Source organism: Methanosphaerula palustris E1-9c, from assembly GCF_000021965.1.
GTDB classification, from domain to species: domain Archaea; phylum Halobacteriota; class Methanomicrobia; order Methanomicrobiales; family Methanospirillaceae; genus Methanosphaerula; species Methanosphaerula palustris.
Genome location: NC_011832.1, coordinates 1 through 57304 on the forward strand (window position 1 = coordinate 1; position 57304 = coordinate 57304).

52 protein-coding genes (1 of these 52 cut by a window edge) are annotated in these 57304 nt (G+C 58.2%); 30 read left to right on the forward strand and 22 right to left on the reverse strand.

What is annotated here, in order from left to right:
- Positions 1-408 precede the first annotated feature (408 nt).
- The 4 genes from MPAL_RS00005 (at position 409) to MPAL_RS00020 (ending at position 4652) form a co-directional block, all read left to right on the forward strand.
- Positions 409-1704 carry an ORC1-type DNA replication protein gene (locus MPAL_RS00005; protein ID WP_048145474.1) on the forward strand — a complete coding sequence of 432 codons (1296 nt, stop codon included), beginning with the start codon at positions 409-411 and terminating at the stop codon, positions 1702-1704.
- Positions 1705-1709: 5 nt separating this feature from the next.
- On the forward strand, positions 1710-2201 hold the full coding sequence (locus MPAL_RS00010; protein ID WP_012616717.1) for an Lrp/AsnC family transcriptional regulator: 492 nt from the start codon (positions 1710-1712) through the stop codon (positions 2199-2201).
- A 9-nt stretch (positions 2202-2210) separates the two neighbouring features.
- Entirely contained in the window at positions 2211-3377 is a 1167-nt protein-coding gene (locus MPAL_RS00015) for an aminotransferase class I/II-fold pyridoxal phosphate-dependent enzyme (protein ID WP_012616718.1), read from the forward strand.
- A gap of 84 nt (positions 3378-3461) precedes the next feature.
- Positions 3462-4652 (forward strand): DNA-methyltransferase, encoded by a 1191-nt coding sequence (locus tag MPAL_RS00020; RefSeq protein WP_012616719.1) that lies wholly within the window; start codon positions 3462-3464, stop codon positions 4650-4652.
- Here MPAL_RS00020 and MPAL_RS00025 read toward each other — a convergent pair.
- A complete protein-coding gene (locus tag MPAL_RS00025; protein WP_012616720.1) occupies positions 4632-5513 on the reverse strand; it encodes a class I SAM-dependent methyltransferase in 882 nt (293 codons plus the stop codon). The two genes, MPAL_RS00020 and MPAL_RS00025, sit on opposite strands and share 21 nt — an antisense overlap.
- A 102-nt stretch (positions 5514-5615) precedes the next feature.
- Between MPAL_RS00025 and MPAL_RS00030 the strand changes: the two genes are divergently transcribed.
- From MPAL_RS00030 to MPAL_RS00040, 3 genes are read left to right on the forward strand one after another with little or no spacing between them, the layout of a single operon-like run.
- Positions 5616-6044 carry a GerW family sporulation protein gene (locus MPAL_RS00030; protein ID WP_012616721.1) on the forward strand — a complete coding sequence of 143 codons (429 nt, stop codon included), beginning with the start codon at positions 5616-5618 and terminating at the stop codon, positions 6042-6044.
- Between the two features lie 29 nt (positions 6045-6073).
- Positions 6074-6778, forward strand: a complete 705-nt coding sequence (locus tag MPAL_RS00035) for a DUF2953 domain-containing protein (RefSeq protein ID WP_012616722.1) — start codon at positions 6074-6076, stop codon at positions 6776-6778.
- Entirely contained in the window at positions 6775-7011 is a 237-nt protein-coding gene (locus MPAL_RS00040; RefSeq protein ID WP_012616723.1) for a hypothetical protein, read from the forward strand. The genes MPAL_RS00035 and MPAL_RS00040 overlap by 4 nt, the downstream gene beginning before the upstream one ends.
- Positions 7012-7019: 8 nt before the next feature.
- Here MPAL_RS00040 and nrdD (MPAL_RS00045) read toward each other — a convergent pair whose 3' ends face one another.
- Both nrdD (MPAL_RS00045) and MPAL_RS00050 read right to left on the reverse strand, forming a co-directional pair.
- Positions 7020-9212, reverse strand: coding sequence for an anaerobic ribonucleoside-triphosphate reductase (nrdD, locus tag MPAL_RS00045; RefSeq protein ID WP_012616724.1), 2193 nt, complete (start codon positions 9210-9212; stop codon positions 7020-7022).
- Positions 9209-9484: a glutaredoxin family protein gene (locus MPAL_RS00050; RefSeq protein WP_012616725.1), complete on the reverse strand. Its 276-nt coding sequence runs from the start codon at positions 9482-9484 to the stop codon at positions 9209-9211. The genes nrdD (MPAL_RS00045) and MPAL_RS00050 overlap by 4 nt, the downstream gene beginning before the upstream one ends.
- 147 nt (positions 9485-9631) lie before the next feature.
- Between MPAL_RS00050 and MPAL_RS00055 the strand changes: the two genes are divergently transcribed.
- The 3 genes from MPAL_RS00055 to cca are packed head-to-tail and all read left to right on the forward strand — an operon-like array spanning position 9632 to position 13051.
- Positions 9632-11077: an oligosaccharide flippase family protein gene (locus MPAL_RS00055; RefSeq protein ID WP_012616726.1), complete on the forward strand. Its 1446-nt coding sequence runs from the start codon at positions 9632-9634 to the stop codon at positions 11075-11077.
- A gap of 40 nt (positions 11078-11117) precedes the next feature.
- Positions 11118-11657, forward strand: coding sequence for an RNA 2',3'-cyclic phosphodiesterase (gene thpR, locus MPAL_RS00060; RefSeq protein ID WP_012616727.1), 540 nt, complete (start codon positions 11118-11120; stop codon positions 11655-11657).
- Positions 11654-13051 (forward strand): CCA tRNA nucleotidyltransferase, encoded by a 1398-nt coding sequence (gene cca / locus MPAL_RS00065; RefSeq protein WP_012616728.1) that lies wholly within the window; start codon positions 11654-11656, stop codon positions 13049-13051. The genes thpR and cca overlap by 4 nt, the downstream gene beginning before the upstream one ends.
- Here the strand turns inward: cca and MPAL_RS00070 are convergent, their stop codons facing one another.
- Positions 13052-13390 (reverse strand): P-II family nitrogen regulator, encoded by a 339-nt coding sequence (locus tag MPAL_RS00070; protein ID WP_012616729.1) that lies wholly within the window; start codon positions 13388-13390, stop codon positions 13052-13054.
- 334 nt (positions 13391-13724) lie between these two features.
- Here MPAL_RS00070 and MPAL_RS13980 point away from each other — a divergent pair, with 334 nt between their 5' ends.
- From MPAL_RS13980 to MPAL_RS00085, 3 genes are read left to right on the forward strand one after another with little or no spacing between them, the layout of a single operon-like run.
- On the forward strand, positions 13725-14768 hold the full coding sequence (locus MPAL_RS13980) for a hybrid sensor histidine kinase/response regulator (RefSeq protein ID WP_012616730.1): 1044 nt from the start codon (positions 13725-13727) through the stop codon (positions 14766-14768).
- Positions 14769-14796: 28 nt separating this feature from the next.
- Positions 14797-15705, forward strand: coding sequence for a DMT family transporter (locus tag MPAL_RS15580; RefSeq protein ID WP_012616731.1), 909 nt, complete (start codon positions 14797-14799; stop codon positions 15703-15705).
- A 45-nt stretch (positions 15706-15750) separates the two neighbouring features.
- Positions 15751-16326 carry a class I SAM-dependent methyltransferase gene (locus MPAL_RS00085; protein WP_012616732.1) on the forward strand — a complete coding sequence of 192 codons (576 nt, stop codon included), beginning with the start codon at positions 15751-15753 and terminating at the stop codon, positions 16324-16326.
- Here MPAL_RS00085 and MPAL_RS00090 read toward each other — a convergent pair.
- Genes MPAL_RS00090 through MPAL_RS00100 form a run of 3 tightly spaced genes read right to left on the reverse strand, consistent with a single transcriptional unit; the run spans position 16309 to position 20454 of the window.
- The gene (locus MPAL_RS00090; RefSeq protein WP_012616733.1) at positions 16309-18897 is read right to left on the reverse strand and encodes an AAA family ATPase; all 2589 of its coding nucleotides are present in this window, start codon (positions 18895-18897) and stop codon (positions 16309-16311) included. The genes MPAL_RS00085 and MPAL_RS00090 overlap by 18 nt on opposite strands.
- The gene (locus MPAL_RS00095) at positions 18897-20213 is read right to left on the reverse strand and encodes a metallophosphoesterase family protein (RefSeq protein ID WP_012616734.1); all 1317 of its coding nucleotides are present in this window, start codon (positions 20211-20213) and stop codon (positions 18897-18899) included. The genes MPAL_RS00090 and MPAL_RS00095 overlap by 1 nt, the downstream gene beginning before the upstream one ends.
- A 55-nt stretch (positions 20214-20268) precedes the next feature.
- Positions 20269-20454 carry a tautomerase family protein gene (locus MPAL_RS00100; RefSeq protein ID WP_012616735.1) on the reverse strand — a complete coding sequence of 62 codons (186 nt, stop codon included), beginning with the start codon at positions 20452-20454 and terminating at the stop codon, positions 20269-20271.
- A 116-nt stretch (positions 20455-20570) separates the two neighbouring features.
- On the opposite strand from MPAL_RS00100, the gene MPAL_RS00105 reads away from it, so the two are divergent.
- Positions 20571-21878 (forward strand): hemolysin family protein, encoded by a 1308-nt coding sequence (locus MPAL_RS00105; RefSeq protein ID WP_012616736.1) that lies wholly within the window; start codon positions 20571-20573, stop codon positions 21876-21878.
- Here the strand turns inward: MPAL_RS00105 and rnhC are convergent.
- Genes rnhC through MPAL_RS00120 form a run of 3 tightly spaced genes read right to left on the reverse strand, consistent with a single transcriptional unit; the run spans position 21872 to position 24669 of the window.
- Complete coding sequence (gene rnhC / locus MPAL_RS00110; protein ID WP_012616737.1) at positions 21872-22828, reverse strand: ribonuclease HIII; 957 nt, start codon at positions 22826-22828, stop codon at positions 21872-21874. The two genes, MPAL_RS00105 and rnhC, sit on opposite strands and share 7 nt — an antisense overlap.
- 18 nt (positions 22829-22846) lie before the next feature.
- Positions 22847-23440, reverse strand: coding sequence for an RPA family protein (locus tag MPAL_RS00115; protein ID WP_012616738.1), 594 nt, complete (start codon positions 23438-23440; stop codon positions 22847-22849).
- Entirely contained in the window at positions 23437-24669 is a 1233-nt protein-coding gene (locus MPAL_RS00120) for a nucleotide-binding protein (RefSeq protein WP_012616739.1), read from the reverse strand. Before MPAL_RS00120 ends, MPAL_RS00115 begins: the two co-directional genes overlap by 4 nt.
- Positions 24670-24805: 136 nt before the next feature.
- On the opposite strand from MPAL_RS00120, the gene MPAL_RS00125 reads away from it, so the two are divergent.
- Positions 24806-24997, forward strand: a complete 192-nt coding sequence (locus MPAL_RS00125) for a DUF1858 domain-containing protein (protein WP_012616740.1) — start codon at positions 24806-24808, stop codon at positions 24995-24997.
- A gap of 54 nt (positions 24998-25051) precedes the next feature.
- Here MPAL_RS00125 and MPAL_RS13985 read toward each other — a convergent pair whose 3' ends face one another.
- The 5 genes from MPAL_RS13985 to MPAL_RS00150 all read right to left on the reverse strand — a co-directional run bounded on the left by MPAL_RS13985 (position 25052) and on the right by MPAL_RS00150 (position 29257).
- Positions 25052-25909 (reverse strand): cysteine-rich small domain-containing protein, encoded by an 858-nt coding sequence (locus MPAL_RS13985; protein ID WP_012616741.1) that lies wholly within the window; start codon positions 25907-25909, stop codon positions 25052-25054.
- Positions 25906-26268 (reverse strand): anaerobic ribonucleoside-triphosphate reductase, encoded by a 363-nt coding sequence (gene nrdD, locus MPAL_RS00135; protein ID WP_012616742.1) that lies wholly within the window; start codon positions 26266-26268, stop codon positions 25906-25908. The genes MPAL_RS13985 and nrdD (MPAL_RS00135) overlap by 4 nt, the downstream gene beginning before the upstream one ends.
- A gap of 97 nt (positions 26269-26365) precedes the next feature.
- The gene (gene pyrF, locus MPAL_RS00140) at positions 26366-27016 is read right to left on the reverse strand and encodes an orotidine-5'-phosphate decarboxylase (RefSeq protein WP_012616743.1); all 651 of its coding nucleotides are present in this window, start codon (positions 27014-27016) and stop codon (positions 26366-26368) included.
- Positions 27009-27944, reverse strand: coding sequence for a deoxyhypusine synthase (locus MPAL_RS00145; protein WP_012616744.1), 936 nt, complete (start codon positions 27942-27944; stop codon positions 27009-27011). Before MPAL_RS00145 ends, pyrF begins: the two co-directional genes overlap by 8 nt.
- Positions 27945-28009: 65 nt before the next feature.
- On the reverse strand, positions 28010-29257 hold the full coding sequence (locus MPAL_RS00150) for a tRNA(Ile)(2)-agmatinylcytidine synthase (protein WP_012616745.1): 1248 nt from the start codon (positions 29255-29257) through the stop codon (positions 28010-28012).
- Between the two features lie 49 nt (positions 29258-29306).
- Between MPAL_RS00150 and MPAL_RS00155 the strand changes: the two genes are divergently transcribed.
- Positions 29307-30218, forward strand: coding sequence for a transcriptional regulator (locus MPAL_RS00155; RefSeq protein WP_012616746.1), 912 nt, complete (start codon positions 29307-29309; stop codon positions 30216-30218).
- 56 nt (positions 30219-30274) lie between these two features.
- The gene (thsA, locus tag MPAL_RS00160) at positions 30275-31930 is read left to right on the forward strand and encodes a thermosome subunit alpha (RefSeq protein ID WP_012616747.1); all 1656 of its coding nucleotides are present in this window, start codon (positions 30275-30277) and stop codon (positions 31928-31930) included.
- Positions 31931-32101: 171 nt separating this feature from the next.
- Here the strand turns inward: thsA and MPAL_RS00165 are convergent, their stop codons facing one another.
- The 4 genes from MPAL_RS00165 to cutA all read right to left on the reverse strand — a co-directional run bounded on the left by MPAL_RS00165 (position 32102) and on the right by cutA (position 35093).
- Positions 32102-32386, reverse strand: a complete 285-nt coding sequence (locus tag MPAL_RS00165; protein WP_012616748.1) for a DUF1894 domain-containing protein — start codon at positions 32384-32386, stop codon at positions 32102-32104.
- Positions 32383-32910 (reverse strand): DUF1890 domain-containing protein, encoded by a 528-nt coding sequence (locus MPAL_RS00170; RefSeq protein WP_236610404.1) that lies wholly within the window; start codon positions 32908-32910, stop codon positions 32383-32385. Before MPAL_RS00170 ends, MPAL_RS00165 begins: the two co-directional genes overlap by 4 nt.
- A 39-nt stretch (positions 32911-32949) precedes the next feature.
- Positions 32950-34512: a hypothetical protein gene (locus MPAL_RS13990; protein ID WP_012616750.1), complete on the reverse strand. Its 1563-nt coding sequence runs from the start codon at positions 34510-34512 to the stop codon at positions 32950-32952.
- A gap of 236 nt (positions 34513-34748) precedes the next feature.
- Entirely contained in the window at positions 34749-35093 is a 345-nt protein-coding gene (cutA, locus tag MPAL_RS00190) for a divalent-cation tolerance protein CutA (RefSeq protein ID WP_012616751.1), read from the reverse strand.
- A 105-nt stretch (positions 35094-35198) separates the two neighbouring features.
- On the opposite strand from cutA, the gene MPAL_RS00195 reads away from it, so the two are divergent.
- From MPAL_RS00195 to MPAL_RS00215, 5 genes are all read left to right on the forward strand, one after another.
- A complete protein-coding gene (locus MPAL_RS00195) occupies positions 35199-36347 on the forward strand; it encodes an LL-diaminopimelate aminotransferase (protein ID WP_012616752.1) in 1149 nt (382 codons plus the stop codon).
- Complete coding sequence (gene lysA / locus MPAL_RS00200) at positions 36344-37633, forward strand: diaminopimelate decarboxylase (protein WP_012616753.1); 1290 nt, start codon at positions 36344-36346, stop codon at positions 37631-37633. The genes MPAL_RS00195 and lysA overlap by 4 nt, the downstream gene beginning before the upstream one ends.
- A 19-nt stretch (positions 37634-37652) precedes the next feature.
- Positions 37653-38933, forward strand: coding sequence for an OB-fold nucleic acid binding domain-containing protein (locus MPAL_RS00205; protein WP_012616754.1), 1281 nt, complete (start codon positions 37653-37655; stop codon positions 38931-38933).
- A gap of 164 nt (positions 38934-39097) precedes the next feature.
- Positions 39098-40081, forward strand: a complete 984-nt coding sequence (gene radA, locus MPAL_RS00210; RefSeq protein ID WP_012616755.1) for a DNA repair and recombination protein RadA — start codon at positions 39098-39100, stop codon at positions 40079-40081.
- A complete protein-coding gene (locus MPAL_RS00215; RefSeq protein ID WP_012616756.1) occupies positions 40075-40776 on the forward strand; it encodes a phosphoglycolate phosphatase in 702 nt (233 codons plus the stop codon). The genes radA and MPAL_RS00215 overlap by 7 nt, the downstream gene beginning before the upstream one ends.
- Positions 40777-40831: 55 nt before the next feature.
- On the opposite strand, the gene MPAL_RS00220 is transcribed toward MPAL_RS00215, so the two are convergent.
- Positions 40832-41092, reverse strand: coding sequence for a PRC-barrel domain-containing protein (locus MPAL_RS00220; RefSeq protein WP_012616757.1), 261 nt, complete (start codon positions 41090-41092; stop codon positions 40832-40834).
- 500 nt (positions 41093-41592) lie between these two features.
- On the opposite strand from MPAL_RS00220, the gene MPAL_RS00225 reads away from it, so the two are divergent.
- From MPAL_RS00225 to cofH, 8 genes are all read left to right on the forward strand, one after another.
- Positions 41593-42543, forward strand: a complete 951-nt coding sequence (locus tag MPAL_RS00225; RefSeq protein WP_012616759.1) for an ion transporter — start codon at positions 41593-41595, stop codon at positions 42541-42543.
- Positions 42544-43082: 539 nt separating this feature from the next.
- Positions 43083-43673: a PAS domain S-box protein gene (locus MPAL_RS00230; RefSeq protein ID WP_048144940.1), complete on the forward strand. Its 591-nt coding sequence runs from the start codon at positions 43083-43085 to the stop codon at positions 43671-43673.
- Positions 43640-44014, forward strand: a complete 375-nt coding sequence (locus tag MPAL_RS13995) for an ATP-binding protein (RefSeq protein WP_330217452.1) — start codon at positions 43640-43642, stop codon at positions 44012-44014. The genes MPAL_RS00230 and MPAL_RS13995 overlap by 34 nt, the downstream gene beginning before the upstream one ends.
- 202 nt (positions 44015-44216) lie before the next feature.
- The gene (locus MPAL_RS14000) at positions 44217-45104 is read left to right on the forward strand and encodes an ATP-binding protein (protein ID WP_269078494.1); all 888 of its coding nucleotides are present in this window, start codon (positions 44217-44219) and stop codon (positions 45102-45104) included.
- A 126-nt stretch (positions 45105-45230) separates the two neighbouring features.
- Positions 45231-48152, forward strand: coding sequence for a PAS domain S-box protein (locus tag MPAL_RS00240; RefSeq protein WP_158303591.1), 2922 nt, complete (start codon positions 45231-45233; stop codon positions 48150-48152).
- Between the two features lie 12 nt (positions 48153-48164).
- Positions 48165-48932: an ATP-binding response regulator gene (locus MPAL_RS00245; RefSeq protein WP_012616762.1), complete on the forward strand. Its 768-nt coding sequence runs from the start codon at positions 48165-48167 to the stop codon at positions 48930-48932.
- Positions 48933-49007: 75 nt separating this feature from the next.
- The gene (locus MPAL_RS00250; protein ID WP_012616763.1) at positions 49008-51887 is read left to right on the forward strand and encodes a HEAT repeat domain-containing protein; all 2880 of its coding nucleotides are present in this window, start codon (positions 49008-49010) and stop codon (positions 51885-51887) included.
- A 461-nt stretch (positions 51888-52348) separates the two neighbouring features.
- Positions 52349-53446 (forward strand): 5-amino-6-(D-ribitylamino)uracil--L-tyrosine 4-hydroxyphenyl transferase CofH, encoded by a 1098-nt coding sequence (gene cofH, locus MPAL_RS00260; RefSeq protein ID WP_012616764.1) that lies wholly within the window; start codon positions 52349-52351, stop codon positions 53444-53446.
- Between the two features lie 353 nt (positions 53447-53799).
- Here cofH and MPAL_RS00265 read toward each other — a convergent pair whose 3' ends face one another.
- Both MPAL_RS00265 and MPAL_RS14005 read right to left on the reverse strand, forming a co-directional pair.
- Complete coding sequence (locus tag MPAL_RS00265) at positions 53800-54249, reverse strand: GNAT family N-acetyltransferase (RefSeq protein WP_012616765.1); 450 nt, start codon at positions 54247-54249, stop codon at positions 53800-53802.
- A 371-nt stretch (positions 54250-54620) separates the two neighbouring features.
- Positions 54621-57304 carry the 3' portion of a PAS domain S-box protein gene (locus MPAL_RS14005; RefSeq protein WP_012616766.1) on the reverse strand. The gene runs 223 nt beyond the window's last position, so 2684 of the gene's 2907 nt are visible here — the last part of the coding sequence; the start codon falls outside the window, past its right edge; the stop codon is at positions 54621-54623.

Consider the following 57304-nt stretch of genomic DNA (forward strand, 5'->3'; position numbering starts at 1 on the left):
TTATAGTATTAAATTCATAATTACTCAATGCTCGTATCTCATTTTTAGAGAAGAAGAGAATCTATCTCGTGTTCTCATGTTCCATAGGAAATAAAGGGGTGGGGGTACATTTTTTTGCTTCCAAGTGTTCTGATACCAAATTCAACAGATATTCCTGGGTGTTCTTCCAAATTAATCTAAAAATCCAGAGATCAGGAGATCATCTTCAGGGAAGATCGTGATCTCAATAATTCTCCAGTGGAAAAGAGGGGGTATATAAATTCCATAACTCTGATCAGATGAAACGCTCCACTATGATGGAAGTTTGAGATTCTCCACTGGAAATGAAGGGGTATCGATCGATTATCAGGTGATAAGCGATCATCTTAATAGAAACAGATAGCTAATGTACAGATTCCAGTGAACGAGATGCCTGAAGAAGAATGCGATCAGAACAGATCAATGGGGCTTTTTAAGAAGTATCTGACTGATCGGAATAAAATTTTCAAGAACAGGGAGGTTCTCAGGCATTCGTACCGTCCTCATATCCTGCCTCATCGTATGCCCCAGATCGATGAGATCGCCTCAATTTTGGCCCCCTCCCTTCGCAACGAGACCCCCTCAAACATCCTGATCTATGGAAAAACTGGCACCGGGAAGACTGCAAGTGTCAGATATGTGGGTTCTGAGCTAGAAAAAGCGTCAAGTCAGAATGTGGCTACCTGTGCTGTGGTCCATATCAACTGCGAAGTAATCGACACCCAGTACCGAGTGCTGGCTCAGATCGCCAAGGATATCGAGAGACCTGACGAAACCCCCTCAGACAAGCTCAGACCCCATATCCCGATGACCGGCTGGCCGACAGACCAGGTTTATATGGAACTGAAGAATCAGCTCGAGGCACGCGGCGGTGTACTGGTGATCGTCCTCGACGAGATCGACAAGCTGGTCAAGAAGAGCGGGGACGACACCCTCTACAACCTGACCAGGATCAACTCTGATCTCCACAGTTCCCGGGTCTGTATCATTGGCATCTCTAATGACCTCAGCTTCAAGGATTTTCTGGACCCGCGGGTCCTCTCCTCCCTATCAGAGGAGGAGATCGTCTTTCCCCCGTACAATGCTCCGCAGCTCTGCGATATTCTCCAGCAACGTGCAGAGAAGGCGTTTGTCCTTGAGACACTCGATGAAGGGGTGATTCCGCTCTGCGCGGCTCTGGCTGCCCAGGAACATGGAGACGCACGCCGTGCGCTCGATCTACTTCGGATCTCCGGCGAACTCGCCGAGCGCGAGGAGGCTGAGAAGGTCGCTGAGAGCCATGTCAAGAGTGCTCAGGCTAAGATCGAGACCGACTCGATGATCGAGTGCATCTCGACCTTGCCGACGCAGTCCAAGGTGGTTCTCTACTCGATGCTCCTCCTCGAGCAGCTCGGGCATCTGATCTTCACCTCCGGGGAGGTCTGCAGAGTCTACCAGGAACTGGCCTGCCACCTGGAGATTGATGTGCTGACCAATCGGCGGATCACTGATCTGATCTCAGAGCTGAACATGCTCGGGGTGATCAACACCCGGGTGGTCTCCCGCGGCAGGTATGGACGGACCAAGGAGATGTGGTTCGATGCAAACTCGACCAAGATCCAGGAAGTGATCCAGAAGGACCCACGGCTCACAGAACAGGGGCTCGGGCAGATGGATCGCACCTGGCTGAAACAGACATTTAGGTGATTATCATGGATCAGACAGACCGTGACCTCCTCCATCTGCTGGAGGAGGACAGCAGGATAGCAGTGGAAGAACTCGCAACGATGCTTGAGACGACGGCAGAGGAGGTCGCAGCCCGGATGGCGACCCTCGAAGAGGCTGGTGTGATCAGAAAGTACTCTGCGGTGATCGACTGGGAAAGGGCAGGTAACGGCGAGGTCTCTGCGATCATCGAGCTGAAGGTCAGCCCTGAGCGGGACTTCGGGTACGACCGGCTCGCCGAGCGGATCTCACGGTTCAAGCAGGTCCGGTCGATGCGGCTGATTACTGGCGCTTATGATCTGCAACTCCAGGTGACCGGCAGAAACATGCAGGAGGTGGCCCGGTTCGTCTCTGAAAGGATCGCGACGATGGAACAGATCCGGGAGACGGCGACGCATATCGTTATGAAGTCGTACAAGGAGAACGGCACGGTCCTCTTCACCCGTGAGACTGACGAACGGATCCCGTTCTCATTCTGAGGCACCTGTATGAAGGATCGGATATCTGAACGGGCCCGGGTGATCCCACCGTCAGGGATCAGGAAGTTCTTTGATATCGTCCAGACGATGGACGAAGTGATCTCACTCGGTGTCGGCGAGCCGGACTTTGTGACCCCCTGGAACATTTGTGAGGCCGCGATCTACTCGATCGAGCAGGGGAAGACCTCGTACACCTCGAACCGGGGGCTTCAGAACCTCCGCGAGGCCCTTGCGGCACGGATGGAGCGGGTATATGCCCTCCAGTACCACCCTGACCGGGAGATGATTATCACCACCGGCGTGAGCGAAGGGGTTGATATCGCGGTCCGCGCGATCGTCGACCCGGGTGACGAGGTGTTGATTGCAGAGCCGAGCTATGTTTCGTACGCTCCCACAGTGACCCTGACCGGTGGGGTTCCGATATCAGTGGAGTGTCGAGAGGCAGATCGGTTCAAGCTGAACCCCGATACCCTCGCCGAAGCGATAACACCGAAGTCCAAGGCCCTGATCATCAACTTCCCGACCAACCCGACCGGAGCCGTGATGACCAGGTCCGACTACCGGGAGATTGCCGATCTGATCACCGACCATGACCTTATCCTGATCAGCGACGAGGTCTATGCCGAGCTGACCTATGAAGGGACGCATGTCCCTGCGGCCACGGTCGGTGACCTCTGGGAGCGGACGATCACGCTGAACGGTTTCTCCAAGGCCTACGCGATGACTGGCTGGCGGCTCGGGTACCTCTGCGCTCCAGAAGATCTCTGCGATGCAGCCTTGAAGATCCACCAGTATGTGATGCTCTGTGCTCCGATTATGGCCCAGATGGCGGCGAATGAGGCTATTCGATCTGCAGAGGAGGAGAAGGACGCGATGATCAAAGAGTACCGGCAGCGGCGGAACCTCTTCGTCGAGGGGTTGAATCATATCGGCCTCCACTGCCATCTGCCGGAGGGTGCGTTCTATGCGTTCCCGTCTATTGCCTCCACCGGCCTTTCGGACGAGGACTTCGCCGAGCAGTTGCTGCATGAGCAGCATGTGGCGGTCGTCCCGGGATCGGTCTTCGGGGCTGGCGGAGTTAACCATATCCGCTGCGCCTATGCGGTCTCACGGCCGGACCTGACCGAGGCGGTCAGACGGATCGGTCTCTTCATCGCTGACCACCAGCGGGCTTGATCGACCTTCACTTTTTCACTCATTCTGCCGGTCTCTTCTGCCGGGCAGTGTTTCATATCCCCTGACTCCCTTAGTGGCAACAGGATGGTGCCGACACCAGATCTGCAGAACGATCGGTACAGGGTGATCGTGGTCCCCTTGGCTGCTCCCCTCTCACCGGAGGGTTCAGCCCTGATAGGAAGGATCGGTGCAGGGTTCAGCCCTCAGGATCTGCTCCTCTCCCTGACTGATACCTCCCTGACATGTCACCTGCATGCCCTCTCCCCCAATCTTCTCCGCGATCGGATCCAGATGATCAGTGCCGCATCCCCGCGACCAGGGTCTCTCGCCGGCGCCGTAGCGGTGCTCGGAGGGCTGGCCGATGCCGTGGATCGTCAGACCAGCTACACGATCCATGATGGAAAACGAGTCTATGCCGGCTTTACGGCCGAACGGAAGGTTATCGGGCGGAGCGAGAAGGTACAGCGGCGGGGGGGTTGTTATTATGCCGGGGACCACCAGTTCAGCAGGGAGGAGAACCGCCTCTCTGGTGTTCCAGTGGACTCGATCGTCTGCGGGGACAGCGAGGAGGTGCTCTCCCGCCTGCCTGACAACTGCGTGGACCTGGTGCTCACCTCGCCGCCGTACAACTTCGGTCTCTCATACCACGAAGGAGATGACGGGCGGCACTGGGATGCCTACTTCAGCAAACTCTTCTCGATCCTCGACCAGTGCGTCCGGGTACTGAAGTTTGGCGGCCGATGTCTGGTCAACATCCAGCCGCTCTTCTCCGACAACATCCCGACCCATCACCTGATCTCGCAGCATCTGCTGTTGCGGCGGATGATCTGGAAGGGGGAGATCCTCTGGGAGAAGAACAACTATAACTGCAAGTACACGGCCTGGGGCTCCTGGAAGAGTCCGTCGGCCCCGTACCTGAAGTACACCTGGGAGTTCATCGAGGTCTTCTCGAAAGGGGACCTCAAAAAGACCGGTCCCAAGGAGGGGATCGATATCACAGCCGATGAGTTCAAGGCCTGGGTGGTGGCCAGGTGGTCGATTGGGCCTGAACGGCAGATGAAGCGGTATAACCACCCGGCTATGTTCCCTGAGGAGCTGGTTGAACGGGCCCTGAAGCTCTTCTCCTATCAGGGTGATCTGGTCCTCGATCCGTTTAACGGGGTCGGCACCACCACGCTGGTCGCCCGGCGGCTGCAGCGCAGGTTCATCGGGGTCGATCTCTCTCCGGAGTACTGTGCGACCGCCAGGGAACGGTTATCTAACCGGGGAACCTGACCGTTTCTGATCTGTCCTCCAGGAGATCCTGGCATAGGTCGAGGGACTCGTGAACAGAACCCCGTCGGGGATCACCACCCTGGTCAGGTCTAGGTGGGTTCTCAGCACCCCCTCCTGCCGCTGGTCGGTGATGCTGAATCTGGGTGCGAAGAACTGGTACGCCTCCTCCATGTCTCTGAATCGGTAGGTCTTGTCAGCGGGGAACATCCGGATGTCGGCGTAGATCCCGTGCTGGTAGAGGAGATTGAAGACGATGTCGGCCTTGGGACCCGGGGAGAAGTGGGCATGGTGGAGTTCAGGCCAGAGGGTCAGGTACTGCTGCTCCCAGAAGGAGTTGTCCACGAACCAGTACAGCGCCACGAGCCCGTCGGTGACCTGGTTCATCTTAGAAATGGCCGCCCAGAGGTCGATCATCACCAGCGAGAACGAGACGATCACCAGGTCGTAGGGGGGGGCGAGATCCTCTGTTGAATTGACATCCTCCCAGCGCTTCTGGATGCAGGTGATGTTGTCGATCCCCTCGCTCTGGATATGTTCCTTCAGCACCTCGACCATCCCGCCGGCCGGTTCAACGGTGGTCACCGACCTGACCAGTGGTGAGAGTGGCAGGGCCAACGTGCCGGGGCCGGCCCCGATATCGAGCACCCGTTCCTTCCTGTTCGGATGGAGGTCCCGGATCGTCTGCTGCACCCGGGCGGAGTACTGCTCGCGGGAATTCAGATCGTACCTGGCTGCATTCTTCTTCTCTCCCCAGAGATGGACGGAGTCATGGTAGGATGGGGTGGCATCATACCGTTGCTGAGATCTCTGCCAGACCTGGTTCCAGTCCGGTTGTTCAAAGTTCGATCGATCGCTCTGCATCAGGGAATGCTATCTGGTCCTTCTCTTTTTTAATAATGGGGGTGGAGGGCCGAATATGTTTATATATTATCTCCGGTTAATACAGACGCGAGGTACAACGATATGGCAGGTGAAGAATTTCTAAAGACAACGGTCGATGAGCTCGAGAAGCTCGTCTCCACCAAGAACATCATCGGCGACGCGATTCCGATGGGCGAACGGATTGTGATTCCGGTTGCAAGCTATGGGTTCGCGTTCGGCGGCGGGTACGCCAAGGGGAACGATACGATGAAGGGCGAAGGGGGTGGGTCCGGAGCAGGGGCCGGGATCACCCCGATTGCTGTGATCATCATCGACTCCACTGTGAAGGGACGTGACGGGATCCAGGTGCACATGCTCAATAAGAAGACTGAGATCTCTGAATTGATCAGCACCATTTCGACATCGCTCGTTCCGCAGATCATCGAAGCGGTCAAGAGTAAAATGGATAAGAAGGAGAAGAAAGAGAGCGCTGAGAATACAGAGAACGAACCCGAGACCGGATCTGCCTGATCCCTCTCATCTTTTTGACCCCTTCGGCCATGCCCATCCTCTTGACGATTCTGCTGATTCTGCTGCTACTCATTGTTCTGGCAGTCCTCTACCTGCTGCTGGTCCCGATCGATCTCCAGGTCACCGGGACGCTGGACCCTGAGGGGATGACCGCAGCAGGCGGTCTCACCTGGGGGGTAGCCGGGCTTGTGGCCGAGCACCGACAGGGAGATCTCAAGACGGGTGTCTCGCTCTTCGGCCACCGGTTCTGGTTTTCGATGGAGCGGGGTCGGCAGAAGCCCGAAGGGTCGGTTAGGTCGAAAGAACCGGAAAAACCGATTGCATCGGCCGGGGAGAGCGAAGAGCACCAAGAGAAGAAGCAAGGGTCGTCCGGGCCGGGCGCCGGCGAGGTGATTGGCATGGTAGAAGAGGTCTGGCCTCGGATTACCGATCTGCTCGGGTCGACGTTCAGGGCACTGGAGATCAGGTCGATCAGCATCGATATGACCTTTGGCCTCTCCGACGCCGCAAAGACCGGGGAGGTATTCGGGTACCTGATGGCGATTCGGGGAATGCTGACCCCGGTCCCCTGGTTCTCGATGGGGGTGACTCCGGTCTTTGATACGATTACCCTCGTCGGTACCGGCTCCGGCACGCTCAGGTTGAACCATCCGGGGACGCTACTCGTCCCGGCCGCCCGGTTGCTGCTCAGCAGACCGGTTTGGCGGATGATCCGGACGAGGGGTACATCATGAAGCACGAGACCACCTATCAGGCGGGCGGGATGGTGCAGGTCGGCGACCGACAGATCGTGCCGATAGAAAAGGTGAGTGTGCTGAGGATAACCGGGGTGCTCTCTATTCAGAAGACAGGGGTCGGGCTGTTGATCACCGAGGGGGAGGAGCAGTACCTGTTCCCCTTTTTTGAGGAGATCACCCCCTCCTGGGTAGAGGAGCACCTCCCTGGGGTGCTCAGGTCTCCTCTCTGACCTCTCTTCTAGATCGTTCCTCTGCTGTCGACCATTCCTGATGGGGTGGCCGGCTTTTTAATGGATTTTTTACCGGGTTTCTGTTCCCGGTACTGTTTGAGCGTCACCGTCAGGTCCCTGGTGAACGCGAAGTAGCCGACCTGGGTGCTCTTGCAGAGTTTCATCGCCATATCCATCAGCCCGCGGGGGTCAGGGCGTGCCTCGCCGAGCCAGATGTGGAAGATGTTTCCCCCGTCGACGATCGGGAAGAAGACATGCTCGACCTCCATCCGCTTGGGTAGCGGAACATCGGCTCCGGGAGCCACATGCGTGCCATTGGTGTAATAGATCGGGAGGTCATGCGTGGTTCCGATCCGGGCCAGGGCATCCGGCAGGTTTCCCTTGATCACCTTCATCGCATGCGCCCGGTACCGCCGGTCGATCAGATCGGCGACTGCGAACCGCTGTCCGGTCGTCTCTGCAGGGGTCCGGGCCAGAGCGATCGTCATGTGGTGCCGCCTGGAGAGTTCTTTGGCATAGAGTTCCATCTCGGTCATCGCCCGGATGGCTAGGGCGAAGGCCTCACGCGACTGGTGCAGCTCGGTGCCGACATGGTGCTGCACCATCTCGTTCACCCCGACGATCCCGATCGTGTAGACAAGTGACTCCAGGTCCACGGCCACAGCTCCTCGTTCCCCGGTGTTTGGATCCTTGGGCCGCTGCATCGCAAACGGCATCCTGCCGTTGGTCCGGATCAGGTTCATCCACCGGCGCTTGATCTTAAACGCCTCGACGGCCCGATCCATCAGAGCCTTCAGTTCGGCGAAGAGGCGGCTGTCATCCCCTTCTGCATTGTAGGCCGCACGCGGGCAGTTCACCGAGATCACCTGCCAGGAGCCCATCGAGAAGTGCATCCCATCCTTGAAGATCAGCTTGTCGTCGAAACCGGAGTCCTCCTCTGCGAGGGTGGAGAACTGGTAGGCGCAGCACTGGTAGCAGGAGATTCCCTTGCCGGCCCCGCGGTACGCCGGCATCTGGTTGTCGTAGTACGGGGTTCCGAACTTGGAGGCGAGCTCGAATGACTTCAGGTACAACTGCTGGTAGGTGGGGAGGTCGGGATGGGTCGCGTTGAACCCTTCGTCCTCCTGCATGAAGTCTGGCTCGACCGAGATCTCGGGTTTGGGGAATGAGAACGGTTTGCCCCAGGCGTCTCCCTCCATCATCACCTCCATCAGCGCGAGGAAGAGGAGCCTGACCTCCCGCTCGAACTCGCTGTACGTCCGGAGCGGGGCCTGCTCCCCGTCCCAGACCTTCCCCTTGTACACGCAGGGCTTGTCCTTCCAGAGCGTCGGCACCCCGGGTGAGAGCTGCACCGATGAGAAGACCAGCTGCCCGCCCCGGGCGACCATCATCTGGGTCATTTCGTAGACGAACATCTGCATCAATTGCTTGATCTCGTCGTACGGAACCCCTTCGACGAACGGTGCCAGGAAGGTCAGAAAGTTGTAGTAGCCCTGGCCCCCCGCGAAGTTGGTCTGGGCGGAACCGAGCGCCTTGACGGCGTGGAGGACCGCCACCTCCGCTCGCTTGGCAGGGCCGGCCACCGAGGCCTTCGTCCCGTTGCCGTCGGGCATCAGCCCGTAGTACAGGAAGTAGCGAAGGTCCCAGTCCTGGCAGAACGGGCGCGTGCCGAAGTACTCCAGGTCATGGATGTGGATGTCCCCGGCCAGGTGATGATCGGCGATGGTCGGTGGCAGTTGGAGCAGGTACTGTTCCTTGCTGATCTTGTCAGCCTTCTTCTTGTGCGAGGTCTCTGCGTTCTCCTGCAGGTTCGCGTTGTCATGCGCCTCGAACCCCCTGCCGACATCGATCAGGTGGGCGTCGTACACCGGAGTTCCGACCCTGGTACAGACGTTCCGATACTGGACCAGCCCATGCTCGAGGAGGGTGATGTTCATGATCTCCCGGATCAGCGGGCCTGAGAGGGCAGTCAGGTGGAGGGCCAGGATCCGTTCCTCGACCTCTGCGGCGATCTCCCGGGCCTGCTCGACAGTGGCCCCGGTGTAGCCGTAGAAGGTCTCGACCAGTTTCGTCTCGTTCAGGATCTGCTGGACGATCCGTTCCCGGTCCCACTCGAGGATATGCCCGTCCGAGGTCCGGACTGGCGGCAGGGCAGGGACCCAGACCCCGTCGAGGGTGGTCTGCTGTGTCTGCTGCGTCACATCTGGTCACCCTTGATGAAGGGCCCCACGTTCTTCTCGTTCACCGCACCCCCGGTGAAGAGGTCCGCGGAGGTCAGAAAAGCCATCCCTCGCTGCAGCACTGGAGCCTCGTTCACAAAGATCCCGTTCAACCGCAGTTCGGTCAGGGAGGCAGCAGTGGACATGTCCTCCTCGGTGTAGGCCACCCCATGCCCTTTCAGGTACTCCTTCAGAATCTCGCAGTTCGGACAGAATTCAAGTGTATATACGGTCAATTTTGGCGCCGGCGACATCAGACTCCCTCCATAAAGTAACAGTACCATAGGTCATCGCGGTGGTAAAAATTGTAGTGTTTGATCTGGACCTGCCACTATCTTCATCAACCTGTATGGAGACTCTGGTACCACGTGTCCGAGAGAGAGAGTCCGCGTGATCGACTGATGGGAATCACTCCTGTCCGGAGACAGTCGTTCATCGGGTTCATGTCAACCATCGGCTCGACGATTGTCGGATTCATCTCGACGGTTTTTATCGCCCATGTGGCCGGTGCCGGCCCGCTCGGGGCCTTCTACCTGCTCACCGCTTATACAAACATCCTCAACCTGATAGCCGACGGTGGCACAGGTGGGGCGGCGGTGCAGCGGATCGCAGAGGGAGATGAGGAGAACGCTTACTTCTCAGCCTTTGCCGCGGTTCGGTTGCTCCTCTGTCTGCTGACCATCGGTGCACTGTTGATTGCCCGCCCGTTCCTGGTGAACCTGGACCAGGCTGGCCTCTTCCCCTGGCTGGTCATCACCGTCCTGGTCGGCACTGTCAGCGCGCTGGCCGTGACTGGGGTCTATGGCAGGGGGAAGGCCGGAGTCTCACAGATCGCCGACCTGACCGGCACCATCGTCAGGGTGATCGGGCAGGTGGCCCTGGTGGCGCTGGGCTATGAAGTGGCTGGCCTGGCCGGGGGGATGGTGGCAGGTCTCGTTGCGGCTACACTCGTCGACTATCGGTTCCTCGACCTCTCCTTCGTCAGGTTCCAGTGGCGGCACCTCATTGGCCTCTGGTCGTTCGCGGTCTGGTCGTTCCTCGGCGGGATCACCGCCGTCGTCGTCGGGTCCGTCGATACGATCCTGCTCGGTCACTTCCTTCCGAACAGCGATGTCGGGTTCTACCGGACCGCCTTTCAGCTCGCGACGATGGCCCTCTTCACCACCCTGGCGGTCAGGTCCTCGCTGGGGCCGCGGATCACTCGGTGGTTCCGGGAGGGAGCGATCCCGGCGATCGAGGAAGCGCTGGCCCGGGCCTTCACGTACGCGTTTCTGCTCGCGGTTCCGGTCTGCACTGGTGGTTGGCTGCTCGGGGGACGACTCCTCTATTACCTGTATGGGGAACCGTTCGTGGCCGCCACCCCGGCCCTTGCCGTCCTCTTCGCCGCTGAGGCGGTGACAATCCTGGTGACCCTGGAGGGGATGTGCCTCGGCTCGATGAATCGCCCGCGCGAGACCGTCACCGCCGCAGCTGCCGCGGCTGTCGTGCTGCTCCTGCTGGACCTGTTGTTGATCCCCCTGATGGGGATCACCGGGGCCGCTGTCGGGCTGCTCGCCTCGATGGTGATGAACTGGGTGCTCCTCCACCGCTCGCTGAAGCGGCAGATGGTGGTCAGAATAGAACGGCACTCAATCCAGGTCATCCTCTCCGCATCGATGGTGATGGGAGCGGTGGTCCTGCTGTACCGGATGGTCGTGTCGATTGATACACTGCCGGCCCTGCTCGGGGCGGTCCTCGTCGGTGGAGTTGTCTATGGGGGGCTTGTTCTCAGGGGAGATCTGGCCGTCCATGACGAGATAGCGACTCTGGTTCGGGATCTCGGTCTCCCCTGGCCGTCATGGCTCTGATCGATCACCCTTTAGTAGTTCGCTGCCCATATTCTCTGCAATGGTCAGGGCTTTCATCGGAATTGACCTTCCTGCATCGATCAGGGAGGAGATCGCGGCTGTGCAGCCGGCGCTTCGGGCTGTACCGGCAGACATCTCGCTGGTCAATCCTGCGATAATCCATATCACGCTCCGCTTCATCGGCGAGGTCACTGAGGAGGAGATTGGAAGGATCAGTGCCGCCCTGCAGACGATAAAGGTCAAACCGTTCCCGGTCTCGATACGGCCGGTCACACTGAACAGCCGGACACGGCCCAGGGTGATCTGGTGTGGTGTTGAAGATCAAGGGCGATCTGCGGCGCTCCATCAAGCAATCGAGGCTGTGCTCTCCCCACTCGGGTACGAGCCTGAAGCCCGGGCCTTCACCCCCCATGCGACGGTCGGGCGGATCCGACGGGGCCACTCCTCCCTCGAAGGGGTCATCGATTCCCTTGGTCAGAATGGGTTCGGTGACTTCGAGGTCGGGGAGTTCAAACTCAAACAGTCCGTGCTGACGGCCAAGGGCCCGATCTATACCGATCTCTGCGTGGTGACGTTGTGAACGAGGAGGAGATCCAGCCAGTGCTCGCCCGGGTCATCGAACGGATCCGGCCTGAGGCCGAAGAGGTGGCGGCGATCTGGCAGGTCGCAGACAGGCTTATCGCTGCAGTCATAGCATCCGGTGCTGCAGAACCGATGGTGGTCGGTTCGGTGGCTAGGTCCACCTTTGTTCGAGGCGACCGGGATCTGGACCTCTTCATGCTCTTCCCTCCCGATCTCCCGCGGGAAGCGCTCGAGGGGCAGGGGCTTGGTCTAGCCCGCTCGCTGGCTGATCAGTTCGGGGGAAATTACCAGGAGAAGTACGCCGAGCACCCGTACATCAACACCACCATCGATGGAATCGATGTCGACCTGGTCCCCTGTTATAAGGTCACCTCTGCGACGGCCATTCAGTCGGCGGTGGACCGGACACCGTTCCACACTCGGTATGTGATCGCACGGATCGGAAATTTGGCCGACGATGTGCTCCTGCTCAAACAGTTCGCCAAGGCCTGTGGTGTCTATGGTTCAGACCAGATGACCGAGGGGTTCGCCGGCTACCTCTGCGAACTACTGGTCCTCCACTATGGCGGGTTCCTGCAGGTAATGGCCGCGGCTGCTGGGTGGCGGTCTAGGACCGTCATCGATCTGGAGCAGCATGCGACCAAGACCTTTGATGAGCCGCTCGTCGTCGTCGACCCGGTCGACCCGAATCGGAACGTCTCCGCCTCGGTCTCCCTCTCCAGAATGTTTGAGTTCGTGGAGATGGCCCGCGGGTTCCTTGAGCACCCTGGAGAAGAGTTCTTTGTAATTCCAGATCCAGAACAGATCAGCAGAGAAGATCTCTCTGCAGCGCTTGAGGTTAGGGGGACCTGCCTCTGTGCCGTGACCTTTGCGACTCCCCCGTTCATCGAGGATGTGGTGGTCCCGCAGCTCCGTCGCTCCCTTGATGGTACCTGTCACCTGCTCGAACGGTCAGGATTCATGGTCAACCGGGCGGACGCCTGCATGGGGGAGGAGCAATGTCTCCTCCTCTTTGAACTGCTGGCCCCGTCGGTGGCCCGTGTCAGGCGGCATATCGGCCCGCCACTCTCGAGCCGGGATAATGCAGAGAAGTTCCAGAAGAAGTACAGCGATCCTTCCCTATCCATCACCGGGCCGTACATCGAGGACGGGCGGTATGTGGTCGAGGTGCTTCGCCAGTTCACCACCCCGGAGACGCTGCTTGGTTCGGAGCTGCTTCTTACGGTCTCGCATGGAAAGCATGTCCGTCGATCGCTGAAGAAGGGATGGCAGGTCAGGCTGGGGGATGACTGCTGGTCAGAGGAGTTTGGATGTTTCTTCAACGCATTTATGAATGCCTCGTCCCCGCTGGTCCGTCTTCTCAAGAGAGGGGCCGACGGGGGCCAGGACTGATCAGATAACCTTCTCCCCGCGCTCGCCGGTTCTGACCCTGATCACCTGCTCAAGCGGAATCACAAAGATCTTGCCGTCCCCGATCTCCCCGGTTCGGGCACTTGAGCAGAGGGTCTCAATCACCCCTTCGAGGGCGCTATCCTTAACGACCACCTCGATCTTGATCTTGGGGAGCATATCGATCACATACTCTGACCCCCTGTACTGCTGTGTGATCCCCTTCTGCTCACCTCGCCCCTTCACATCAGAGACGGTCATCGAGGTAACTCCGATCTCCTCGAGAGCTTTCTTCACCGGTTCAAACTGCGTCTCGCGTATGATCGCTTCAATCATCTTCATGATATTCCCTCTTGACAGGCCCTCCTGTCCCTTTCTCCACCGGAGATAGAAGTTTATTTCCTGCTATCTATATTTAATAATATCTTATTTGAAGACTCTGATGTACCTGGTCCGGCGATGCCCACCCTTGTCAGAACTGCAGAGCCTTTCTTTCTCTCTCAATCCAAAAAAAAGTTTGGGTGCCCGATATCGGGAGTAACAGGTATTAGCGATTCCATAGGTGCGAGTGTTCCGATAGAAGGACAAAGATATATATCCTCGCTCCCTGTATTTGTTGCTAGACAGTTCTCTGCCCTGACGCCGGATTGCTGCCTCTTTCCCCGGGTGACAACCGATGATTACAGTTCTCTTTGTGGATGATGAACCAGATTTTCTTGACTTGGCCGGTGATATGCTCAGCCGGTATACTGACCTGGCAGTGGATCTGCTCGTATCGCCGGAGGAGGCGCTCGAGAAGATCAGGACCGGGTTCTATGATGTCGTCGTCTCAGACTATGATATGGAGGGAATGAACGGAATTACGCTCCTTCGGACATTGCGCGGGGAGGGGAATACAATCCCCTTCATCATGATGACCGGGATCGGTTGTGAGCATACCGCTATTGAGGCACTGAACAGTGATGCGGACTTTTACCTGGAGAAAGGGGAGGAGCCCGGTCAGATGTTCGACCATCTCGCACGCAGGATCCACGAGGCCGCCCACCGGCGTCTGAACGCCCAGGCACTCAAGCAGGCAAATCGGAAGTTGAATCTGCTCTACAGTGTGACCAGGCACGACATCCTGAATCAGCTGACGATCGCACTCGGGTTCATCGAGATCATGAAGAAGAAGGTCTCCGATCCCTCAGAGATGCGGTATATGGAGAAGATCGAGCGATCATCCAAGACGATCTATTCACTGATCGAGTTCACGAGAACCTATCAGGAGATCGGAGTCAAATCGCCGAGCTGGCAGTTTCTCGCCGGCACGCTCCGCGGGTCCGTTGCCTCTCTCGATCTCAGAGGGGTCGCGTTCACCCAGGACGTCGGAACCTTTGAGATCTATGCCGATCCGCTGCTGGAGAAGGTCTTCTACAACCTGATCGACAATGCGCTCAGACATGGTGAACATGTGACCGCCATCACCGTCAGTGCTGGTCTCCGGGGGGATGGCGCGCTCTTGATCACAGTTGAGGATGATGGGGTCGGGATCCCGGTCTCTGAAAAAGAGCGAATATTCGAGCGGGGGAGGGGTAAAAATTTTGGATGGGGGCTCTTTCTGGTCAGAGAGATCCTCTCGATTACCGCCATGATATTGCAGGAGACCGGGGTTTATGGGAACGGTGGACGATTCGAGATTCTGGTCCCTCCCGGTTACTTCCGGTCTGATCCGCACTGATATAGGTTCAGCCCCCCACCTGATCGGGATGGGGACTGAACAGGGCGACCAGGGGCTGCAGAGGAGGGCAGTGATTCAGGCCCTCCTCTCGGCCTCATTCTTCGGGGCGACGATTCCGCTTTCCAAACTCTTTCTTGAGGATGTCGGTCCCCTGCAGGTCTCGGGGCTGCTGTACTCGGGTGGGGGGGTGACCTTACTCGTCTGGACGGTTCTTCTTTTCTTAGGCGGGAAGATCCCAGCTGACCGGTGGATCAGGAAAACTGACCTCCCGTGGCTTTCGGGTGCGGTGCTGGTCGGCGGCGTCACTGCTCCGGTGGTGCTGATGATCGCCCTGACGGTCACACCGGCCGCCACCGCCTCGCTGCTGTTGACCACCGAGGGGATCGCCACCGCCCTGCTGGCTACTCTCTTCTTTTCAGAGCAGATCCGGCGACCGATCTGGGCTGGAATAGCCTGCATCGCCGGTGCGAACATTCTCCTTTCGCTGGAGTCTGAGAACGGCTGGGGGATCTCTTTCGGGGCGCTTGGGGTCGTCCTTGCCTGTCTGCTCTGGGGACTTGATAACAACCTGACCCGGAGGGTGGCGATGAGAAACCCGCAGATGGTTGGGGCAGTGAAAGCGACTGTGGCCGGTGGATCGGCCCTTCTGTTGAGCTGGGCCGTTCATGAACCCTCTGCAGGTCTCCTCGCCATCGGTGCGCTGCTGCTGATGGGGGGCCTCTGCTACGGCTTCTCGATCGTCCTCTTCATCAGTGCCGTCAGGACGATAGGGGCCTCGAGGACGGCGGCCTTCTTTGGGGTTGGTCCATTCGCAGGGGCTCTGGTCTCGTTTCTTCTCTTCCAGACTGCTCCGACCCTACCGTTGTTGATAGCGCTACCACTGTTGATCACTGGAACGCTGCTGATTGCCAGAGTGCATCGTGCCCCGATCCGGTGAGGTTGAGAATCTTTATCAGCGGCGACCCCACCACTCTAGATCACCATGAAGGAGAAGAAGGCAGACCATGAGCATGACCCCAAAGAACGGGTGATCTGGCAGGATCCTGATCGGATTCTTGGATCGATCGGAGTCAGAGAGGGAGCGACCTTCATCGATGTCGGCTGTGGGGATGGATTCTTTGCCCTGCCGGCAGCGGTGCTGGTCGGGCTGACAGGAATGGTGTACGGTATAGATGTCGACGAAGGGCGGTTGGCCCGGCTTTCAGCGCAGGCTCGTGAACAGGGGCTCGAAAACATTCGCCTGGTCAGAGGCGAAGCTGAGGAGAGTGTCCCCTGTCAGGGGTGTGCAGATATCGTCTTCTTTGGGACCTGTCTGCATGACTTCGCTGACCCGGCTACGGTGCTGCAGAACGCCCGGTTGATGCTGAAGCCGGGGGGAATACTGGTGGATCTGGACTGGAAGAAGGAGGAGATGCCGCTTGGACCCCCGTTCCGGATCAGGTTCAGTGAGGAGGAGGCTGCATCCCTGATCGCCGGCGCCGGATTTCAGGTCAGGGATGTCGTCCCGTCCGGGCCATATTGCTATCTGCTGACAGCGGCCCTACCGTCTGACGACTGAGGATATCCCGTCTACCTTGGTGACCCGGTAGAGTGTATCGACGAACCCTTCGAGTTCTTTCTCGTGCGATACCATGATCAACTGGTCGCAACCGGCGTCGAGGAGGATATCCCGCAGCCGATAGAGCTGACCGGCGCTGAACCCGTCGGTCGGTTCGTCAAGGATCAGCAGGGACTTCTGGTCGGCCCCGCTCTCATCTCTGACGATGGTGTTCAGGGCCAATCGGTAGGCCAGCGCCAGCGAGGTCCGCTCCCCACCTGAGAGGCTGTCTGCATCCACCTCAAAGCCGTCCTGTTCGACCAGCGGGGTGAAGGCTTCGTCGACCCTGACCGAGATCTCCTCCGCTGCGATCAGGTCGGTGAACCATTGCTGGAAGAAGCAGTTGAAGGTCTCGTTGATCTGGGCCAGCCTGGATCGTTCGATCGATTCGACGGCTGGGAGGAAGTGATCGCGGAGCCATCGCCGCTGCTCTTGGAAGACCTGCATCGTACCGGCCTTCGCTCGTTTCTCCAGGATAACCTTCTTCAGATCTTCGCTGGTTCTGGTCTGGTACTCCACCTCCCGCCGCAGTTGGTCCAGCACCTGCTGCTGTTCCTGGATGACATCCCGCTGCCTGGTCGCGGTCGTCTCCAGGTCAAAAAGTTCCTGAAGTTTCACCTCGGCGTCGGCGAGGGCTTCCTCTCCTGTTCTGATCGCTTTGTCAAGGTCCAGAATATCAGTTTCGACCGATCGGATCGCTTCCGCGTTGGCGTTCCTCCGCTCAAGGAGCCCCTGTTTTGTTTTGATTCTGGCGTTCAGGGCTGAAAAGGTCTTCTCGACCTCCTCCTCTTCGAGGTCCCGGATCGTTTTCTTTGCCTGGATGTACCTCGTCACCTCGTCGGTGAGAGCTTCGATCGCGGAGGTGACATCCTGACGCTGCTGTTGCAGGTCCAGGGCGAAGGTGCCGGTGGTGAGCGCCTCCCGGATCTTCTGCTCCTCGTCGACTGCAGTGCCGAGCCGCTCCTCCTCCTGTAGCAGTCCGCCTATTCTGGCTGTGATACCAGCGAGCTCGGTCTTCTTCCTGTTGCAGGTCCGTTGCTCCTCTTCGAGCGCTGCCTGCTCGATCCGGGCACTGCTGATCATCTCATCGGCCTCCTTGAGCAGTCCGGCGAGATCCCGCTGCCAGCCCAGGATCTCGTCGGCCTTCGCCCAGGTCTCCTGCTCCATCGCGACCAGGTGCTCTCTGGTCAGGGTCTGCTGGCACTGGGGGCAGGTGGCTCCCTCCCCGATGGCGGCAATCTGCTCCCATTCGGTCTTCAGGGTCTTCAAGCTCCTCTCCTGGGTCTCCCGTTCAACTCGGATCCTCTCCCTCCCCTGAACCAGGGTGTTCACCCGGGCGGTCACCTCCGGCAACCGCGCCACCGCCGTTTTGAGGGGTTTTAGGGCCGCGCTGATCGTCTGCTGCTGTCGGGCCAGATTCTGCCGTTCATCATGGATCGCCTGCGCCCGCTCCCGGTCTCTCTGGCACCGGCCTGCCCGCTCCTTCAGGTGTTCCTCTTCAGCTCTGATCCGGGCTGTGAGGGCTGCTTCCCTACCCTGCAGATCCCGGTGGTAGAGATAACGCTCTTCAAGGGTGACTATCGCCCGTTTCTGTTCCAGGAGATGCTGATACTTCGGCTTTAGCTGGGCCAGGGCCTCCTCGTCACCTGCGATCAAGATGAGATCTCTATCGATCCGCTTCTCTTCATCGAGCAGCCCCTGGCGCTGTGCCTGCCTGGCTTCTCTGGCCGAGGTCAGACCGGGGAGGGAACCTCGGAGGGTGCCGACCTTCTCCTGGAATGGAAGGAGGGAGGCGATCGCCTCGTCGATTCGGGTGACGGCCCCGGTCAGGGTAGCGAGGAGTGCTGCCTGTTCTGTCACCCCGGCCCTGGCCTGCTGGCATCCGAGCAGCACCTCTTCATACTGCCGCTCGTCCTCCTCCAATCCGGTGCAGAGGCGGGTACAGATTTCGATCTCCGTGTTCAGCCACTGCCTGATCACAGCCTCCTCGGTGTTGGTGGCCGCCCACCGGTACTGTTCGATCCCAAATGCCCTTCTGAGGATGTCGAGCCGCTGCTCCTCCTTCATCGAGAGGACCGCTTTCATCGCCTCCTGGGGAGTGTAGATTGCGTACCGGAAGATTCGAGAGGTGGCCTTGGGGTCGGGCTGTTCGTGGAACCCGAGGATCGCGAGCACCTTCGGTTTAAGGTCGGCGGGTGCGTAGGCCTCTTCGCCATTCGGCCCGGTTAGTGAGCACGGCCCCTGGTTCACCCCCTTCTTGGTCCTGACCAGTGTCCGGTTGATGGTGTACTCCTCCTCGCCAGTGATGAAGGTGAGGCTGACCTCCCCGCGTTTCTGGTGGTGCCTGAGGAGGTGGGTCGACTTCACGTCGCCGAGGCCGAAGAGGCCGAACTCGATGGCCGAGAGGATCGTCGACTTTCCGCTCCCGATGTCGCCTGAGAAGAGGGAGATCCCGGGTGAGAAGTCGATCGTGATCGGTTCCTCGCCATAACTCCGGATGTTCTGGATCCGGAGGTGTACCAGGTGCAGCATCAGCGGTCCTCCTGGTGTCTGAGGAGGGGCTCGACACCACGCCTGATCCGAAGGGTGAAGTCGTCCTTCCGCTCGTCCTCACGCTTCTCCTCTTCGAGGGCGGCCAGGAGTCTGACGGCGGTGGAGACCCCGTTCTCACCGGTCAGGAACTCCAGTATCTTCCTGGTCTTTCCATCCGTGATCTTGGAGTCTGGGGAGAAGGTGGCGGTGGATTTGGCGAAGATAGTCCGCTCGATCTCGTCCCGGTTCTCACCGGTGATCATCTGTTCGGCCTTATCTGGCGACCGAAGATTCGATCTGCTGATCTTCACGACAAGCGCCCCGTCAGCCTCAAGGTGCTGCCGTACCTCTTTAAAGCCCACCTGGTGCGGGGCGCCGGAGGAGAGCGTCCCCTTCACCGAGAGGAGAACGATTGCCCCTGCGACGTCCAAGCTGTTTTGGACCTCCTCAAGGAGTGCGGTCACCTCAGCCGGGCTCTTCTGGTCGGCATCAACCCGCTCGACGATCACATCGGGGAGATGGACTGGGATGAACTCGCTGGTCGCTTCCCCTCCCCGGAGGGTCACCAGGAAGAACCCGCGGCTGGCCCCTGCCGCCAGCGCTTCGAGGTCTTGGATCTGGTGGCCGAGCAGGGGGCCCGGGTAGGCGATCGTCCCGTAACCGTCCATCTGCACGGAGATGCGGGTGTGGATGTGCCCGCCTGCATAGTAGGCGAACCCGCGGGGAAGGAGTGTGAGCGGGACGCCCTCTTCGAACGCCTTGCCTACAGGTTGTAACTCGCTGATCGCCGAGTGGAAGAGGAAGATCTTCGTTCCCTCCTCCTCTTCCAGCCAGGTGCGGTCTAGGTCCTGGTAGAGGGCCGCCTCCAGGCCGTTCTTTCTCCCGTAGATCCCGGTCAGCTTCACCCCGGTGGGCTGGTCGATGACGAACGGCAGTCGGAGTCCCTCTCCGTCGGCTGTCTGATGGTCTCCTTCTGGACTGACCCTGCAGAAGAGGCCGGCCGAGGCCAGGATGTCGATGATCGAGGTGCCGGTCGGGGAATAGTCATGCGATCCATAGGTCAGATAGGTCCGAATCCCGTGATCTGAGAGCCTCTTTAGATGGGTAACAGCCTCCCGAACAACGCCCAGGTCGGGAAGGTTTCCGTCGAAGAGATCCCCGGCGATCACCACAAAGTCCACCCTCTTCAGAATACAGGCCGAGATCGTTTCAGCGAAGGCGGTCATGTTCAGGGTTGAGAGCATCCGCTCGCGCCATGCGCCGATATGGAGGTCAGCCAGATGAGCGAATCTGGCCTGTACTGGTCTCTCTTCCATCGATCCTATAGTATCAAATGGATGTCAGACTCTGTATTTCTTGCCCTAGGTTCATTCAGGATTCACTGAGAAGGACTCCGCTCTTGGCGATGTTCTCCTTCTTCAACTCCTGGATCATGACGGTGATCATCCCGGGGTCGATATGGAAGTTCTCCGCAATCGAGTGTGTGATATCCTGGGCGACTTTCCGTTTCTGGTCGAGGCTCCGCCCCTCTGCCATCTGTATCGTTACCACTGGCATACCCTGATCAGATCAACCTGGGGGGATATCGCGGTTCCGGTTGTGGGATGGCCAGCGGATCCTCTCCGTTCCTCGAAGCCTATTTATCAGACCGGCGTCCTCTTTCTGATAACGTTATGGCGGCACTCATTGAGATCGGTATCATCCTTCTGCTGATCCTCTTCAACGGCCTCTTCTCGATGGCAGAGTTTGCGATCGTATCAGCCCGCAAGATCAGGCTCTCCCAGCTGGCTGCGGATGGGGATAAGCGGGCTGCAGTGGCCCTGGAACTTGCCGAGGAGCCGAACCGTCTCCTCTCTGCCGTCCAGATCGGAATCACTGTCATCAGTATCGTCTCCGGTGCCTATGGTGGGGCAGCCCTCTCCGGGTACGTGGCGGCACCCCTCAAGTCGATCCCGGAGGTGGCTCAGTACAGCGACCTTCTGGCCCTGGTGTTGGTTGTCGCTGCCATCACCTACTTGACCCTGGTCTTTGGGGAACTGGTCCCAAAAAGGCTCGCCCTCACGAATCCGGAGCAATTTGCGGCGTCGGTCGCGGTCCCGATGAAGTGGTTCGCCTGGGTGGGATCTCCGCTCGTTTCACTCCTCTCGTACTCCACCGATCTCGTGCTGGCAATGCTCGGGGCAAAGAATTCGTCAGGGTCCCCGGTGACTGAGGAGGAGGTGAAGCTCCTGATACGGGAGGGGACACAGGCGGGGGTCTTCCTGGAGGAGGAGCAGGCGATGGTCAGCCGGATTCTCCGTCTTTCAGACCGGCGGGTATCCGGGCTGATGACACCACGACCTGAGATCACGGCGATAGATCTCCGGAGTCCAGATCTGGAGCAGATCGCCCTGATGCGGGCCAGCGGCCACTCGTACTTTCCGGTGATCGACGGTGATCTGGATCGGATCCGGGGGATGGTCTCGGTCCGGGACCTCTGGGCCCGGATGCTCGATGGTCAGGAGGCCACAGTCAGGGGCGCCCTGAGCGAACCACTTTATATCCCTGAGTCAGTGCCAGCGCTGAAGGTGCCGGCCCTCTTCCGGGACGCCGGTCTTCATCTGGGTCTGGTCACCGACGAATATGGATCGGTGCAGGGCCTGGTCACCCCGCACGACATCCTGGAATCGATCGTCGGGGTCCTCCCCTCCCCAGATCAGGAGGCCGAGCCTGAGATCGTTCAGCGGGATGATGGCTCCTGGCTGGTCGACGGGATGCTCCCGCTCGACCAGTTCCGCGATGTCGTGCCGCTTGAGGACCTGCCGCTCGAGGAGAAGGGGTATTACCATACGATCGGCGGACTTGTGATGATGCATCTTGAACGGAGGCCGCAAACCGGGGACCGGTTTACCCATGGGGACTTGCAGTTCGAGGTGGTGGACATGGATGGCAACCGGGTCGACAAGGTGCTGGTCACCCAGGTCGATGAGGCAGATCAGTAGTCTCTGCAGATCTTTGAAGTGGTCCGGAAGTGAATTTTTGCCACCGTCCGGAGCACGCCAGAGCCGTATCGATCGACCATCTGCGCAGCCTGTTTGGTCACGCCTGCAGAAGCCCCTTTTAACAGATGGACGTTGTACGGCATGCCGAGCAGGTCCAGGTCCTCAAGGAACCGTGCCCGGGCCAGCACCGAGGCCGCCGCTACTGGAGTCTCCTGCTCTGCCCTGGGTCGCTGAACGACCCGAAGACCGGGGTACCGGACGGCGAGCAGATCGTCGAGTACCCGTTCCCCGGCGAACTGGTCGACGAGCACTGTGGTGCACCCGCTCTCTGCTGCCACCCTCTGGATCGCTTCGGCATGGACCGATGCGAGGAGGTCGTTCAATGTTCCACCGGCTCTGGCTGTGGCCGCATACCGGGCGTTATACTCCTCTGGGAGGAGAACCTTCACCGAGATGCTGACCGCTACCTTTCTGACCACGGAGGCCAGGGACAGGTTCTCCTGGTCGGAGAGCGCCTTGCTGTCCGTCACCCCAGCCGCCCTGAGCCTGGCGGCGCCCTGCTGATCCAGGCAGACGGCAGCCACGACCAGCGGTCCGAAGTAGTCCCCTTTGCCCGATTCATCGCTTCCGATCAACAGCGGAAGGGCGGCCAGGTTCTTTAGTGTACCGGATGGATCTGCTGTCTGCGGAGTCGACACCTCTCTGCCGGCGATCGCCGCCTTCAGGGCCGCCTCGGCCTGGCTGTTTCTTACCTGCGAGTAGTCGACCGTGACCGCCCCGGACTTCTTCTGGTAGACCCTGAGCAGGGTCGACCACTCGCTGGTGCTGACCTGGAACTGGAACCCGTAGGCGATCGTCCGTCTGGGTCCGGCCTGGATCCCGGCTGCATTCAGTCTGGTTGCGATCTCCTGGTAGAACTCGTCAGGGGGTGATGCCTGGAATAAGGACATAAAAAAAAGGGGACCTGATCAGATGTTCATCTGGGTCAGGGCGTTGTAGACCATGCTTCTGAACTGGGCAGGGTCCTGGGTGTACTGCTCTAGGGCCGTCTTTGAATCGGGGGTGGTGCCGTAGGCATCGATCCGGTTCAGCGTCGCTGCGGCCGCATCGAGCACCCAAAGATCCCTCGTCTCCTTGTCCACGACCGTCACCGATTCGGCCTTCACCGAGATGAGCTTGGTTCCGTCAGGGGTCTCGTAGATGTTCGGCTTGCCGATGACGGCGACGAAGGCCGGAGTCTCAATCTTTGCCAGTTGGAGCATCGCCTCCTGCTGGTAGTTGCCAGCCATGATGAAGGTGGTCCCGCTCGGGTCCACCACCCGTGCCCGGTAGAAGGCGTTCTGTTCGCCCTGCCGCTGCTTTTCGGTCATCGTCCCGACCAGGAAGACCCGGTTGCAGCGTTCGCCTGTCGGGAGGAGCACGAAGGTCGGGCTCTTCTCTTCGGTCCCCTCCTTGAACTGATACCTGGTCTCGCGGAGTTCCTGTGCAAAGACCCGCCGTGCCGGCTCCCGCTCGAACCGCTGCTCTCGCCGGGGGAATGGTGCACTCTTCTCTGGGGTCATGCCTGTTCACCTCCGGCACGGTTGATCAGCGCAGCCAGGGCTGTCTGGTCCAGGTGTTGCGGTTCGCACTGGTTGACCAGCATCACCTGATCCATCTCCCGGCCTCTGCAGGTCAGGTACCTGCCCATCACGGTGTTGCAGAGGTGATAAAAAACCTCATCAGCTCCGAGCGGGTTGTTCTCTGCCATCTCCTGAGCAGCCTCCAGGGTCATCCCGGTCACCTGTTCGGTCACCTCGCGCTGCATCAGCACGTTCCTGGTCTTCTCGCCGTCGTCGAGCACACCCTTGATCCGGAGGTCATACCGGAACTCCGGCTGCATCTCGTGGATTGGGCAGTAGTTCTGCCTGGAGAGGACCCGGTTGCACCCCTCTACCGGACAGCGCTTGACCAGCCCGGAACCTTGGCTGATGTGGACGAGCGCCCCTGAGAAGGCTGCTCCCCCGGTTCCGACCTCGATATCCCCCTCGTCAGGGATGACAGTCGCGCTGTTCAGGTTCAGCGAGAGACGGCCGTTGTACTCGTCGACCTGAGCATAGTAGATATTGTAGACGGTGTCAGGGAGGAGCTTCTCCTTTCCTTCTCCTTCCTCGCGCCATATCGTGAACTTCAGCGTCCCGGACTCGTCGCCGATGATCCCGGTCTGCAGCATCCGTTCATGCGAGGGCTCCCACTCCTGCACCATCTTCACCCGCACGCTGCCGACCCCTGGATGGAGGGTCTGCACGGGGATTATCGTCGGCACGAGTGGCTGATCATGGGTGACATGGCTGACGGTCGTTCCGGAATGAACCTTCACATTCGGAACGCTCCGGAACTCGTCGACCACAGCTGATTCGAGTTTGTACCACTCCCCTAAGTCGAGGAGTGGCGCTCCTGCCTTGGCCCAGATCACAAACTGCATCGCCCCGGTGGAGTCCGCGAGGATCCCGGTCTGTCCGATCGCAGGGGTACGTGGGATGGTCAGGGAGACCACCTTCCCTTCGATCGTGACCCACTCACCTGGAAGCACCTCACCCAGGCCACGGAGGTCTGAAGCCATGCTGACCACGCCGGTCAACTGAAACTCCTTGGCGAGTTCGTTCATCACGGTCCGCTCTGCCTCGGCAGGCTGGACCCCAAACTCCTCGATCAGGCGGCGGAGCTTCGCTTCGATCGCTGCCTGGTCGGGGTTTTTGCCTTTGGACTGAATCTTCTGGGAGATTCTCTCAGCTATTACGGAAATATCCATACTTACATCTCCACGTTAGGAATGGATCTGTCAGGATAAATACCCTCAACGCTGCGGGGTGAAAATGAGTTGTCCTTACCCTGTCATCTGCCGGAATCGACAGATGTTTAAACGAACCTGTATTCACAGTACAGGTATGGCGTTAACAGCTGACAGCACAATCTATGATCTCCTCCAGGAGAAGCCGGAATCGACAGCGATCCTCTTCAAGTTCGGGATGGGCTGCGTAGGGTGCTCGATCGCCAAGGGCGAATCGATCAAGGAAGCGGCGATCGCACATGGCATTCCGCTCGACGAGCTCGTCGCGGCCCTCGGCATCTCCCAGTAACCCTCTTTTTTTGGTGTAGAGACACCTGTCTATGTTCATGCGATCTTCTGACCGTCAGGTTTTGGATTGTCCGATCAGGTGTCGGTGCACCTGTTTGAGTTCGTTGAGCGAGGCCATCGGATTCCTCTGCAGGTAATCGGCGACCACCGGCTCGTGCACCAGGGTGCACTCACTGCAGTTCCAGACCGTCTTCCCACTTGAAGCGATCACCTGCTGGCCGAGTTCATCGTCATTACAGGGGTAGAACGGGCAGTAACAGTACCTGCAGGACTGCCCCTTCATATGACACGGGTAGTACGGACAACCTTCAGGCTGCCAGGTCACCCAGTGGTTCCCACCAAACCGGCTGTAGATCGAGAAGGCCGGCCGGCTCAGGGCGGTCTGGTCCTTCGGTAGGGAGAGCGAGCGCCGAAGAAGCGCTGTCCCTGTCGCTTCGATGACCGCAGCCGTCACCTGCGCGTCCTGGCCGGTCCTGGCCGGAGATTCTGTTTCTTCCTCGGTGGCCGCCACCACCTCCACCCGGTACCCTGGCGTTCCAGCCTCTTCGAGCACCCTGTCGACTGCGGCTACGGCAGTCTCCAGGATCCCGGCCAGCAGACCCGGTCCGGCCCGATTTGAGACGATCACCACACTCACCGATGACGGCCCAGCATGGGCGAAGGCGGTCACCTGATCACAGCGTGCGACCGCGGCGGTGTTGATCATCCCTGCCGAGAAGAGGGTGTACACTGGTCCAACCATCCCGGCTCTGGCTGCAGTCAGTTCTTCAACCCGGCTCTGGTCCTTCTCTTCTACGGATGTGACCCTGATCATCACCAGGGGGACGGTCATCAGCAGGGCTGGATCATGCTGGACTGCAACCGTGAAATGACCGCGGAGAAAAAGGGTGGTATCGTCGAGATAATATCTCATGCAATGGTGTAGTGGACCCGGTCCTTCAGTTCCTGCTGTTTTCCTGCATTCCAGCCGGAGACATCCTGAAGGTAGCCGGTGACCCGGCTGATCTGCACCACATCGTGGGACCCGCAATCCGGACAGACCGCCGCCCCACAGAGTGGACAGTACTCGATCCCTGCGAGCACCTCATGTGAACAGTGGCAGTGGTCGAGCGGACACATGATCTCTGGGTGTGCCTCGCCACAGTTCGGGCATGGGCTCTCGTCCACGATCAGATGGCATGTGTGACATTTGTACCGCCGTTCCTCCAGGGGGGTATCGGTGAGTTTGCGGTATTTTGCGGCGAGCTTCCGCTGTTCCTCGCTCCATTCCATAGTATTCAATGGGAGAGACTGCTTTTAAAACTTTCAGCCTCAAAAAAGATCAGCAATGGTTCGATCATCTCAGCAGACTCATAGGGTTCATCACTGATCAGGATGATCGTTCATCATTGACGATCGCTGCCATCACTGCTGCCTCTTTTGCAGGGTCAGCCGCCCCGTAGATCGTCCTGCCGACGATCACCCCTTCGACCAGCGGGAGCACCGAACGAAGGTCGCCGCCCTGCGTACCAATGCCGGGGCTGTAGATCTTTCTCGATCGGACCACACTGCGGAGGGCCCGGATCCGTTCCGGTCGGGTGGCCGGGGCGATGATCCCGTCGGCCCTGCATTCCACCGCCAGGGTTGCGATCTGCTCGGCCACCCCGCGGGAGAAGAACGAGAGGGCCCCTGGGTGGGACATCTCCGCCACCACGAAACATTCTCCACCATAGGCATGGGCCGCGTCTACACAGGCCTCCACGGCGTCTCTGCCGGTGAATCCGTGGCAGATGATCGCATCGAACCCGGCCGAGAAGACCTGGTTGGCGATCAGCCCGTTGGTGTTGGGGATGTCGGCCACCTTGAAGTCCGCGATCAGCGGCAACCCGAGGTCGGCGAGGTCCTTGACGACGCCCAGACCCGCCGAGAGGATCAGTGGGTAGCCGAGTTTGATGGCGTCCAGCGAGGCCGCGCAGGACTCGGCCACCTCGCGGGCATACATCGGGTCGAGCAGGTCGAGGGCGAGGATCAGATCAGCCATGGAGCATCTCCTCGAGGGTTGCGGCCACGATCAACGGGAAGGTGATCGTCGCGTCGGCATAGACGGTGACGGCCTGCCCCTCCTCGGTGATCTTACCCCAGGACCTGGCCTCGTCGAGGGTCGCCCCGGAGAGACCGCCGAGGTCGGGTCGATCGCCGGTCAGCTGGACCGCGTACGAGAAGCCATTCGGGGTCATTAGCATCGACTGGAGGATGAAGTTCTTCGGCACCCCGCCGCCGATCAGAAAGGCGCCGGCTTTTTCGGTCGCAAAACAGCGGTCGAGCAGGGCCGGCATGTCCTTAAAGGCGTCGATGGTGACCTTGTGCGTCTGAGAGAAGAGCCAGTACTGCAGCCCGAGCATCGAGTCCTGCAGGGCCGGGCAGTAGACCGGAATGCCGGCCCTGGCTGCCTCAGCGAGGATCCCGGTCTTCAGGTGGAGGCCGATATGCCGCAGGAGTTCACTGATCGAGATCACCGAGCCCTCCTCGAGATCCCCGTAGACCTCCTGCATGAACTCCTCGAAGTGGATGAAGGCCTCGTTTGGGAGGAAGACATCGTAGATACGGTTGATCTCTTCGTGGAGGAGTTCGACATCCGAGCAGTCGGCCGTGCCATGGTAGTGGTGGCAGCCGATCGCCTCGATCACGTCGTGGGTCAGGTTCGCACCGGTGGAGACGAGCAGGTCGATATGCCCGTCCCGGATCAGGTCCGATACGATCCCGCCCATCCCTGCCGGGACCATCGCTCCGGCGAGGCCGAAGAACTTGGTCGTCTCGGTGTCCTCAAGCATCCTGCGATAGATCGTCACCGCTTCCGCCAGCGATCCCCCGTTGTACGCCCCAGCCCCTCTCAGTGCGGCGACGAGCGCCCCGACGCTCATCCCTGCTGTGAGGTGCGCCTGTTTGACCGGCTCATTGCATCCCTTCATAGTCGCCACCTGCGGATGCAGGAATGTTGGTCCTCATCAAAGATAACTCCTCGCAGCCCCCAGGTTCACTGTTCAGGGCAGGGGTCCGGAGCAGGGCCGGTTCCCCTGCAGAGGGGCTTTGCCAGGTGCCGGCGAGCCACCGAAGGTACCTCGTACCATCTGCAGGCGAGGGTTCGCTGCTGCATCTTCACCTCGGGCTCTGCGCTCTTTTCGCCACAGTGCCGGCACTTGTACCCCTGTCCGCGGCCTGCACTGGTCATCCGCCGGGTGCAGGCAGCACAGAGCGGCGGCCGGCGGGTCACTGCGTCAGCCATCGTCCGGACCTGCAGTTTCTCCAGGTTCAGTGATCCCCCCTTGTAACTCCCGGTCACCGCCACCTGGTCTCCCGGGATGAGGGCTCGGATGATGTCGCGGAAGCCCTTTGTTGGTTCGTAGGCCATTGCCGGCAGGGTCGCACCGTCCTCCCCTTCGAGGAGCAGGGTCACATGCCCGCCCTGGCCGGTGACTGGCACTGCGGTGACGGTCCCGTCCAGACGGTACGACCGCCCGTCGAGCAGTCTGCCGATCACCCCTTCGACCAGGTGGGCATCGGTTCCCTGGTTGGTCCGGTAGATCTGCTCGAGGGCTGGCAGTTCGGTCTCCAGGTACGACCTGGCCAGCGTCACCCAGGCAGGTGAGACCCCCCGGATTCCGAAGAGGACCGGGTCGGGGGTGTGCGGCACGCAGACCACCGTGCTGTTCACCGTATCCACCGTGTCCCATGTCTGCGGGAAGGTCGCCGCCTCTGCCGTAAAGAAGGACTCTTCGTCGATCTGTCGGTGGGTCCCCCAGCAGGACGGGTCCCGGTAGGCGAGCAGTTCGGCGGTCGAATCGGGGAGGTCGCTCGCAATCGCCGCTGCCGCCCCGATCAGTCCTCTCCTGTTCTTATAGCCCCGGTACCGGGCGCCCCAGGTCTCCAGCACCGCCTCTGCCTCGGCGATCGTGCAGAAGTCCTGCAGTGCCTGGTGATAGAAGGCAGGGTCGGGCCGTTCAGCCACCACCGCCACGCCGGGGTTCGTCTCGACCCCATCGAACTCCGCCAGTTCCTCGACGGCAGCACAGGCGAGTGCGAACCCCTCCTCCAGATCTCCATCAGCCTCGATGGCGATGGCTGCGTTTCCCCTGGTCTTGAACTTGACGTTGGGGTTCAGCCGGATCAGCCGGACCTCTCTGACCGTAAACCCAGCCTTCTTCAGCCGGCTGATCAGCACCGCCCCGAGGTAGGTGGTGCACATCCCCTCCCGTGAATCGGTGTCGTCGATCCCGATGATCATAACCTTATTCTTTATTAGCCCGTTGGGCCTATATGCATTCGTCAGGTCAATGGTGCAGGATCGGCTCTTCCAGAAGGCGATCAGCGTGCTGCTGATCGCCGGTTATGAGGTCTCGGAACGATGTGCGATACGTCCACGTAGTTTTGACCTCATCGCTGAGAAGGGCGGCCTGCTGCTGATCATCAAGGTCTCGTCCCCGATCGATAATGTCTCTGAAGAGATCGCAAGGGACCTCGACCTGATTGCCGGTCATCTCGAAGGTTCTCCGTTGATCATCGGCGGCCGGGCTCGGGATACGGATCTTGAGCGGGGTGCGGTCTACCTGCGGTACGGGATCATCGCCATCAACCCCGAGACCCTGTACGACTACTTGGTCGACGGGATCCCGCCGCTGGTCTACGCCTCTCCAGGGGGGCTGTACGTGAATATCAACGGGGATGTCCTCCGGGGGCTGCGCGAGCAACGGAACATGTCCCTCGGGGATCTGGGTGCGGTGCTCGGTGTCTCGCGGCGGACGATCAGCAAGTACGAGAGCGGGATGGGGACCACGCTCGAGATCGCCATCAAGATCGAGGAGGTCTTTGACTCGGGGGTGATTGAGTCGATCGACCTGTTGAAGTACACCTCCCACTTTGCAAATAAGCCACAGGAACGGCTCCCTGTCCAGGCACTGGCCGTGCTCGAGCGGATCGGGCTCGAGCTGCATGCGCTCCGGCGTGCACCGTTTCAGGCGCTGGCCACCTTTGAAGGGGAGATGATCCTGACCGGGTACGGTACGGCGCAGAAGGTGGTCAAGCGCGCCGGTCTGATCGGAAATCTCTCTGCGATCACGCATACGCACGCGATGTGCGTGGCGATCGATGGTTCGATCCGGAAGAAGGTCGGGCAGACGCTGATTATCGGCGAGGAGGAACTTCATGACATCGAGGACGGCGAGGAACTGATTGAACTCTTCGATTAGACGAAATTTTTATATAGAACCACAAACCAAATTTATCGCTACATAAGGTGATAACTTTGTCTCAACAGCTTGCAGGACAGCCAATCTTTATTCTTAAGGAAGGGAGTTCACGGACTCGTGGACGCGACGCGCAGGGGAACAACATCAATGCAGCCAAGGCTGTTGCGAATGCAGTCAGGACCACGCTCGGACCAAAGGGCATGGACAAGATGCTCGTCGACACCATCGGTGATGTCGTAATCACCAATGACGGTGTCACAATTCTCAAGGAGATGGACATCGAGCACCCGGCCGCAAAGATGATGGTCGAGGTCGCTAAGACCCAGGACGATGAAGTCGGTGACGGAACCACGACCGCTGTCGTGATCGCCGGCGAACTCTTAAAGCGTGCAGAAGACCTTCTTGACCAGGACGTTCACCCAACCGTGATCGCTCACGGATACCGGATGGCAGCAGAGAAGGCTCAGGAGATCCTCGCCGAGATTGCGATCCCGGTGAAGGCCACTGACCTCGCAATGCTGAAGAAGATCTCAGAGACCGCGATGACCGGCAAGGGTGCAGAGGCTGCCAAGGACAAGCTCTGCGACCTGGTCGTCAGGGCAGTCACGATGGTCGCCGAAGAGGATGGCACTGTCGACAAGGACAACATCAAGGTGGAGAAGAAGGTCGGCGGTTCGATCCAGGACTCCGAGATCATCGAGGGGATGCTGATCGACAAGGAACGCGTCCACCCAGGGATGCCAAAGAAGGTCGTCGGCGCGAAGATTCTGCTCTTAAATGCAGCGGTCGAGTTCAAGAAGACCGAAGTCGATGCTGAGATCAACATCACGAGCCCAGACCAGCTCCAGTCATTCCTCGACGAGGAAGAGCGGATGATCCGGACCATCGTCGAGAAGATCATCGCCAGCGGCGCGAACGTCCTCTTCTGTCAGAAGGGTATCGACGACATTGCCCAGCACTACCTTGCGAAGGCAAAGATCTTCGGGGTCCGCCGTGTAAAGAAGAGCGACATGGAGAAGCTGGCCCGTGCGACCGGTGCCACCATGGTCTCTTCGATCGACGCGATCAGCAAGGACGAGCTCGGCACTGCAGGGCTCATCGAGGAGAAGAAGGTCTCCGGCGAAGAGATGATCTTCGTCACCGAGTGCTCCAACCCCAAGGCGGTCTCGATCATCGTCCGCGGTGGGACCGAGCACGTCGTCGACGAGCTCGAGCGTGCGATGGAGGATGCTATCAGGGTCGTCTCCGTCGTCATCGAGGACAAGAAGCTGGTCGCCGGCGGCGGTTCACCAGAGACCGAGCTCTCCCAGCGCCTGAAGATCTATGCGTCCAGCGTCGGTGGCCGCGCACAGCTCGCCATCGAAGCCTTCGCCAGCGCCCTTGAGATCATCCCGAGGACCCTTGCGGAGAATGCAGGGCTCGACCCCATCGATATGCTCGTCGAGCTCCGTGCAGCCCATGAGAAGGGACAGAAGACCGCAGGTCTCGATGTCTACGAAGGCAAGGCAGGGGACATGCTGGCAGCAGGGGTCATCGAGCCGCTGCGGGTCAAGACCCAGGCCATCTCCAGCGCTGCAGAGGCAGCTGTGATGATCCTCAGAATCGACGATGTCATCGCATCGTCCAAGTCAGCAGCCCCAGAAGGCATGCCACCAGGTGGAATGGGCGGCATGCCACCGGGTATGGGCGGTATGGGTGGCATGGACTACTGAAGTCCAACCCCTTACCCCGATTTTTCATCAGTGGGCAGAGAGCCTGGCGGGGCGAAGCCCCCCAAACTTCATGATCCCAGGGTCTGGCCGAAGAGCCAGGAACTCTGGAATCGACCTTTTTTGAGTTCCTTGAATCAAATGTGATAAAAAAGAAGAGTGAATCTCTTCGCTTCAGCGTTTCTGCTTGGGGAGAGCCCGGAGCTTCTCGATCTCCTCCTTTCCTTCCGCCCGGAGGAGGAAGGTGCCGCGGCAGGGCTTGGTGTACGGGAAGATCACATCGTCGCCATCGACGCCGATGGTGACTGGGGGCACCCCGATCAGGTAACTCTCGAAGAGCCGATACCCAGGTTGGACCTCGTAGTACTCGGAGAAGTGCGCCCTGATGTACTCGCTGCTCTCCTTGAACGAGGCCCCCTGGAGGAGGACCTCGTAGTTGATGTTGTCGATGCAGCTCATGCCAGTACCTCCTTCAGTTTATGCACCAGTGGCATCGGGTTATGGACGGCCTTTGCGACGACCTTCTCGCAGGGGAAGGTGATCGTGGCCGCCACCTCCTCGGCATGCTCGCCATAGATGACGGCGATCAGTCTTCCACTGGAGATGGCCGACATGGTGCCAGCGTATGAGACCCCGCCGTCGTTGTGGACGAAGACGAAGATCTCGTCGAAGTCGCGTTCCTTCTCTGCGATCGCCGCAATACAGGCGTCGAGGTCGATGGAAGTTCCGATGTAGTGCCCTTCGGGGTCGGCGACGTCGATCAATTTTCTAGCCGAGGTGGTCCCGGCGATGGTTGGCAGGACCCCGTGCGCTTTGAGGGCGTGGCAGAGATAGATCGCGAGACTGGTCTGCACCGGCACCTGCGGGCACCCGAGCAGGATCAGTGCGGTCGGTGCGTTCTCTCCTGTGGTGGTTTCTGTATCCATTGCAGCACTCCAGTCCGGGCTGTCCGGGGCAGCGCCTGCCCCAGAGACCCGGGTCATGTACTCTAGTATCGTGGGGGGAGAGATAATACCCTCCTTTCACTCCTCCTTTCTGCGGAGGCCAAGCCCGATCAGCCCGAGCCCAACCAGCAGCGGCAGGAGTTCAGGCCCTGACTTCTGGGTCGTCGTAGGGGTGAGGGGTGTCAGGTTCGCGATGATGTCGACGGTCTCTCCTTTGGCAGGATGGGTCGTGATGTTAATCGTGAGGGGAGAGAATCCCTCCCCGGTGACGGTGATGTTCTTGAATGGGGTGCCGGTGACATACACCATCACCTTCAGGGTCCCGTTGGTGATGGTCCCTTCAGGGGTGGAGTCGAAGGAGACGTTGGCCCCCTCGGCATTGGAGTGGATGAGGTACCATCCCTGGTCTCCCCCGATCAGGGTGTTGGTGGTGGTCTGGACTGTAGTGGTGTTGGTGGTGGTCGTCGTGGAGAGCGGAGTCAGGTTCGCATAGAGATCGATGATCCCGCCCTTGGAGGGTACTGAGGTGATCTGGCCGGAGAAGGGTTGGTATCCGTTCTTGGTGGCGGTGAAGGTCTTATAGGGTGTACCGGTGGTATAGACCTGTACCTTGAGGACCCCTCCCTGAATCGTTCCCTTGGCCGTTCCATCGAAGGCGATCGATGCCCCGTCGACGTTCGAGTGGACGAGATACCATCCCTGGTCTCCGCCGATCACCGAGGTGTCATCGTTCGAGGCGGTGGTGGTCAGGGGTTGGAGAGTCGCATAGAGGTCGATGGTCTGGTCCTTTGCCGGGTAGCCGGTGATCTGACCGTTGTAGGTCTGATACCCTGCCTTGGTGACAGTGAAGTTCCGGTACGGTGTGGCGGTGGTGTATACCTGCACCTTGAGTACGCTGTTCTGTGTCGTCCCCATCACCGTGCCATCGAAGATGACAGTCGCCCCGTCAACGCCGGCATGGACCAGATAATATCCCTGGTCCCCGCCGATCAGCGTCTGCGCGGTGGTGGCGTTGGCAGTGGCAGTGACTGTGGTGGTGGTCAGGGGCTGGAGTGTCGCATAGAGGTCGACGGTCTGGCCCTTGGCTGGATGATCGGTGATCTGTCCGTTGTAGGTCTGATACCCTGCCTTGGTGACGGTGACGTTCCGGAACGGTGTGGCAGTGGTGTAGACCGGGACGTTCAGCACACCGTTCTGTGTCGTTCCCATCACGGTATCATCGAAGGTGACGGTCGCCCCGTCAACGCCCGTGTGGACCAGATAGTATCCCTGGTCCCCGCCGATCAGCGTCTGCGTGGTGGTGGTCGTTGTGGTCAGAGGCTGAAGGGTTGCTATGAGGTCGACGGTCTGGTCCTTTGCCGGGTAGTCGGTGATCTGACCATTGTAGGTCTGATACCCCACCTTGGTGACAGTGAAGTTCCGGTACGGTGTGGCGGTGGTGTATACCTGCACCTTGAGTACGCCGTTCTGTGTCGTTCCCATCACCGTGCCGTCGAAAGTGACGGTCGCCCCATCAACGCCGGCGTGGACCAGATAGTATCCCCGGTCCCCGCCGATCAGCGTCTGATCTGCGCCCATGACCCCGGTGGGGATGAGGGCGACGATCAGCAGTGCAATCAGGAGTGAAGAGCGGGGAATCATATCAATCCCCTCTCACGGGCGCAATACCTGCTCTCTTCTTCTGCGATTCCTGCCGCTGTGATCGAACAGATCACGATGGCGCGATGGTACAATTGAATCATCTGATCCATAGATGGATCACTGTTTCCACTGAGTTTAAACGTGCTGATTTGATCTTCTTGAGGATCGACTCTGGAGGCAACGAACTCCGGCATCATCTCCGTGATGGTCCAGTTCTCTGTAGCAGGGTATGTGGATCACACCGGCGGCTCTCCGGTCATCTCCCTCACCCAGTCGAGGTATGGGACCGACCCACCGATGATCGGCAGGGCGATCACCTCGGGAACCTGATAGGAATGGTGGCTGCAGATGGCCACAGTTATCTGCTCGGTCAGGTCGGCGGTGGTCTTGATGATCAGCAATTCTTCAGGTTCGTGGTGAACAGTTCCCTCCCAGCGGTAGAAGGACTGCACCGGTATCACATTCACACAGGCCGCCAGGTGTCGTTCGACCAGGTACCTGGCCAGGTCGCCCGCCTCGCTGGCCGGTGCGGTCGAGAGGATCACGACTGCACCCCCCTTTCCATCGCACTCGTCATTCATAGACAGAGAGAACACCGCCACCGGCTTAAATCCTGCCCCCAACCAGCCAGGGGAATGTCCTTGATCTGTCAGGTTAATTATCGGTGAACCACCAATAGATCAGCAATGTATGCACAGCGCATGGGTTCTCTCCCACCCTATCTCTTCGCCCGTATCGATGCGATGAAGGCAGAGAAGATTGAGCAGGGCGTCGATATCATCGACCTCGGTGTCGGTGACCCGGACCTGCCGACTCCGCCCCACATCGTTGAGGCCCTCTGCACGGCCGCACGGGACCCGAAGAACCACCACTACCCCTCGTACGCCGGGCTGCCGGCGTTCCGCTCGGCGGTCGCCGACTGGTTCCAGCACCGGTTCCATGTCACCCTCGACCCGAAAGATCAGATCCTCTCGTTGATGGGCTCGAAGGATGGGATCGCCCACATTCCCGAGGCCTTCATCAACCCCGGCGACGTGGTGCTGGCTCCTAGCCCAGGGTACCCGGTCTATCGGACCTCGACCCTCTTCGCCGAGGGGACGATCCATGAGATGCCGCTCACTGCTGAAGCAGGGTTTCTGCCGGTCCTCGATGACATCCCAAAGGAGGTCGTTGCGAAGGCGAAACTCCTCTTCCTGAACTACCCGAACAACCCGACCTCGGCGGTCGCCCCGATGAAGTTCTATGACGAGGTCGTCGCCTTCGCCCGCGAGCACAACATCGTCGTCGTCTCCGATAACGCCTATTCTGAGATCTCGTACGACGGCTACAAGTCCCCCTCGTTCCTCAAGGCCGACGGGGCGATGGAGGTCGGTGTCGAGATGCACTCCCTCTCCAAGACCTACAACATGACCGGCTGGCGGCTCGGGATGGCCGTCGGCAACGCCGAGATCCTGGCCGGCCTCGGCCGGGTGAAGACCAATGTAGACTCCGGGGTCTTCGATGCGGTGCAGCATGCCGGTATCGCGGCCCTCTCCGGCTCGCAGGAATGTATCGGCGAGGCCTGTGCAGTCTATAAGGAACGGCGCGACGTACTCGTCAATGGACTCCGATCCCTTGGTTACCAGGTGACCGCTCCGAAGGCGACCTTCTATGTCTGGATGCCGGTCGACGACTGCATGGCTTTTGCGGCCCGACTGCTGAACGAGGCAGGGATCGTGGCGACGCCCGGGCTCGGGTTTGGTTCGTCGGGTGAAGGCTACGTCAGATTCGCCCTTACCCGACCGGTGGAGCGGATCCAGGAAGCCCTCGACCGGATCGCGGGGATGAGCCGATGATCCTCCCCCCACACTTCTCGATCAGGGGCGGCGATCTCTTTATCGAGGGACAGAACTGCGTGGACCTGGCCGAGCAGTATGGCACCCCACTGTACGTGACCAGCGAGGACCGGATCCGAACGCAGATGCAGGGTTATCGGGACGCCCTCTCCTCGTATTATTCTGACATATCGGTGCTGTACGCGGCCAAGGCGAACGGCAACCTGGCGGTCTTCCAGATCCTGGCCTCAGAAGGGGCTGGCGCCGATGTCTTCTCATCAGGGGAGGTGGCGCTGGCCCTGAAGGCCGGTATGGACCCGCACAAGCTCCTCTTCAATGGCAGTTCCAAGACCCTCATGGACCTCGCCCTTGCGGTGGAGCTTGGGATCCGGGTCTCGGTGGACTCGCTCGACGAGCTCCACCAACTCGACGCCGTGGCGGCTGAGGCCGGAAAGGTCGCCGAGATCGCGTTTCGGGTGAACCCGGCCCTCGAAGTGCCGACGCATCCCAAGATCGCCACTGGCCTCGCCTCCAGCAAATTCGGGATCCCGCATCAGCAGATCCCGGCGGCCTATGCTGAGGCGCTCGCCTGCAGTAACATAAAACCGGTTGGGATCCACTGCCATATCGGCTCGCAGATCCTGGACGTCACCCCCTTTGCGAAGGCGGCCGAGGTGATGGTCAGGATCGCCAGGGAGATCACCGACCTCGGGATCAAGCTCGAGTTTCTGGACCTGGGCGGCGGCCTCGGGATCCCGTATAACCACACCTCCGAGACGGCGCCGTCGCCGGCAGAGTACGCAGCAGCCGTAATGCCGGTATTTCTGGCCGGGATAAAAGAGTGCAACATCCACCCAGAACTCTGGGTGGAGCCGGGGCGGTCCCTGGTCGCCGACTCGACGGTGCTGTTGGCCACGGTCAACTCGGTGAAGAAGGCCCACAAGACGTTCGTGAACGTGGACGCCGGGTTCAATCTGCTGATTCGGCCGGTGATGTACGACTCCTACCATGAGATCGTCGTGGCCAACCGGGCCGACCAGCCGATAGCCGGGACGTACACGGTCGCCGGGCCGATCTGTGAGACCGGTGACCTGCTGGCGGTTGACCGGGCGCTGCCGGGCGTCCAGGAGGGCGACCTCGTCGCCGTGCTGGACACCGGGGCCTACGGGTTCTCGATGTCCTCGCAGTACAACAGCCGGCCCCGGTGTGCCGAGGTGCTGATCCGGGGTGGGGATGCCGCCCTGATGCGCAGGGCAGAGACGGTCGACGACCTGCTGGCCTCGATGGTCACCCCTCCCTGGCTCTAAACCAGACGAGTCTCTTCCCATGCAGTTTCACTATGCCCTGGTCGACGATCTGATGACCGGGTCCGAATTCGAGGCGAAGGTCGAGGCGCAGATCGCGGCCTGCGGCGACCTGATCGACGAGCAGACCGCGGCGATGCTGGTGGTCCGGGACGCTGGCCGTCAGCATCAGAAGATCCGGGACCTGGCCGGCCGGTCCAGCCTGGTCCTCTTCTTTGCGAGGCTCCTCTCAGTCACCCCTCCGCGCGCGTTCACCCGGAAGGACGGGAGCGAAGGGATGGTCTCGACGATGACCGTTGGGGACGAGTCGGGCAGGATCGAGGTGACCCTCTGGGACGAGCGGGCAGAGGCCGCGGCAGAACTCGAGGTTGGCGAGGTCTTTGAGATCATCGCGAAACGATCTGAGCGGCGGGCCGGCGAGTTCACCCTGATGGCCATGCAGAAGGCGGCCTGCGAGATCCGGTGCCAGGCGCCGCAGCCTGTGCAGGAGGGGGAGGATGCCCCTCCAGAACTGGTCGTCAGGCTGCTGGCTTTGGAGGAGCTGCGGACCTTCTCGCGGCGGGACGGGACGACCGGGGAGATGGTCGGGGCCCTGATCGGTACCGAGGCCGGGACGGCCCGGCTGGTCTGCTGGTACCCCCCGCTCCTCGACGGGTTCACGGCCGGGGAGGTGATCCGGCTGGTCGGGGCGACCCGAAACCACCGCTCTGAACGGCCGGAGTACATGATCAGCGAGACCGGGGAGATCACGGCCACCGATCAGGAGGTGACGGTGCCCCTGACCCCGCTCTCGGCGCTGGTCCCGGACCAGACCTTCTCGGTTGCCGGGACGGTCCACGCGATCCAGCCGGCCCGGGAGTTCGTGACCAGGAACGGATCCCGTTCCTGGGTGCGGAACCTGATCATCGGGGATAAGGAGACGGAGGTGCCGGTGGTGCTCTGGGGGGACCATGCCCTGCAGGGGATCAGTGTCGGGGAGGCTCTCTCTCTCTACCACCTTTCGGCCCGGACCGGTCGTTCTGGTTCCCTGGAACTGAGTGCCGGCTGGGGGAGCGTGATCATCACCCCGGCACCCCCGCCCGAGGAGGTGATCTTCTCCGGGACGGTGATCGTGACCAGGGCGGGTACCTTCCTGGATACCGACGACGGCCGGTACCTGCTGACCGGCGGGGCGCCGCATGGCCGAACGGTGGAGGTGACCGGGGTGTTACAGGGTTACCGGCTGACCCCGGCCAGCACCCGGCTGCTGGTTCCTGACTATGCTGCCGTGAAAGAGCGGATCAGACATCTTATCGACGGGTAACGATACTCTTCCAGAACAGGATCGATTACTTTCACCCTGCATGGTCGTCTGGCTATATGCTGAAAGGTGCATAGTATATATGGTGAAACCGGGAATGCCTGATCGGCGCCCGGCGACTATCGATACGGGCCGGTGCCAGGGGCACGCGCCCGGAGGTACATTACATGGCAGCAGGACCGCTTGAAATTGAAGACCTGCCCGGTGTCGGCCCGACTACGGCCGAGAAGCTCCGCGATGCAGGATTTTTAACCGTTGAGAGTATAGCAACGGCTTCCCCGACCGAACTTGCAGAGGCTGCAGAGATCGGCGAGGCGTCAGCCAAGAAGATCATCAAGGCTGCACGTGAGATCGCCGACATCGGGGGGTTCAAGACCGGACAGGATGTCTTTGAACAGAGAAAGAATGTGCGCAAGCTGAAGACCTTCGTCCCTGACTTCGACGAGCTGCTCGGAGGTGGCGTCGAGACGCAGGCCATCACCGAGGTCTACGGTGAGTTCGGGTCTGGGAAGAGTCAGATCGTCCACCAGATGGCCGTGAACGCCCAGCTCCCCGAGAGCGTCGGCGGGCTGAACGGCTCGGCGATCTATATTGATACCGAGAACACGTTCCGGCCTGAACGGATCGAACAGATGGTGGCAGGGCTCGACTTTCCTGAACTTGAGCTCCCCAGCTTTGAGGAGTTCCTCAACAACATCCATGTGGCCAGGGCGCACACCTCGGACCACCAGATGCTGCTGATCGATACGGCCCGAGAGCTTGCCGCAGAGTTGAAGAACAGCGACCACCCGGTGAAGATCTTCATCATCGATTCGCTGACCGCCCACTTCCGGGCTGAGTACGCCGGCAGGGGTACCCTCGCCACACGGCAGCAGAAGTTGAACCGGCATATGCACGAGTTCTTCAAGCTGATCGACGAGCACAACGCCGTCGGTCTGGTCACCAACCAGGTGATGTCCAATCCGGCGGTCTTCTTCGGGGATCCAACCAAGCCGATCGGGGGGAACATCGTCGGCCACACCGCGACCTTCCGGCTCTACCTGCGCAAGAGCAAGGGCGGGAAGCGTATCGCCCGGCTGGTCGACAGTCCGAACCTGCCTGAAGGGGAGGCCCCTTTCATGGTGGAGGAGGGTGGTCTCAAGCCGTGCTGAAGGCTGTCGTCACCGATGTCGACGGGACGATCACTGATCAGCGCAGACGGATCAGCACCTGCGCGATCGAGTGTATCAGAACGCTCGTCGATGCCGGGGTCAGGGTGGTGCTTGCCAGCGGCAACACCCCCTGTTTTATGAATACGCTCACGAAGATGATCGGCACCGACGGTACGTTCATCGGAGAGAACGGTGGGGTGTATCGTATCGGGTTCACCGGGGACCTGCAGGTCCGGGGCGACCAGCAGGTCTGCTGGGACGCCTACCACCTGCTCAAGTCCCACTTCGACCAGCAGGGGATCGCCCTCGAACTCTTCGGAGCGAAGGAGCGATTCGCCGATCTGGCGCTGGCCAGGAATGTCCCGGTGGACGAGGTCCGCATCCTCCTCTCGAACAGCCCGGTGCAGGTGCTCGACACCGGGTTTGCCCTCCATCTGCAGTCGCTCTTTATCAGCAAGGCGACGGCACTGGAGGAACTTGCTTTAACACTCGCTCTCCCTGCAGATCAGATCCTTGCAGTTGGAGACTCAGAGAACGACATCCCGATGCTGCAGTGGGCCGGCACCGGTATCGCGGTCGCCAACGCCAGGCCGGCCGTCCAGACGGCGGCCACCCATGTGACCGCTGCACGATATGGCGAAGGATTTGTGGAGGCGGTCAGGCACGCCCTCCCGTCCCTTTTTGAGAGAGCCTGACGTGAGATAGTCCCCCCCCAAAAAAAGGTCTATTGAATCGGTTATAAGATATGGATTATGCAGACGGTGACTTGGAGAGGAACCGATCCACGACGATATAGTCCTTGATATCCTTGACCGCTTCGAAGGGGATCATCATACGATCGCCGTCGATCCGGTATCCTGTCGCATCGAAGGTGCTGTCAGGCTTCACGATCAGATCGATCACCTGCCCGCTGTCCAGGTCAACCATCACGTTCTTGAGGGTGCCTATCACCATACCATCATTGCTCATCACTTTTTTTCGGGAGAGGCTCCGTGAGAATGTACTGACCATAAAAAAATGTCTAAACTATTAGTATTTATAATGGTGATATGCAAGGGGACGATCTCCTGATCATTTCACTCATAAGCCGGGATCCTGCCCACAATTTCGGTAAGATATCGATGCATCATGATCACCCCCTGTCGAAGACCTGATCGTCCGGGGGATACCCGGTTCATGATAAACGATAAAAGATGAGATATCTATGAGATATACTATCTCGGACCTCTTCTGGTCCTGTCATCATCGGCCCCCTTCAGTGGTAGAGAGACTAAAAAAGGTCTTGACGAAGACGACGAGCCGGAGAACCCGATGGGTATCGGCCGGTCGGCTTATGAAAAGATCCGATCCGGTAAACAGGTCGGTCAGATCGCGCGGGTCCTGCAGTTCGATGATGAATGCCGGTTCCGGTATCTGATCGAATAACATCCATTCATCCAGATTTCGTTGCATCGCAGTGATAGACCCGGTTTGCCTCGTCTCATAAAAGGGATTGCAAAAACGGAGTACCCATGTCAGAAAATCCAGAACACCCGACAGAGAAGATCACCACGGGACCGTCCCGCTATGACCAGATAAAGGCCCGGGTCCGTACGATCCTCAATGCATCCCAGGACAGGGATCGAACAACACTGCTCATCCAATCCTTCCTCGCTGTCGTCATCCTTACCAATACGATCGCCGTCGTTGTCTCGACCATACCGGATTTCCCCCTCCAGTTTCTGGTCTTATCGGTCATCGTGGTCTGTCTCTCCATTTTTTCTATCGAATATATCCTGCGGCTCTGGTCATGTACCCACAGCGGCACGGTCAGGGGCAGGGCGATCGATCGCCTGCGTTATGCAATTCAGATCTCCATGATCATCGATCTCATCTCGATCATCCCCATCCTCTTCTTCTATCTCTTCCCCCGGATCCCTGCCCTGCTTCATCTCTTCATGCTCCTCTCGATCTTCAAACTGGTGCGCTACAGTCGGGACTCAGAATCACTCAAACAGTTACGCCGTGTCATCTTCAAGAAGCGGGAGATCATCTCAATTCTGGGAATTTTTCTGATCTTTGAGATCCTCTTCTCCTCGACGATCATGTACATTATCGAAAACGCAGCACAGCCGGATACATTTTCGAGCATCCCTGCAGCCATGTGGTGGGCGGTGATGACGGTGACGACTGTGGGATATGGAGATATTATCCCCATCACTCCCCTGGGAAAGATCATCGCAGGTATGGTGACGATCGGGGGCGTCTTGCTCCTCGCCCTCCCCTCTGCGATCCTTGCTTCTGGATTTATGGAGGAGCGGCAGAGAGAACAGATGGTTCGGGATCATCCCGGGATCGAGGCTGGGATTTCGCTGCTTGAACGGGTGGGAACCTTAAAAGAGCGGGGGCTCATCACCGAAGAGGAATTTGACGAGTATAAGGTACTCGTTCTGCTCGGATTGCACGAAGAAGAGAAAACTTGAAGAACGCTCGATAAAATTCCGCCAGCCTGATGGCCATCAAACCTGATAATAATCCCGGTCTTCTTTCTCCTTTAATCTCCGGCAATCCCGTTGAGCCATATCACCTCTTCTCTTCTGGTCAGCAGCACGACGTTGCAATACCCTGTTATCTGACGACATTCCCTGCCCTTTATAGGTCAAGGTCATCCGTATCATCACCTATGAACCGGAGGACTATGCCACGATCCAGTCGATCAAGGGCTTCCTCTTCATCATCACCGCGCTCCTCCTCTTCCTGCTCATCCAGCACTTCACCCGCGAGTTAAGGGGGAAGAACGACGAGCTCCGGACTTCATACGAAGAGATCGCCGCTTCGGAAGAGGAATTGCGCCAGAATTTTGAGGATCTCATTGCCGGCGAACAGGCATTACAGGAGAGTGAGGAACGCTACCGTCTGATCGCAGAGAATACCGGGGACGTCATCTGGGTGCTCGAATGGTGCCGGAATCAGCACGTCCCTTTCCGTACGGCTGGTCGCCTATGCTGCCGACGACGATACCATGAAGGTCCAGATCGAAGAGGTGGACCAGGTCTGCCGGGACGGCTCCATCGTTCCAATCGAAGCGGTCACCACTCTGGTGGCCGATGCCGGTCGACGGGTGACCGCGATCATCGGGATTTCTCGGGATATCACCGAACGCAAACAGGCAGAGCTTGAACTCGGTCAGTGGAATCGCGCCCTCCAGTTCATCAGCAGCGCAGACTCCCTGCTGGTGCATACGATCGATGAGCAGACGCTGACCGATCAGATCTGTGCGGTGATCACTAGGGCCGGTGTGTACCGGATGGCATGGATCAGGTATGCCATGCACGATGAGGCGAAGAGCGTCCCCCCCGTCTCCAGCTGCGGGTTCGAAGACGGTTTTCTTGAAACGATCAATCCCACATGGGCGGATACCGACAGGGGGAGGGGACCGATCGGAACGGCGATACGGATGGGTTGGTATTGCTGTCCCCGGAACATTCCCGGTGATATTGCATTCGATCCCTGGCGCGAAGCGGCTACCCCCCGGGATATCAGTCCTCCATCGCCCTCCCGCTGGAATCAAATGGCACCATCTTCGGTGCGCTCAATATCTACAGCACAGTGACGGACTCCTTCACTGACGAAGAGGTCATCCTCCTGACCCAACTCGTCCGGGACATCTCCTTTGGTATCCTGACTCTCAGGGATCTGGTGCTCCGCATGGCTGCAGAACAGGAACTCCGACAGCTCAATCTTGAACTGAAGGAGCATGTCAGGGAAAGGACACGGGGACTGAGTGAAGCCATTGAATGGCTCAGGGAACTCGACCGGCTCAAATCGATGTTCATCGCATCGATGAGCCATGAACTCCGGACCCTGCTCAACTCCATCATTAGGTTTATGGGGATCATGGTGAAAGGAATGACAGGGGGATCAATGCAGAGCAGAAGCAGCAGCTCGGCATAGTACAGGAGAGTGCCCGGCACCAGCTGGTCCTCATCAACGATGTGATCGATATCTTCAAGATCGAGGCTGGCGTCTCGACGTTCGACCTCGTCGACCTGATCAACGAGGTGGAGAGTGATTTTGAACTGCAAGTATATGATCGGGGACTTGTTTCAGTTGTTAAATTTCCGGTCCTATCGCTATCACCAGCGATAAACGCCGTATTAAACAGGTCATAACAAACCTTGTCAGCAATGCGATCAAGTGCACTGACGAGGGAAAGGTCGACCTGACGGTTGAGGAACGAGGATCGGTTGTGGCTGTTCGTGTCTGTGACACCGGCATCGGCATTGGGAAGGAGGATTTCGACCGGCTCTTCTCTCCCTTTGGCCGGGTTCCGGTGCCTGGGCGCCTGACCGAGGGGACAACAGGGCTCGGATTATATCTGTCAAAGAAACTTGCCTGGTTCCTTGGCGGAGATATCATGGTGGAGAGAGAGGTGCAGAGGGGGAGCGTGTTTTCGTTCACCCTCCCGAAAACATATGAGGAACAGGATGGGACACAGTTCCCGGGAGAGGTTTCATCCAGTCCTTTTATCGATCGCCCTGGGCAGACACTGTTGAGCATGATCATCAGAGACATATCAGAGTGCAGAAATCAGGAGATGGGCCAGCAGCCACCCCGCTGGCAGCGTATCAGGGATCTCCTAGACACTATCCATATGACAGGTGTGGCGGGCTCTCTTCACATCACGAACGAAACGGAGAACATGGAGATATACGCGTATCCAGTCATCGAAAAAGTGTTCTGGCACATGGTCGACAACTCGGTAAAGCACGGGAAGAAGGTTACTGAGATCCGGATCACTGCCCATGAATCTGCATTCGGATGTACACGGATCTATCAGGATAATGGCGTTGGGATTCCAGTGGACATGAGAAAGGATCATTTCACCAAGAGTTTTGGCAAGGAGACTGGTTATTCTCTCTTCTTTGTCCATGATCTTCTTGAGATCTCCGGTATGACGACCGCTGAGACCGGGGAACCAGGGAACGGAGTCCGGTTCGAAATCGGCGTGCCGAGGGGACTCTACCGATTTGTCAGTTGTTAACTCCAGTTGTCACCGGACTTTTTTTAGACCTGGAACCGATCGCCCTGAGAGGTATCGGCAGGTACTTATCCTCTTTAATCCATCTTCCAGACAGGACTCCCCAAAATGGAGTGGAAGTGGTGCCCCGTGATCTCAGTGCTGTATGTCGATGATGAGCCGGTTCCTCTTGAGATGACAAAACTCTCTCTGGAGAAGGGATTCGGCTTCTCTGTTGACACGGCGATCAGTGCACACGATGCCCTGGAACACCTCAAAATCCAGCGATACGATCTCATCATATCTGATTACCAGATGCCGGAGATGGATGGAATAGAACTCCTGAAACTTTTGCGCAGAACCGGTAATGCAATTCCATTCATCCTCTTCACCGGGCGGGGACAAGAAGAGGTTGTAGACGATGCCTACAATGCAGGGGTTGATTCGTTCCTTGTCAAAGGTGGTGATCCCAGGATCCTGTATATGGATCTCGCCCGAAGGATCGAACAGATCGTCAGCCATAAAAAAACGGAGCAGGCGTTACAGTTCAGTAACATCCTCCTCTCCACACAACTGGAGACTTCGATGGATGGAATTCTCGTCGTTGATGAACACGGGGCGATAATCTCGTCCAATACGCGTTTCATGGATATGTGGAATATTCCGGTGGACGTTATTGCTCCGGGCTCGGATGAATGTGCATTGCTGTCGGTTCTTGGCAACCTTGTTGATTTCGAAGCCTCTTCCCTATCTGCGAATTATCTGTCTGATCGTCGAGATGAGAAGAGCCATGAGGAGATCGTTTTAAAGGACAGCAGGGTATTTGACCAGTACTCAGCTCCAATGGTAGAGAGCGATGGTGAATACTATGGAAGGGTTTGGCACTTCCGGGATATCACAGCCCGAAGGCAGGCGGAAGAGGCGCTCCGTGAAGATGAAGATAAATCTCGCATGATCTTTGAAAATTCCAATGATGCGATCTTCCTTATGGAGGTGGCTAGGGAGGGGGAGATCTGCCGGATCATCGATGTAAACAGTGTGGCTGTCAGACAAACCGGGTATTCGAAGGAGGAACTTCTGTCTGGATCTGCAGTCGGCATCGATTTCCCAACCCTGATCCAGAGACTGCCGTCGACCATCTCTGAACTGCTCGCCGGAGGCAATACTACCTTTGAGAGTGATGTGACCAGAAAGGATGGCATACTCCTGCCGGTAGAGGTGAACATCCAGGCCGTTCAATTCAAGAATACCTCCTGCATCATTGTTACCATTCGTGATATTTCCAGGCGCAAACGTACAGAGGAAACACTGCAGAAGAGTGTGGCAGATCTGGCACGCGCCCAACAGGTGGCAAATATCGGGAACTGGAGTCTTGACCCTGCCACAAATGAAGTGGCATGGTCAGATCAGATGTATGAAATCTTCACCATCCCCCGATCATCCCTGATAACTCGTGACCTCTATCTTGCTACCATCCATCCAGATGATAGTGAACATGTCATACAGGTACTGACAGAGGCCCTTAATGGTTCTCTGGACTTTTTCGACCTGGAGTACCGGATCATCATACAGGGAGGTCATATCAGGAATATCTATGAACTCGCAGAGATCTCCCGCGATGAGCAGGGAACCCCGCTTCTTGTCTTTGGCACTGCACAGGATGTCACGGAAAGGATTCTTGCCGAAATGATATGCAGAGAGAGCGAGTTGAAATATCGAACGCTCATCGAGAGCGCAAATGAGGGTATCTTCATCATTCAGGATGGGTTTGTTCCGTATGGGAATCCCAAGGCGATGGAGATCATGGGATTTTCAGCAGATGAATTTGCAGGGAATCATTTCCTTGAACTGGTTCATCCCGATGATCGGCAAGAGACTCTGGAACGGTATCAAAAGCGGATACGTGGCGAATTCGATGAACCGATTGCCTACTCACGGATCATCGATCGGAATAACAATGTCCACTGGCTTGAGATCAATGCGGTCAGGATTCTGTGGAATGGTAGACCGGCGACACTCAATTTTGTGACCGATATCACCAGGAGGAGACGTGCTGAAGAGGCACTCAGAGAGAGTGAAGAGAATTACCGGATGGTCGTTGAAAATATCTCGGATGTTTTTTACCGAACAGACAAAAACGGGATTCTCACCATGATCAGTTCGAGTCTGAAGACGGTGCTGGGATATGATTCGGTGGAAGAGTGTCTTGGGCAGTCCATCGCTGAAAAACTTTATTTCGAGCCGGAGAAACGGAGAGACTTCCTGGAAGTGCTTTTGAAGAATGGTTCAGTCAAAGATTTCGAAGTGACCCTGAAACGAAAGGATGGGAGCCCGGTGACGGTGGCAACCAGCAGCCAGGTCTATTATGACGAATCCGGCAACGTTCTCAGGATTGAAGGGGTTTTCCGGGATATTACTGAACGCAAGCGGACTGAGGCCGCTCTGGTTGAGTCTCTGCATGAGAAAGAACTGCTCTTAAAGGAGATCCATCACCGGGTAAAGAATAATCTCCAGACGATTTCGAGTCTCCTGTACCTCCAGTCACTCTCAACAGATAATATAGGGCAGATCTCATTACTCAGGGAAGCCCGGTCGCGGGTCATATCCATGGGTCTGATTCACCAGAAACTCTACCAGTCCGCAGACATTGCCCATATCCAGTTCATGGATTATATCCGGGGTCTCATCGATTTTCTTGAAGAGTCCTATGGTGTTGATCCGGATAAGATCCAGACATTTGTGGATGTCAGCCCCTCCGATCTCACGATGGACCTCGATACTGGTATCCCCTGCGGACTCATAATCAACGAACTGGTCACCAATGCTCTCAAGTATGCATTCCGGGAGTATGGGTGTGGGACTATCCGGATCCGAATGGAGCGGGACGAGCATGAGTACCTTCTCACGGTCAGCGATGATGGGGTGGGAATCCCGGAAGATCTGGATCTCTCCACGGTAAAATCCCTTGGGATGACCATCGTCACCGATCTCGTCAGTCAGCTCGATGGATCGCTTGAGATCATCCGCCAGCCGGGTGCAACCTTCAGAATTCGGTTCCCTGATCAGAAATGATGGAGATATGCCATGATAGAAAAGAAGATCCTGATCGTTGAAGACAATGCGATAATCGCCCGCGAGACCTCAGAACGATTGAAACGGCTCGGGTACACGGTGACTGGAATTGCTGCGCGAGGCATCGATGCCATCGAGAACGTCCGGGCGAGCCTGCCCGACCTGATCCTCATGGACATCAATCTGAAAGGAGAGATGGATGGTATCGAAGCGGCCGGCAAAATAGGTGAATTTTCAGATGCACCGGTGATCTATCTCACCGCCTATTCCGACGATCTCACCCTGCAGCGTGCCATGCAGACAAAACCGGTTGCGTACCTGATCAAACCGTTCAAGGAGCGTGAACTCTACAGCAACATCGAGATGGCTATCTACAAGCACAAGGCAGAGAAGAAGACCGGGATATCCGACGAGACCGACGAGATCATCAGGGCTTTTGCCGACCTCCCCGAGTGTGTCATCGTGACTGATAACGAGGATCGTATCCTGTTCATGAACCGTTCTGCATCGCACCTCATCGGCTTCTCTGCAGAGGAGACCCTGGGATCTTTGATCTCGACCGTCTTTACGATCAGACGAGGTTCGCCCAGGCTGGAGGAGACCCTGAAGAAGAAGTCGACCGGTTTCCCCCTTCTTCAGGAGGAGCGTATCAGGGTAGACCTGATCACCCGGGGGGGGTCGAGTGTCCCGGTCATCACGGAGGCGACTGCCATTACCGATAGTCTTGGGATCAGGGAGGGTTTTGCTCTGGTCTTCTGGGTTGACGAACCGGGATCGTGAACCTGGATGGGATTATCCAGTACGACCGGAACGGGAGAACAGGTGGCCTCTGGACCCCACGAACCGGTGAGATGAATGGGGATTTTTGATATATTTACCCCGGATATCCAGAAGATGCGCGATGCAGGTGATGTCCGGGGGCTGGCGAAGGCGCTTGGGGATTCGAATCTGGAGATCGCCCGGAAGGCGGCAGCAGCGCTGGTGGGTCTTCCCTCGTCCAGTGCCGTGATTCCGTTGATCCGGTCACTTTCATCCCCTGACAAGGATATCAGGCGTCTGAGCACGGCTGCACTTGGTGCGACCGGGGACCCACATGCGCTCCCTGCCGTTCTGGAAGCAACGGAGGATGGAGATCTCGGCGTAAGGCTGGAGGCAGTAAAAGCACTTGCAAAATTCCACGATCCTGAAGCAAATTTGCTTATTACCCGGTTTACCGCTGACAGCAATCTGGACATCCGGATGGCGGCAGTCTCTGCACTGGGGCAGACCGGGGATCCCACATCGATCGAACCTCTCCTCCATCTGCTCGTGGATCCCCATTACGGCATACGTGAGGTCTCTGCATATGCACTCGACTCTCTCGGCTGGGTGCCGGCGAACGATCGGGATAAGGCTTTCTATTTTATCGCAAAACGGGAATGGAGAGGCCTGTTCAACCTCCAGTCGGTGGCAGTAAAAGTTCTTGTCTGGGCATTGAAAGATGAATATTATGCTGTCAGGCAGGGGGCGGCCTCGACCCTGGGAAAACTCAAGGATCTCCGGGCTGTCAGGGCACTGGTCTCTGCTCTTTCCGATGAAGAGAGCAGTGTTCGGATGGAAGTGGTCTCCGCTCTGGGTGAGATAGGCGACCTTCGGACTGTCCCTATCCTGGTACGGGTACTTGACGATGATTATATCGGTGTGCGCATGACTGCCGCCTCTGTTCTCGATGGCATGGGATGGAAACCGTCAACTGAGAACGACCTGATCCTCTATCTCCTCGCCAAGGAACGATGGATGGATATTGCAGTTATCGGGAAACGATCGACGCAGGTTCTGGCAAAACGACTCAATGATCCTAACTATAGCACCCGTGATGAAGTCGGAAAGATTCTGCAGAGACTGGGTGAGCATGCACAAGAACCGATGCTTTCTGCATTGAAGAATCCTGACCCGGATGTCCGGTCAAGGGCTGTGTGGATCCTCGGGAATATCAGGACCAGGCAGGCTGTTGGCCCGATCATTCGAATCCTCAGCGATGACAATCCAGCATGTAGAGAGGAAGCTGTCAGAGCGCTGGGAAAGATCGGGGACCCCCGTGCCATCCCGTTCCTCAACCGTGTCCTCGGGCGTGAAATTCTTCTCGCCCCGGTGGCGATCCGGGCGCTGGGGCAGATCGCTCATCCCGCTTCTGTCAAGGCATTGATGCCGTATCTTGGGAGTGCAGACCGGGAGATCCGGCTGCATACGATCCTGGCACTGGGAGAGAACGGTGATAAAAAGATATCAGGTGCCATCGCTCATGCGGTGAAGGATTCCGATCCTGAGGTACGGGTTGCTGCTATTACCGTTATCAGCAAGTTCCCTTCGAACGAGGTGTACGCCCTGATCCGGGCTGCACTCGAAGATGTTCATCCCGATGTCCGGTATGCAGCCCTCCTCGCCATCTCCACGTGGCAGGCCGACGACACGATCCCACTGATGGTCAGGCGACTGGAAGATGAAGATCAGAAGATCTGCAGGATTGCTGCACAGGCGCTGAATCGACGGCGCTGGCAGCCGGCATCCCTGCCGGAGCGAAGAAATTACCTGATTGCTATGGGTCAGTGGCGGGATCTGGAACGTCTGGACTATGTCAATAAAGAGCTGCAGAAGAAGGAATCGGATCTCGCATGCCAGATCGTCCCCCGGGGAAGCATCATGGATCCTGTACCTCCGCTGTCGGGATCTCCAGGAGAGCGGGTTGATGGAGATCCAACGAGACCGGAGGGTGCAGGAATAACCGGTGAACCCGATAGCCTACTGGCACTGATCCGGACGCTGGGGGACCAGAAGGAGATGCAGGCACTCCGGTGGAGATCTGCTGAAGGGCTCGGGGGACTGGGCGATAAGCGGGGGGTTGAGCCACTCATTGTCGCGTTATTTGACCCGGATTCTGAGTTACGTTGGCGTGCTGCGTTTTCTCTAGGCCTGCTGCATGATGAGCGTGCCATCGAACCACTTGCAACCGCCCTCCGCAGTGATGATCAGCTGACTGTCAGGGTACGGGTTGCAGAAGCGCTCGGACAATTTAAAAAACCGGTCGTCATCAGGCCGCTCATTCACTCACTTGGTGACGTTCATCCGGATGTCAGGGATATGGCAATCCGTTCGCTTGGAGAGATCGGAACTGAGAGTGCGATTAACGCAATCCTGACCGGGCTCCTCGATGCGGATGAGACTGTCCGCGAGAGCGTCATCGATACCCTCTTAAAACTCGGTGCCATGGCAGGCAGGTCGTTGGTGAAGAATCTCAAAAATAGAAACCCAGAGGTCAAAAAAGGAGTTTTGACCGTTTTTATGCGGATGAAACCAGCGATCAGTTTCCGCATCCTGGTCTCTGAACTGGAGAATGGTGACTGGGAAGTCCGCCAGATGGTTGCCGCTGCACTGGATTCTCTTGACTGGCAACCAGGGGATCCCTTTCAGAGGGCGATATATCTGTTTGCACAGCGCGACTGGAGAGCCCTTGAAGCGCAGGGGAAGACCGCTGAGGGAATTCTGATCCGGGGGACTGCCGACAGCGATCCCGCGATTCGGAGGGCTTCAGTGGAACTTCTGGGTTTGATTGGGGACCGTCGTACTATTCCTTCTCTGACCGAGGTCATGTATGACGAGAACCGGGAAGTCCGTCTCTCCTCGATAAAAACTCTGCTGAAGAGGCAGGGCGGGGAGTCCTCCAGGCTTATCTCCACTCTGAAACGAAACGTGAAATAATAAATCCTGATTCAAAGCGCAGAATTTCAATTATATTCGACTATGATCTCTTCCAGTCGATAACGGGAAAATCCCCCTGGAATTTTTGTATGATCTCGGTATGGTATGTCGATGATGAAGAGTCCCTTCAAAAAAATTGCGAAGATGTACCTGGAACGGAGGAACGAGTTCTCTGTCGACACGGCATCGTGTTTCTCACGCACCTCTGTATGAAAGAAGATCAGACGCCGTTCATCATCTTCACCGATGGGGATGGGAGGGGGCGGTATCGATGCGAATAACGGCAGAGTTGACTTCGATCTCTTGAAAGGGATTATCCCCCCGTCCTTCTTCAAAACTGGTTGAATGATTCTCTGCCAGTTCAATTCTTTTCCGGACGATCGGCCAGTGGTCGCTGGTGAGGATCAGGATCCGATAGGTTCATGTCAAGCATGACACAGGGTAGCATGGGAGTGGATGGGATGAGAACCATGAACCATGACTTGCAAGGACTGTTATCTGATCTGAAAGGCGGCCACCGGCTCGGTGAGGATGAAGCGTTGATGCTCTTCGAGACCCGGGGCCGAGATATCTGGACGATCGCAGCAGCGGCCGACGAGCGGCGGGAGGCGGTGGCCGGCGACCCGGTCACCTATGTCAGAAACCAGAACATCAATGTCACCAACCTCTGCGTCAATGCCTGCGGTTTTTGTGGGTTCTCAAAGAAGCCCGGGGATGACGGCATCTATTATCATAGCCGCGAGGAGATCCAGCAGAAGGCTGCGCTGGCGAAGAGCCGAGGGGTCTCCGAGATCTGCACGGTGAGCGGGCTGCATCCCCATTTCACGGCCGAGTCCTATATCGAGATCTACCGCTGGATCACGGAGGCGGCACCGGGGATTCATCTCCATGCGAGCAATCCCATGGAGGTTGCGTACGGGGCGGAGAGGAGCGGGATGACCACACGGGAGGTGTTGACCGGGATGAAGGCGGCCGGCCTCTCCTCGATGTGTGGAACAGCGGCTGAGATCCTGGTTGACCCGGTCAGGGATACGATCTGTCGTGGAAAGATCCCGACCGATGAGTGGGTGCGGATCATCAGGGAGGCCCACTCCTTAGGCATTCCCACCACGGCCACGATCATGTACGGCCACTGTGAGACCGAGGCCGACCGGGTCCGACATCTGGCGATCCTCCGGGCGATCCAGGATGAGACCCATGGGTTCACCGAGTTCGTCCCGCTCTCGTTCATCCACATGAACACCCCGATCTACCGTCAGGGGCTCGCCCGGGCCGGCGCGACCGGGAGGGAGGATCTGTTGATGGTCGCCGTCGCCCGCCTCTTCCTCGATAACTTCCGAAATATCCAGGTCTCATGGGTGAAGGAGGGGATCAAGATGGCGCAGTTGGGCCTCATCGCCGGGGCCAACGACCTGGGGGGGACGATGTACGAGGAGAGCATCTCGAAGGGGGCCGGCGCGACCAACACTGACTACCTCGATCCGGCAGAGATGCAGCGGGTGGCGGAGGATCTCGGGAGGATGCTCGAGCGCCGGACGACGCTCTACGACATGTGTTAACGGGTTATTCTGGTTGTGGTTCGTCGACTTGGCCCGGTTTGGGCGAAGGTAGAGGGTCGACAGCTGACTGGCATGGACACAGAGACGGCGGCGCTCCTCTTCAACGAGTTCGAGGAATAGGAGATCGAAGAGATTCCGAGGGGGTTGAGATCTATAAAACTCTCCGAGATCATAACGGTGATCGGGGGAGGAACTCTGTCGACAACAGTTGATGAGTACTGGAATGGAGAGATCCCATGGTTTTCTGTTGTCGACGCTCCCTGGGAGAGTGAATTGAGGGGATTTCTTAATGTTCAGCTGCCAAACACCAATATCTAGGCTCGGCCCCCTTCCACCGAAAAGACACCACCATCCTACCGTCCATCGAACCTGACGATGAACCCGGTCTTCGATCGCCCGTCGAAGCCGGCCTGCTCGTAGAACGGTATCGCTTCTCTCCTTCCGGTCAGCAGCATCACCTTGTAACATCCCTGCTCCCTGGCGATCACCAGTGCCCGCTGGAGGACTCGTGTCCCGATACCCCGGTGCCTGTACTCCGGGTGCGTCACGACATTCTCGATCAGTCCGTACGGGGCCGCCTGCCGGGTCAGGTTCTGAATGATGGTCAGGACACAGGAAGAGACCAGCCTCCCGTCGACCTCGGCCACCAGGTACCGCTGCCCCGGGTCCGCCAGTATCCCGTCCCATACGGCATGCACCCGGGTGTCGACGGCGAGATCGCCGTCGTCACTGTTCAGATGTTCGTAGAGCGCAAGGAGATCGTTCAGTTCCTCTTTTTTAATGAGACGAATAATTTCGGCCATAGCATATATCTCCATTTTATCGGGATGCGAAACCCCTGTCGGGATCACTCCTTATGATTTCATCCCGTACCTCCGGAATGGAATAGGGAACACCACGATGTGCGGATCTGATACTCAGGTTGAATAGTCTGACATGAACAGATATTAAACTGGGTTCTCTGGTGAATGCTTCTCCACCTGATTGGTTCCCGTCCGTCCGTAAGGTACCGATAATCTGACGTCAGTACACCTTGATACGATTGTTCGGAATCGGACGCGATAAAAACCAGCTTCTTTATTTTTCCCTAAACCCCATACCAGAACAATCGTTAGGCGAGATCCCATGCAGCCGACCATACCACAAGACTCCCACACCGTCCCCTGCATTTCGATTACGTGGGGTCAGTAGACCGGTACGTCCCCCTGGGAACATGGATCTCAAACCGGACGCCGGCACCGGGTTCGCCGGTCTCGGTGATGGAGATCCCGGTGATCGAGAGGATCTCCCGGATCAGAAAGAGACCGAGACCGGTATGTTTCCCAAACCCCTTCTGGAAGAGCCTGTCCTTGTCATCAAAGGCGATACCGGCACCGTCGTCATGGTAGGTGATCACGATACCGTCCGGGGTCTCGTCTGCGGTGAGCCGAATCACGGTCACATGACCCCCATGGCGCAGGGAGTTTTCGATGAGATTGTAGAAGACCTTCTCGATCAGGGGGTCTGCATAGACGAGGAGATTGGAGACCTGCACCTCGACACCGATCTCCCCGAGCGGGAGCTGCGACGCGGCAGATCGGAAGATCTCTGCGATGGTACACCATTGGGGTGTCTGGACCCCGAGATCCTCGTAATACTGGGTGAATTCGATCTGTTCGCGTATTGCATCCGCTGCCACGTCCCCCTTCTTCAGGTACTCTTGGAGGTCGGGATCCTGTACACGTTCAATCGAGAGTTCGAGATAGGCACGCAGGCCGATGATCTGATTGAGAATGTCATGTCGGGTGATGGACGAGAGCATGTTGAGTTTCTTGAGGGCTTCCTGCAGCGCCAGCTCAGTCTGTTTCCGTTCGGTGATGTCTCTGATGATCCCGACGATGAACTCATCGCCGGCGGTATTGGTGTTGAGGGCTTTTTTGGTGATGACCGTATGAGTATTTCCCCGTAAGTCGGTGATCTTCTCCTCGTTTTCATTCCCCTGACTGGTCCGGAGAACCTCATCATCTTTCTCCAAAAAGACATCCGCTTCCTCCCTTCTGAAGAGATCAGAATCGGTCTTTCCCAGCAATTCCTCCCGGGTGTGTCCGGTCAACTGACAGAAACTGGTGTTCACTTTGACAAAATGGTGCTTGTGATCCTTGATGAAGAGCGGGTCCGCCAGGGTATTGATCACCGTGTCCAGGTATGCATTCGATTCCTGTAACGCCCGCTGGACCATCTTCTGGTCGGTGACATCCCGGATCGACTCGATCGCACCGGTGATCTCCCCCTTCTGATCGATCAGCGGCGTCGCACTGGCCCAGAGCGAAAAACGGGCGCCATCCATACGGGAGATCTCTGTCTCGGTCATCACCGTAGTTCCTTTGAAGTGGACATTGGGATACGCTTTTTTTATCTCTTCATGATCCTGTTGCAGGACATAATCGATGAGGATTGGACCGGTGTGATCGGAGATCCATGCAGTATACGATTCTCTCTCCTTGCCGAGTATATCCGATGCCGAAACCCCGCTCAACAGTTCCAGAGCATGGTTCCATGCTACAACAACACCAGTCCTGTCGATGACCATCGTCGGTTCAGGAAGGAAATCGATGATCTCGGCAAGACGCCGGCTGGTCTCACGAAAGGCCTCTTCCGCCTGTTTTTGTTCGGTGATATCCCGATTGCTGGCACGTCTTCCGATGAACGCTCCCTTTGCGTTATAGAGGGGCTGACAGACATGCCCGATCCAGCGAATGCTCCCATCCCGATGAACTATCCGGAAATCAACTGTTTCCAGGGTATGGGGCGGAAAAAAACGGGACATGTGGTGCTCAAGGGCATCCCGGTCCTCAGGATGCAGGATGGTATTGATCAGACGCCTGGTGGTATAGAATTCCTGCGGGGTGTAGCCGGTGATCCGTTCGCAGGAAGGAGTCGTATACAGGATCGATTCATCAGGACCGATCCAGTACTCCCAGTCGTAGGTGTAATCGGCGAGTGTTCGATATTTTTCCTCACTCTCCTTGAGGGCATTCTGCGTCAGGGTGAGTTCAGATATATCGATGAAACTTTCAAGAAGGTAGGTGCGGTCGTGAAGGATGATCGGTACCACCGATTTCAGGACCGGGCGTCGTTCACCATCCGCCTGGATCAGCACCTTCTCTGACCGGTCGACGATCTGATGGAGATCGGTGATCGGGCATCCTCCGTTCAGGGCAGGACAGATGTAACTGGTGCAGACCGAACCGATGATCTCCTCTTTTTTTGCCCCGATCATAGCCGCTGCAACGGCGTTCACCTCGACGATGGTATGGTCCTCTGGATCGATCACCACCACGCCGGCGATCATCGATTCCAGAATGGCGTTGAGGAGATCATCGCGGATTTTTTGTTCGTCTTCTGTCCGCTTTCTCTCTGTGATATCCCTCCCGATGACCTGGACTCCTGATATCGTTCCATCGTTTATGATGGGTGCACCAAAAAATTCTATGAATGCAGTGCCTCCGTATTTTTTTCTGAACCTGACCGTGATCCCTTCGGTGACCCCCCCTCCCAGGAGATCAGGGAACGACTTCTCTAACTGGCCGAGATCATCGGGGTGGATGAAAGCTCCGGAGAGTTTCCCGATGATCTCAGCAGGATCGTAGCCCAGGATCTTTCTGGCTGAAGGGGAGACATACGTTGCCCGTCCTTCCCTGTCGGTGAGCAGGATAATATCGGAACTCCGTTCAGCCACACCCCGGAAGAGGGTCTCGCTCTCCCTCTGGCGGGCAGTCAGGGACGAGACAACGGTCGCAATCAGGATGAACATGATCACCCGTCCCCCGACCAATAGCAGTTCCCCGGGGATGATTGGATTCGAGATATAGGTCATAC

Excerpts from the sequence above, each read along its gene's own strand:
- MPAL_RS00125 (WP_012616740.1), top strand. The coding sequence starts at position 24,806 with ATGGCGTTAACAGCTGACAGCACAATCTATGATCTCCTCCAGGAGAAG.
- MPAL_RS00005 (WP_048145474.1), top strand. The coding sequence starts at position 409 with ATGCCTGAAGAAGAATGCGATCAGAACAGATCAATGGGGCTTTTTAAG.
- MPAL_RS00025 (WP_012616720.1), bottom strand. The coding sequence starts at position 5,513 with ATGCAGAGCGATCGATCGAACTTTGAACAACCGGACTGGAACCAGGTC.
- MPAL_RS00220 (WP_012616757.1), bottom strand. The coding sequence starts at position 41,092 with ATGGTCAGTACATTCTCACGGAGCCTCTCCCGAAAAAAAGTGATGAGC.
- MPAL_RS00020 (WP_012616719.1), top strand. The coding sequence starts at position 3,462 with ATGGTGCCGACACCAGATCTGCAGAACGATCGGTACAGGGTGATCGTG.
- MPAL_RS00040 (WP_012616723.1), top strand. The coding sequence starts at position 6,775 with ATGAAGCACGAGACCACCTATCAGGCGGGCGGGATGGTGCAGGTCGGC.
- pyrF (WP_012616743.1), bottom strand. The coding sequence starts at position 27,016 with ATGGCTGATCTGATCCTCGCCCTCGACCTGCTCGACCCGATGTATGCC.
- MPAL_RS00205 (WP_012616754.1), top strand. The coding sequence starts at position 37,653 with ATGCAGTTTCACTATGCCCTGGTCGACGATCTGATGACCGGGTCCGAA.
- MPAL_RS00245 (WP_012616762.1), top strand. The coding sequence starts at position 48,165 with ATGATAGAAAAGAAGATCCTGATCGTTGAAGACAATGCGATAATCGCC.
- MPAL_RS00145 (WP_012616744.1), bottom strand. The coding sequence starts at position 27,944 with ATGAAGGGATGCAATGAGCCGGTCAAACAGGCGCACCTCACAGCAGGG.
- MPAL_RS00105 (WP_012616736.1), top strand. The coding sequence starts at position 20,571 with ATGGCGGCACTCATTGAGATCGGTATCATCCTTCTGCTGATCCTCTTC.
- MPAL_RS00170 (WP_236610404.1), bottom strand. The coding sequence starts at position 32,910 with ATGACCCGGGTCTCTGGGGCAGGCGCTGCCCCGGACAGCCCGGACTGG.
- MPAL_RS00030 (WP_012616721.1), top strand. The coding sequence starts at position 5,616 with ATGGCAGGTGAAGAATTTCTAAAGACAACGGTCGATGAGCTCGAGAAG.
- MPAL_RS00050 (WP_012616725.1), bottom strand. The coding sequence starts at position 9,484 with ATGTCGCCGGCGCCAAAATTGACCGTATATACACTTGAATTCTGTCCG.
- cutA (WP_012616751.1), bottom strand. The coding sequence starts at position 35,093 with ATGAATGACGAGTGCGATGGAAAGGGGGGTGCAGTCGTGATCCTCTCG.
- MPAL_RS00100 (WP_012616735.1), bottom strand. The coding sequence starts at position 20,454 with ATGCCAGTGGTAACGATACAGATGGCAGAGGGGCGGAGCCTCGACCAG.
- MPAL_RS00090 (WP_012616733.1), bottom strand. The coding sequence starts at position 18,897 with ATGCTGCACCTGGTACACCTCCGGATCCAGAACATCCGGAGTTATGGC.
- lysA (WP_012616753.1), top strand. The coding sequence starts at position 36,344 with ATGATCCTCCCCCCACACTTCTCGATCAGGGGCGGCGATCTCTTTATC.
- MPAL_RS00150 (WP_012616745.1), bottom strand. The coding sequence starts at position 29,257 with ATGATCATCGGGATCGACGACACCGATTCACGGGAGGGGATGTGCACC.
- MPAL_RS00115 (WP_012616738.1), bottom strand. The coding sequence starts at position 23,440 with ATGACCCCAGAGAAGAGTGCACCATTCCCCCGGCGAGAGCAGCGGTTC.
- cofH (WP_012616764.1), top strand. The coding sequence starts at position 52,349 with ATGAGAACCATGAACCATGACTTGCAAGGACTGTTATCTGATCTGAAA.
- MPAL_RS00015 (WP_012616718.1), top strand. The coding sequence starts at position 2,211 with ATGAAGGATCGGATATCTGAACGGGCCCGGGTGATCCCACCGTCAGGG.
- MPAL_RS00085 (WP_012616732.1), top strand. The coding sequence starts at position 15,751 with ATGAAGGAGAAGAAGGCAGACCATGAGCATGACCCCAAAGAACGGGTG.
- MPAL_RS00010 (WP_012616717.1), top strand. The coding sequence starts at position 1,710 with ATGGATCAGACAGACCGTGACCTCCTCCATCTGCTGGAGGAGGACAGC.
- MPAL_RS00155 (WP_012616746.1), top strand. The coding sequence starts at position 29,307 with ATGGTGCAGGATCGGCTCTTCCAGAAGGCGATCAGCGTGCTGCTGATC.
- MPAL_RS00225 (WP_012616759.1), top strand. The coding sequence starts at position 41,593 with ATGTCAGAAAATCCAGAACACCCGACAGAGAAGATCACCACGGGACCG.
- MPAL_RS00265 (WP_012616765.1), bottom strand. The coding sequence starts at position 54,249 with ATGGCCGAAATTATTCGTCTCATTAAAAAAGAGGAACTGAACGATCTC.
- MPAL_RS00070 (WP_012616729.1), bottom strand. The coding sequence starts at position 13,390 with ATGAAGATGATTGAAGCGATCATACGCGAGACGCAGTTTGAACCGGTG.
- MPAL_RS00195 (WP_012616752.1), top strand. The coding sequence starts at position 35,199 with ATGTATGCACAGCGCATGGGTTCTCTCCCACCCTATCTCTTCGCCCGT.
- thpR (WP_012616727.1), top strand. The coding sequence starts at position 11,118 with ATGGTCAGGGCTTTCATCGGAATTGACCTTCCTGCATCGATCAGGGAG.
- MPAL_RS00120 (WP_012616739.1), bottom strand. The coding sequence starts at position 24,669 with ATGGATATTTCCGTAATAGCTGAGAGAATCTCCCAGAAGATTCAGTCC.
- MPAL_RS15580 (WP_012616731.1), top strand. The coding sequence starts at position 14,797 with ATGGGGACTGAACAGGGCGACCAGGGGCTGCAGAGGAGGGCAGTGATT.
- MPAL_RS00095 (WP_012616734.1), bottom strand. The coding sequence starts at position 20,213 with ATGGAAGAGAGACCAGTACAGGCCAGATTCGCTCATCTGGCTGACCTC.
- MPAL_RS13985 (WP_012616741.1), bottom strand. The coding sequence starts at position 25,909 with ATGAGATATTATCTCGACGATACCACCCTTTTTCTCCGCGGTCATTTC.
- radA (WP_012616755.1), top strand. The coding sequence starts at position 39,098 with ATGGCAGCAGGACCGCTTGAAATTGAAGACCTGCCCGGTGTCGGCCCG.
- MPAL_RS00230 (WP_048144940.1), top strand. The coding sequence starts at position 43,083 with ATGAAGGTCCAGATCGAAGAGGTGGACCAGGTCTGCCGGGACGGCTCC.
- MPAL_RS00250 (WP_012616763.1), top strand. The coding sequence starts at position 49,008 with ATGGGGATTTTTGATATATTTACCCCGGATATCCAGAAGATGCGCGAT.
- MPAL_RS00035 (WP_012616722.1), top strand. The coding sequence starts at position 6,074 with ATGCCCATCCTCTTGACGATTCTGCTGATTCTGCTGCTACTCATTGTT.
- MPAL_RS00165 (WP_012616748.1), bottom strand. The coding sequence starts at position 32,386 with ATGAGCTGCATCGACAACATCAACTACGAGGTCCTCCTCCAGGGGGCC.
- MPAL_RS13990 (WP_012616750.1), bottom strand. The coding sequence starts at position 34,512 with ATGATTCCCCGCTCTTCACTCCTGATTGCACTGCTGATCGTCGCCCTC.
- nrdD (WP_012616742.1), bottom strand. The coding sequence starts at position 26,268 with ATGGAATGGAGCGAGGAACAGCGGAAGCTCGCCGCAAAATACCGCAAA.
- MPAL_RS00055 (WP_012616726.1), top strand. The coding sequence starts at position 9,632 with ATGGGAATCACTCCTGTCCGGAGACAGTCGTTCATCGGGTTCATGTCA.
- rnhC (WP_012616737.1), bottom strand. The coding sequence starts at position 22,828 with ATGTCCTTATTCCAGGCATCACCCCCTGACGAGTTCTACCAGGAGATC.
- MPAL_RS13980 (WP_012616730.1), top strand. The coding sequence starts at position 13,725 with ATGATTACAGTTCTCTTTGTGGATGATGAACCAGATTTTCTTGACTTG.